Below are 56,090 nucleotides of genomic sequence, written 5' to 3' on the forward strand. Positions count from 1 at the left end.
TAACAATAAAGCCATCAATAATGGACTAACATTCCGTCCCCTATCAGAAACTCTCGAAGATATATGGAATTGGGAAAAGGGCCGTCCGGAATCTGCCGATAGAAAAGCAGGCATCCACAGACAGCATGAAAGTGATCTCCTCGAATTATGGAAACAGACAGTAGATTGAAACCTTTTTTTTATTATATTGAAATACTGAAGGCACATTAAGTGTGCTTGCTGAAAAGGATGATTTAAACGAACAACTTGAAGGAATTAAAAAAGCGATGTACTAAAAACCCCATCGCTTTTTTAGTCCGTGGATCTGCTTGCGTGGTTTGTAAGGATTTTAGGGTTTTCCATGGCGGCCGCCACTTTTTCCTTAATGAAAGGCCTGCTCCCAATAAAGGGGAAGCAGGCCTCGATTATTTGATCAATTCATCCAGTCTGGTTTTCCGAATCCGGCAAATTTGTCATCGATGACTTTTTCGAACTGGTCGGATTCCACTACTGATTTAATATCCTTGGCAAATTGGGAGTCTACATCTTTTGTATTCACTGCAACAACGTTTCGATACATATCCGGCATTTTTTCTAAAACAAGGGCATCCTGGAGGTCCATTTTCGCTGCAAGAGCGAAGTTGCCAGGGACCGCTGATAGGTCAACACTGTCTGTTGCCCGAGGCAATTGAGCGGATTCCAATGGTTTGAGTTGGATGTTTTTTGGATTTTTCGTTACATCCTTTTCAGATATTTTTAAAGGGTCGACATCTGGATCGACTTCAATCAACCCTTCATCCACCAGCACTTTAAGTGCACGTGCGAGGTTAACCGGATCATTGGGCACTGCAAGGGATGTACCGTCTTTAATTTCTTTCAATGATTTATACTTGTTCGAATATATGCCCATTGGTGCTGTTGGAACTATGATAAGGTCGGAAAGCTTTAAATCATTTTCTTTAGCGAAGTTATCCATGTATACTTTATGCTGGAAGAGGTTGGCGTCGATCGAATGGTTGCCAAGGGACTTATTCGGCTGGATATAGTCGGTGAATTCGACGATCTCTATTTTGTAACCGAGATCTTCCAGACCTGGTTTGATGGCCTCTTTAACCATATCGGCGTAGGGCCCGGTAGTCGCCCCGATCTTCAATTCTTTTTTGTCTTCAGTTTTTGGGGATGCATCATCGCTCCCGCATGCTGTCAAGCCAAGGGCAAGTGCACAGACTGATAATAACGAAGCTATTTTCTTCATTTGAAATTCCTCCTGAGTAATGAAATGTATTGAATCATTGAAAAATGACTGATCACTATCGTTTGTTAACTATATATGAGGCCTTGTCACCAACCATTTGAATGATTTGCACAAGGCAGATCAGCACGACGATCGTCGTGATCATGACTGTATTGTCATAACGGTAATAACCGTATCGGATGGCCAGGTCGCCAATTCCGCCTCCGCCGATTGTCCCTGCCATTGCTGAGTAACCGATAAGCGAAATGGTCGTTAATGTCAGTCCTTGAATGATACCCGGTTTTGCCTCTGGAAGAAGTACATCCTTAATGATCATCCATGGAGTGGCACCTACGGCAATTGCAGCTTCAATCACTCCTCTGTCTATTTCACGTAATGCCGTTTCAACGATTCTTGCAAAAAAAGGTATTGCGGACACCGACAGGGATACAGAAGCCGCTCTTGGCCCTATCGTCGATCCAGTTAGAAGATCCGTTAAAGGAAGGAGGGCGACCAAAAGAATGATGAACGGGATTGAACGTACAATATTGACTGCGAATCCTAGAGATCGATTCACGATGCTATTCTCAAAAAATAAATTCCTTGTTGTCGTAAACAGCAATACTCCAAGCGGTAAACCGATCAGCAGGGCTACTGCAAGGGAAACGCCGACCATATAAATCGTTTCAAGAAAGGCTTTATTAAGATCAGGTAAAATATTGACGATGGAATCAAGCAGTGACATGTTTTAACACCTCCACAGAACTGGAACGATTTTTTATATATTGCAATGCCGAATGAATTTGAGCGGCATCGCCTAATAACTCGATGATTAAAATGCCTAAAGGGACATCCTGGATATACTCAATTTTACCGTGTAAAATATTACCCTTTACTGAATGGGATTGGAGAGTATCCGAAAGGATCGACTCACCGGCGGTTTGCCCTTCGAATTGAATTTTAATGATCGTACCTCTACTTTCTTCAATCAAGTGCGGAGGGAGTTCGAAATCCAGAACACTGCTAATGAATTGCTTCGTTAACTCCTGCTTAGGCTGTGAAAATATTTCATAAACGGAACCTTCTTCAATTACACGGCCATCCTGCATGACGGCGACACGGTGGCATAGTTCTTTGACCACTTCCATTTCATGTGTAATCAACACGATGGTGATGCCAATCTTACTGCTTATCTTTTTCAATAATTGTAAAATCGCTTTTGTAGTTGTTGGATCAAGGGCTGAAGTCGCTTCATCACATAATAGTACAGTGGGGTTATTTGCTAAGGCACGGGCTATGCCTACCCGTTGCTTCTGTCCACCGCTAAGCTGCGCCGGATAGACATCTTTCTTATCGCTGAGCCCTACGATTTCCAACAATTCCAATACACGTAACCTGATGGCATCCTTCGATCGATGCGCGGCCTTTAAGGCGAAAGCGACATTTTCATAAACGGTTTTTGAACTGACCAGTGAAAAGTGTTGGAATATCATTCCGATTTTTTGACGTTGTTTACGTAGCTCTTTACTTGATAAAGAGGTTAAATCAATGCCGTCGATGATGATATTTCCACCTGTCGGACGTTCAAGCAAATTCAAGCAGCGGAGTAATGAGCTTTTTCCAGCTCCACTGTAGCCGACAATTCCATACACTTCTCCAGTTTGAATGGTTAAAGATACGTTATCCACTCCGATAACTCGGTTTTTCTTCGAGACGTATTCCTTTCGGACTGAACGGATTTCAATCATGAGCTTTCCCCCCTTAAACATTAAAAAACTGCCTCTATCATTCAGAAAGAGGCAGCGAAATTATATCTCGTCTTATCTTTCAGAATGCAATCATTCTGCAGGAAGTGGCACCATTCCCTAAGGGCGGTTGCCGGACATCGCAGGGCCTGATCCCTCCGTCACTCTTGATAAGTAAATTATTATTTTAGAATATTTCAAGTTTTTTAATATAATCTATATTATTTATAAAATTCGACAATGTCAATCGTTTCTGAAATTTTGGGATGATTTTTTGTTATTAAAATTTAGTAAGGTCCGTTAAAATGATTCGTGAAAAAAGGGCTATTATGCAATAATCCAGCATTTACGTCCAGGTTAATTATTCCAAAATTTCCTTGTCAAAAAGGTGAAGTGGTAATACATTTATTATAGTAAAGTTAAAAAAAGGAAGATGAAACTATTTTTGTGTAATGATGGGGAGGCAATTGAATGTTAGAGATTAACACGATAAATGATGTGGTTTGTGTGAACGGGACTCCTGGCGGGAACAAATCGGGGATGAGTGTTTATGTCTTTTTAACGGATGGTCTATTGATAGATACTGGCGCACAGATTTTATTGGAAGAGCTTATTCCATTCTATGAGACCGCAGACTTCGACTCAGTGGCCCTGACTCACTATCATGAAGACCATACCGGGGGCGCTGCATGGATACAGGAACATAAAAAGGTCCCGCTTTTCATTCACCCGATGTCGGTTGAGGTTTGTGCAAAGGATGCTGTATATCCTGAATATCGTAAAATTTTCTGGGGAAAGAGAGACGCCTTTAAAGCTGAGCCGGTAGGGAAGGCCATTCATTCCCGCACCCAAACGTGGGAGCCGATTTTTACCCCTGGTCATGCAAAGGACCATATGGTGTATTTGAATCACAATAGTGGCATGCTCTTTTCAGGAGACCTTTTCGTAACACCAAAAACAAAGCTTGTCTTACGGGAAGAGTCTGTCCCGGTCATCATCGATTCCATTAAAAGATTACTTCAATATGACTTTGGGGAAGTGTTTTGCTGCCATGCTGGGCATGTCCCTGATGGGAAGGACATGTTTCGGAAAAAGCTGGATTATTTGGAAAACCTCCAAGGTGAAATTTTACGCTTGCATTCTCAAGGGCTGACCGTTCATGAAATCCAGCAGGTCGTTTTACCGAATCGCTATCCCCTTATCGAGATATCTGGGCATGAATGGGATTCAGAGCATATCGTTACATCGATATTAAAAGAAAATATTTTGAGTGCCAGGGATAATGGAAATATTTGAATGTTATCCGTTTAACTGTCTGGGTTTTCTAATTGTCACTCAAACAACTTCCATCCAGGAAGTTGTTTTTCTTGATTACTTATAAAAGACGGACTTTTTATAGGGGGAATGCAGTGCAAGCGGGAGATGAACGGGATAAGTAATAAAGGAGAGCTCTCCATAAGAGAGCCCACATAATTTATTTATTTTCGTTGGGATCTGTTTCATCATAAAAATCATGTGCTTCTTCGATGTTCTGAAGGTTTGCGACTTCATACACATTTCCGCCCGCCATTCCTTCATTGATGATACGGTCGATATCCAGGTAAACGGAGTCCTTGCCATCATATTCGGTATCCTTCAAAAATGTCATTTTTTCTTTATCCAAAATTAATCCCTCCTAGCCTTTTCTTTAGTTTAGGCAAAGGAGTTTTTTTTATTCTGATTAGGTTCATTCATATACATGGAAGATCATTAAATCATGTATCATGCTTTTGAGTTTGGTTTCATCTGTTTCGGAAGGCGGGTTGGCTGTCCACTCGATGGATCCATCTTTATGATACAAGGCTTGGACTGCCTGCTTGTTGAAATAAAAGGAAATTCTCCATCCTGGCAGATTCTTATGCAATGGTGCCCATTGAAAATGAGTGATCATATGTATTACCTCCATATATACAGTTTCTCATTTAATTATAATGGAAAACGGCAGCTGGAGGTGTTATTTTATTGTCAGGTTGGGAAAAGTTAATTCAATAAAAAGATTTTTTAAATGCAAAAGCCTGTTTGTTTCAATTTCCACCTCATCGAATTGCATGGGCTTTGAGTTCACTTCATATATGAAGAGCGAGCCCGATTCGTCTTCCCCTATATCAATGGAAAACTCTCCGAGAAACCCGATTTTTTTCGATAGTATCTCTCCGCATTTTTGGGCGATATTCGCTAATTTTAGATTCAGGCTTCTTGATTGCAGGTCTTGATAAGGAAAAAGCTTACCACCTCGGGGAGTGTGGGTGGTGATTTCCTGAGTTTGTGACATCCTTACCGCTTTACCGGTCACTTTATAAAAACCTTTTTCATAATGGACGAGAATCCGGTAATCATAACGATGTCCAAAAAGTTTTTTTGGTCTGATCGCCTGTTGAGCAAGATAGCTCCTTATTAATAAATCCCTTTTTTTTGTTTCCCAGAATGATGCGAAATCCGGGAAGGACTCACTATGCTTTAAGCTATTGAACAATAGTGTATCATCATCATTTTTGATTATGGTATAAATGCCCTTCCCTTGGCTTCCTTTGCAGGGTTTAAGGTATATATGCCTGTAGGTCTCCAGGAAAGCATAAAGGCAATCGCTGTTCCGTAAGACCGTTGTGGGTGGAAGGTGATTTGTGAGGAATCCATCTTCATTTAATGCTTCGAACATCACATATTTATCTATAAAACAGGGGTTGAATAGATTCATTCGGTAATCTTTAAAGTGTGTGATAAGATGTTGGAATTCCTCTGACGCCTCATAGCTCCTCGAGGGGATACGGTTATAGACGATGTCAGGGAAGGGTACTTTACATTCGATCCACTTGTTTGAAATGGAGGAAAAAACATACCCCCTCAACGAATCGGGATGAAGGGCATTTCCTGTGAATACATACGCTAATATTCCATGTTTTAATAAATATAATGATAGGTCCCGAAAAAGGGTCAGGTTTCCTCCCAAACCTGATTCCTTTTTGGGATTGGAAACAGTTAAAATTCCGACGGCAAGCATCCGGTTACCCGGAAATATCGTGATTGGAATTAGGGGTTGATTCGAATGGTCCTTTTTATAGCTGATTTCCTCTTCGGCAGAGCCGGCGAAAAGTTCAGCATTCTCATGATTGTGGTACCAATTTTCAGTGGGGATATCGTAAAAAATGTTCATCGCGGCACACTGATTGATTTCGTAATCGTTTGTTCCGTAAGATAAATGGCATAATCAAGGCTTAGCTTTCTGGTCAGCAATTCGAAATCCTTGAGTTTTGGATGGGTGAATATGGAACGTCCAGGTTTGGAATTGGCTTCAAACATCCAAACCTGCCCTTTTTTATCCAATCCAAAATCAAATCCTATTTCTGCAATGATGCCGTCCAAGTTCTTTTCTATACTGTCACTTAAAATCAGCGCGGCTTCCGATAGCTTTCGTTCGACTTCTTTCGCCTCATCGTCATCTCCAAACAGTTCGGCAACCGTTTTGATGACACCCCCGCTTTTAATATGGGTCGTGACGCTGCCGGCGCCGGCGATTTTTGCGGCGATCGCGGTTACCTGCCATTTTCCATTACTGTCCTTGTTCGTATGGACCCGGAAATCCACTGGACGTTTTTCAAATCGAATTAATGGGATGCCCTGCTGCACGATAAGATTCTCAAGCGGTCGGTCGTGAAAAATATGTTTAACGATGGATTCCAATGTGGGGAATTTTTGCAGTTTATTTTCTTTTGCTTCATTTGTATAGCGACAATAGTAAACATCCTCATGCTTATCATAAAGAATTTGGTGAATCCCTAGACCGAGGCTGCCATGAATGGGCTTTATATAAACTTGCCGGTAATGGGAAAGAAGGGTTTCCACCACGGACATGGATTGAAATGGATACGTTTCCGGCAAATAAGGCAGTGCCCGCTCATCTGCGCATAGCCTTTCATTTACATCCCATTTATTGAAAAATCCAGGATTATACCATGGTATGGTATATTTTTTTTGGAATTTTTGCTTCACTTCTTTAGGTCCATCGCGGTTTTCCGTCAACCGATTTGGGAGACGGTCATAGATGACATTAGGAAAAGGAAATTCATCAATATGCCAGTAATCGTTATCAAACACATAGCCTTTGATTGTCTCCTCATCCCAATTGATTACATTCTCTCCAAAAACAAAGGGGATACAGCCTGTTGTCCTGCTAAGCGAAAGTAGCTTTGCGAAAAATTCCGATCTCTCCCCTAATGGTTTGTTTGAAAGGCCAGTGAAGCCTGAGGAAAATATTCCGACAAGCGGTCCGATATGGATGCTCTTGCCGTAAATGAATAAATGAAGGGGAATATCGGTATGATCGAATATTAGGGATTCCGCAAGACTTTCCGATAGGACGATTGACTGATTGACGGCTGGGTTTTGTTTGACGATGGCAGGACATGAATGCCGTCCGAAATAAATTAATTCAATCTCTGCCAAATCTCCAAGCTCTGAAGGGTAGTAGAGAACATTGCCAGGGATAGCGGCAATTTCGGCAGGATAAGTCTTTCTCACTTTCTATTCACCTGCTTTCTGAAGATGTTCGGATAAATACTGGCTATATTGAAATGGTGCGCGATGAATATCTTTCATGGTCTCCGGCTGTAGTGCCTGAATGATTTTCCTTCCAGGCTTCGAGTTAATGTCCATGATCCATAATTGGCCTTTTTTATCGATGCCTAGATCAATCCCCAATTCGAATAATCTTTCAAAGACAGCTTCGGTTTCTACGGGCAGGGTGCGAAGGATATGCTGAATCTTTTGTTCGACAGCAATCGAAATCGTTTCCGGGTTTCTTTTGTTGAAAGTCTCTAATGGAATGGCTTCCCCGCCTGTGGCAAGATTTGAAGTAATTCCGTCTTTTTGTCCTGTACGAATTCCGCGGCCCCGTTCCATCCATTGATTCTTCTCGTTTTTTTGAAGGAAAATCCGTAAATCGAATGGCTCGTTATTTTGGTTGCAAAGTTCCAAATATGGCTGGCAAAGGTAACGGTATCGATTTAATAAATGCTGCAGCCATTTGTTAAGCTGAGATTTGGAGGAGAATGGGCGGTCATATTTGGTGCCCTTTTTCGTCATGGATACCAAAGTGCCGTCTTCGGTTTTTGAAAGGAGATAGATTCCTGTACCGCCTGCACCGAATTCAGGTTTGATGATGATTTTATCCAGTCGTTCCAAATGACCGGTAATATCTTCAGGTGTCGTCACTTGTACGGTCTCTGGAAAAAATGCCTGCAGGTGTGGATGGTTTTTTAGGATTTGGTACACTTCCCACTTACCAGGAAGGCCCAGTCCTAAGAAATTCGAGTTATCCTTTAACCAATCGATTTTGTGTCGCGTTTCCGTTGATTCACGAACTAATCCGTGAAAACAGCGATCATATACAAAATCAGGTAAATCAAAAGATGTGGCAATCCAAGTTTCATTCTCGGCATCAAAGCGCTCGCCACGCACTTTTTTCAGATTCATATCAATATTTTCAGGTGAGAATTTACAAACTTTCATATTAAATGATTTCGCGGTTTTGGCTATTTCCGTGAAGTAGTTGTTTTCATGTGTATCCGACGCGGCCATTAATCCTATTAACACGAGCTAGCAACTCCTTTTTATGGATGGTTTTCGCGGTTAAGGGCAAGCATGAAATCTATGATGGATTTTACTGATGGACGAAAGGTTTCATAGTTGCCTTGAAATTTTTTCGAAGGTTTTGAATTCACTTCGATGATCCATGGATGTGTATCGGTATCCAGTGCTAAATCGATCCCTAGCTCACCGAATGAATCGTCATGGTTTTCAACCAAGGCCTGGGCAGTATTTTTAGACAGCCGTACGAGCTTTTGATATATGCGGCTGGCGCCCTGAAGGTCAAATGCCTCCTTTAGAAAATCCGGCCCATTTTTCATCAATCCGCCTTGTGCAAGATTGGAAACGATTGTACCAGGGTCCCCAATCCGGGCAACCATTGATGAAACTTTCCATTCAAGCTGATCGTTCCGGTGAAGAAGTATGCGGAAATCAACTTTTCTCTGATCGATTTCGAATAGGGAAATCCCTTTTTGAAGAATGAAGGATCGTTTTCTGGACAATCTTTTTAACGTTTCATACAACTTTTCATCCGTATCAGCAAAATGTACATTCTGGAGATGTCCAGATTGCTCGATTTTCCATTTTCCAGCTACTTGCGTTAATCTGCAAATATTCCTGCCTTGGCTGCCTGCTGAAGGTTTAAAGTAGATTACCGAATGCCTATCTATAAAAGTCAAGAAAGATTCCTTTTCGTTAAAAAGGATCGTCTCTGGCAAATTTGGCAACAGCTCATCTTCTAAGATTAGCAGCTCATGTACATGATGTTTGGAGAGGAACCTTCCATTGAACATCGGTATCGACCGTTCCCCCAGTTCAGTTTTAAACAGGTTGAAAGAATGCGATTCCTCAAGTTTGCGCGAATGTATCCGGTTATAAATTACATCAGGAATGGGGAGGGGAAAGGTTTGCCAGCCATTTTGTCCAGGCAGGTAGCCTTCCACAACCCCATCTTGAAGAGACTGCAGTTTTACTAAATAGAAGGGGATGCCCTGCTGATTACAATATGATTTCATTTCCTGATAAAATTTTTCCATCTCGCCGAATGTCCCGTCTTGCAACGGGGTCTGGTTCATGAGTGAAGCGAAGAATGGGCCTATTTTAATTGACCTTCCTTCCGCATGGTATGAGACGGAGATTGGATTGGAAAAAACGGGTAAGGATAAAATTTGGTTCATATCATATGAAAGTTTCAATGTAGGCTGGGATGACGGGAATGGCTGGACAAGTACCGGGACGGAACGGCATCCAGCAATGATCGTTAAGGGTTCTCCAAATTGAAGGCCCCATTCCTCAAATAGTTTTTCTTCGATAAACAGTAGCGCCTTCTTTCTAGTCTCTACGGAATTTACCGTAATGAAAACTTTCTGATGGTTAAGGTTCATAATAATTCCCCGTTTGCACTAAGTTTGATATCCTTTTATAAGTAAATGATGGGCAAATGTGGATAACACATTCTATGTTTTTTTTATTAGAAGGTGTCATCAAGCCTTTATTTCAAGCAATAAAAGGAGAAATTCAAGGGTGAGTTTTGGGTGAAGATACTGTTTATGGTCTTTGAGGTACTGTAATAAGTGCTTCACTAATTAATTAGCTATCAGAATGCTGTTCAGACCTTATAAACCAATCTATTCTTTCGGGCAACAGCTGCCGTTGACACCAGGGTTGATTCCGAAGCGGCTGGATGAGTTAGCCAAACAATTAGGCAAATTGCTAATGATGCCTCTATACAGAATATGAAAATTTTCGTGAAGGCAGAAGTAAAGAAAGCATTGTACATGGAAAAAAGTACTGCACAATTGCTTGATCAATTGGGAATGAAGAGAGCCGGTTCGAGAATTGATGCCAATTTCCCGGACACCATTGTCTAAAAGGGCGTCTCGTCCTTCGTGGAAAAAGGTGCCGAGTACTTAATTTTTCACACAAAACTGTATTTGGAGATATCGTGGAAGAACAGGTTTCGTCATTTACGGTGTCGATTGAGGAAAGGGGGTAGAATCATCGGTTTATTTCAAGGTTTCGTAACTGTTTTAATAGGGATGACGTGTAATTCTCAATCGGATTTGTTATAGTGGAAAAGGTGTATGAATACAATGATTACCGGGAGGGGAAATAAATGAGTAACGTATATGATGCAGCGTATGAAATGGAAAAGGCGATTAGGGCAAGTAATGAATATGCCGATTTGCAACGCTTATATGATCTTGTCAATTCTGATGAAGCAACAAAAGGAATGTTTGAAAACTTCCGTAATCTGCAAATGTCATTGCAGCAAAAGCAAATGATGGGACAGGAGATTTCACCGGAAGAAGTTGAGCAAGCACAAAAGACGGTACAGCTTGTCCAACAAAACCCAACCATTTCACAATTGATGGAAGCTGAACAACGGATGAGCATGGTCATTGCAGACCTCAATAAAATTATCATGAAGCCGCTTGAAGATTTATATGGCTTGCCTGAACAACAGCAATAAGCAGTTGGAGACTCCCTTCTATAATGGTTGGGGGTTTTTTTGTTCCCTGAATGCACCAGTGCAAGGGGTCGTGAACCACTATTTGTTCTATTCCCGAAATTTTAGTCATAAATTTGAAAGAGGATATTACAGATGGGGGAGATCAGCATGGTATATCGACTACTTGCGGTCAATATCGACGGGACATTGCTCCAGTCGAATGGCCGTTTAAATAAATCGACTAAAGAAGCAATAGATTATGTTCACCAAAAAGGTGTCCATGTTGCACTTGTGACGTCAAGAAACTATCACTCAGCAAAAAAAGTGGCCAAAGCCCTAAAAATAAATCCAATGATCGTTGCTCAGCAAGGAGCCTTTGTCGGAGCTTCAATAGAAAAGCCGATAATGGTAAAAAGAATATCGGAAGAACTGACTGTAGAGCTCGTGCAAATGCTTGAAAAGACCACGTGCCAAATATTGCTCATTCATGAAAAGTACTCGCTGGGCAATCGGGTGAACCTTCCGGAGAATTTGCTAGGTAAATCGGTTATGTATTTGAATGATCAAAATATTTATGCTCAAAATTATGTCGACGATATCAGTGAAGAGCTTATTGACCAGCCGATGGCCCCGACGAAGATGGATGTAATATTTTCAGAAAAAATTGATCGAAATGATATGTTGAAATTGATAAAGAAAATGTTCCCTGAAGTGGATGTAATATTACATCCGGGACATAAAATGACAATCGTTCCGAAGGGGGTTTCTAAATGGAGTGGTGTATTGTATTTAGCTGACCATTTAGAGGTGAGAAGAACGGAAATCGTCTCGATTGGTGATGGATTGGATGATATGGAGATGATTGCCGGTTCTGGTCTGGGAGTTGCCATGGGAAATGCGGATGAGGAAGTAAGGAAAGTGGCAAAATGGGTGACGCGCTCCAATGATCAAGATGGTGTTGCCTATATGCTGAGGGAATTTTTCCGGAAACAGCATCCAATCGAATTTTTACAAAAGATGAATATGCTTAAGTGAATGTCGGGGCTCCTTCATATAGAAGGGGCCCCATTCAGATAATGCTGCTTGCGAGGCCTGTTTTATTTCATAAATAATTATAAGCTTCTTTCCATAAACTAAAGGAAAATCAGTACTGGAAAGGAAGAATCCAATGGGTGTAATTAATGCAAAAGAAGTGCAAGTCGGTGATGAGGTGTTTGTGATTTATAATAATCCCCATGTTCCCACCGTTTCGAATATAAGGGCAGCGGAAATTGTTCCGCATCCCAAAGACCCCAATGCAGTTGCCTTGTTCCTGAACGATACATTTCATACGATTGAGGATGATGATGCTTTGTTCACTTCGGAAGCCGCAGCGGAAAAAGCATACAGTGATTATATGTATAACCAGGACCAGATGACATGAAGAGGCGTTTACTTCGCTTTTACGGAAAGAGAATGAACAGATGAAAGCCCTCGCTTAAAAAGCGGGGGCTCCTTTTGATTATATTTACGAGTAAAAGCGCGGAATTCACGAGTATTTGGTCGAAACTCACGAGTAAAAGCGCGGAATTCACGAGTATTTGGTCGAAACTCACGAGTAAAAGCTCGAAACTCACGTGTAAACGCGCCCATACTTACATATCAGAAGCCATTAGTGTTAAAACAGGATATTTGACTGGTAAATTAAAAAACTGCCACACATTTTTTCAAGAAAACAGAGTGACAGTTATGGCTTAATCAGTTATTGGATTGTATAAAGAGTTTCATTGCGTGAATTTGTCCAATATGATTGGTTTCGTGGAGCACTACAAAATTAATGAATTCCCCCACTGTTTCCATTCCGTTGAAAGGCTGTGCTGTCTTTTCTGTCAATCGTTCTTCCGGAATTTCAAGAAGTCGATCAAGTTGCTCATGCAGCTGTTGCTTTAATAATTCAACGGTAGGTACGTCCCCGTTCCAGTCCGCTGGTTTTGAACCATATCCGAATAGTTGGCTGTAATTCGCTGGCAATTCACTGTTGGATTTCAATAAAAAATTTTCGGCTGCAGTAAGGACATGTCCAAGGTGCCAATGGATTGTATTATTAAAACCTTCAGGCTGTACATCCATAAACTCTGGATTGATTCCCTCGATTTCTTTTAAAAGATTACTGCGCATGACCGTTAGCTGATTTTTTACATAATTCATTTTACATTCCCCTTTCAATCTTGTTTTTCTAAACGCTATCTCATGAAATTATAGCAAGGATAATTCAATATTATCAAATTTTAGGTAGGTCTTTTCACAAAGGAAAGGATTATCAATTATTAATTTCTTTTTAAGGGCTTTAATTGTCAGATGATAATCGGAATAAATGCAATTGAAGCGAGTAGCTCTGTTTGGTTTGGTTGAATGCCGGACATATGCCCAAGAGATACAGGGTTCATGAACTCTTAAGCTAAAAGCTTGAGGGGTTTTTTGCTGTTAATTAATTGACAAACATTCCTATTACTCTTTTGTGTGGACTAGTATAATGAAAATATATTGGATAATTAATCCATTAGGGTATGAGGAGATGACATATGATGAAAAGGAAACAGCTGCTAGTTGCACTTGGCCTATTATCAATAACGTTAGCTTCAGGTTGTACAACAAAGCAAGAACATATTTCCGTCCAAAAATATGAAGGTAAAAACTACAAATTCGAAGCATATAAAGAAAAGATAGAAATGGGGAAAACAGAAAAAACAAAAGAAATAGTAAAGAATGCTGATTGGGAACAATTCGCATTGGAGAAGGATCATCCTAAGGCGGACTTCATCTTTTATTTTAATGATGAAAAAAGCGAAGGTAAAATAGCTGTATATTATGTTTGGGTTAATACTGATGAAAATATTGTAGAATTGACGAAGGATGAACATAGCCAGTATGCACAGTTAAATAAAAAGGATTCTGAAACTATATTAAGACTTCTGCATTAATGAAAAGGAGGAGAAAGGCAAGACCTATACTTTCAAAAACCTCCAGAAAAGCATTTTTTTATTGCATTTAGAATTCACATGTGACCGAGTAGCCAGCTTTTTATGGGGTAATCTTTTGGAGGGGCTTATGAGGGAAATTACTTTATTTAATGGAAAAATGGTGGAAGTTGAATGTTTAAGCTGTGCTTTGACAAGTGGGGAAGTAGAAGCAGAGGGTGGTGTAATAGTCGAATCTGAATATTTTCATGCTCACCAAGACGTTGCATACCCCATTGAAGGTTTAGTGATATTAGCATCTAAACGCCATATTATGTGCTTTGATGAATTAAATGAACGAGAAAAGGTTGATTACATAAACTTATTAGCCAGGATTAGAAAAGCTCAAAGGGAAGTATTAGGGGTAAAACACGTTTATTATTTTTACAATGAGGATACTTCCCACCATTTTCATACTTGGATGGTTCCTCGATTTGGATGGATGTACGAGTTTGGACGTTCGGTGGAATCAGTTAGACCGGTTTTGCTGCATGCAAGAAACAGCTTGAATGATGTTGAAAATTTAAAAACTGTAATGGATGGAATCGAGGCATTAAAAAAAGAATTAAACCGATAATCCTTCCTGTTCAATGTTTAAAAAAGGAGAAAGAAACCGGACTTCCATACAAGTCCGGTTTCTTTCATCTGCTCAGGCTGAATCAGTCTTCTTACTCGTTGTCCTCAAAAGTGGCATGGTGCAACAGCGGAAAGAGCCACCGGACTTGATGATTTCGCTTATATCGACTTCAATGACTTCGTATCCACGTTCACGAAGCTGACGATTTACCTGTTTATTACATGGTAGACTGAATAATTTTTTATTCCCAATTGAAAGCACGTTGGTTCCTAATGTGAATTGTTCTTCTTTAGTCACTTCAATCATGTCATAACGTGAAGCTAATATATCCATCTCTTTTTTCGTAAAGGACTCCGGAAAAATAAGCGCCTCTGTCGGTGATATGATATTGAAAACACAATCTAAATGAAGGAATGTTTCAATGAAAGGAATCGCGATGACATCGTATTCCGGTAATAGGGTTTGAAGATGCTTGACGGATGTTTCATCCGTTCTTTCACTGATTCCAATATAGATGGTCTTTCCGTCAATAAGGACATCCCCGCCCTCAATATGATTTTTGAGGAGGTTGAAATATGAAATACCATTCGTTTCGAGCCAGGATTTCAATATTTGTTCTTCACCCTGCCTGATACCTGTTGCCAATTCAGCAACGTATACGGTATTGCCAAGAGTAAAACCGATATCCCTCGTGAAAACTTGTTCTGGATATGTAAATTGTGGCGGAAGTTTTATGACTTCAATCCCTTCATGTTCAAGAGCCTTTATAAATTGGGCATGCTGCTTAAAGGCAAGTGCCTGATCGATATTTTCTTCTTGAAACTCTTTTTGTGTTTCGTTAATGATCTCCCGGATTTCCATATAACGTGGTTCACAGACGATCACCCGTGATAGCTTTGAATATTCACTCGCGCAATAAGCTTCCAGTTCTTCGTTTATTTTGTTTACCATAAATGAGCTCCCTCTAAATATAATTGTATCTTTACTATTTCCTCTTTTTTCTAGAAAGAAACATAAAAAATATACCATCGAACTGCACCGCTAAATTTGAATGGTTTAAAAATAACTTCTCAGATTACGCTCCTAAGAAATGATTCCGTTATATACCGGTTTGATCTTTTCAAATCGAAGAAAGCGAGATTGCCTACAGTTTTTTATTTAAAAAACGTTCCAGTTGATTTCAGAAATCCGCTCCCTTTCCGCCGACTGCCTGCCAAGTCTCCTCGCCGTAAACGTCTCCGGGGTCTCGTCTAGCCAGTTTTTCGGCAGGAGTGTCGCAAATTTCTTCAATCCAATGAGGGTTTCATAAAACAATAAAAACCCATAAAGAGCGAGATTGCCTGCAGTTTTTTATTTAAAAAACGTTCCAGTCGTTTCAGAAATCCGCTCCCTTTCCGAATCCTCTCTTTGTCGTCAAACTGATTTAAAAATTTCATCTAGATAAAGCCTGATTCAAAATAATCGTAAATGGCATCTAGGGAAAAAGGATTATTTTTTTTCTGGTCGAATATATAATGAGGATGCTTTTAATATAAGGGGGAGATTGTAATGATGGATACTCCATTGATCATGACTCAAATCATTGAGAGAGCTGAAAAATATTTTCCGAAGAAAGAGGTAGTTTCGCGTACGGATGGTGGAATTCACACATTTACATATGCTGAGATTGCTGAGCGTACAAGAAGGCTGACCAGTAATCTTGAAAAATTCGGTATTCAAACAGGTGACCGTATTGGAACACTTGCCTGGAACCATCATCGGCATTTAGAAGCTTATTTTGCGATTCCTTGTCATGGTGCTGTCCTACATACAATCAATATGCGTCTGTCTCCTCAACATGTTTCTTATATCGTCAATAGTGCGGAGGATCGATTATTATTGATAGACCCGGATGTCATCCCCCTTTTGGAAGCAATTAAAGATGAGTTAACGACAGTGGAAGGTTATATCATAATGACGGATAAAGATGAGCTGCCTGAAACGACCCTTTCACCTATTTATCATTATGAAAAATTATTAGCCGAAGGGAATCCGAAACAGCCATTCATTCAAACCTTGGATGAAAATGCACCTGCCGGCATATGTTATACTTCGGCCACGACCGGGAATCCAAAAGGTGTGGTTTATTCACATCGCGGAATTTTGTTGCATGCGATTGCACTGGGGCTTGCCGATTCTACAGCATTAAGCGAACGTGATGTGGCACTTCCTGTCGTGCCCATGTTTCATGTGAATGCCTGGGGCATGCCTTTTGCCAGTGTTTGGTTTGGAACGAAGATGGTTTTGCCGGGACCTTATTTCACACCAAAGATTTTGGCTGAGCTTATAGAAACGGAGAAGGTTACAATCGCAGCAGGGGTTCCGACGATATGGCTGGGCTTATTGAAGGAGCTAGAAGAAGGCAGCCATGATACGAGCAGCATTCGTGCTGTTTTATGCGGAGGGTCGGCTGCTCCGAAAAGCATGATTAAAACCTTTGAACAAAAGTATGGGATACCGTTCCTGCATGCCTATGGAATGACTGAAACAAGCCCGCTCGTATTTGTATCCAAACCAAAAAGCTATCAGGAAGATCTCCCTGAAGAAGAACTTTATGAGTTGAAGGCCAAGCAGGGCCTTGTTTCACCAATGATAGAAATTAAAGTGATCGGTCAGGATGGCGAAGTGAAACCTGATGGAAAAGAAATGGGCGAATTGCTGATCAGGGGTCCTTGGATAGCGAATGAGTATTTTAAGGATGAGCGGTCAGAGGATACGTTTAAAGATGGCTGGCTGTATACGGGGGATGTTGTCACGATTGATGAAGAAGGATTCGTGAAAATCGTCGACCGGACCAAGGACTTGATAAAAAGCGGCGGTGAGTGGATTTCTTCCGTAGATATAGAGAATGCATTAATGGCCCATGAAGCAATCTTTGAGGCGGCGGTAATTGCAGTGCCTCACGAAAAATGGCAAGAACGGCCGATTACCTGTGTTGTTTTGAAGGACGCATACAAGGGTCAAGTGTCCCAGGAGGACATCATAGAATTTTTAAAGCCGCAGTTTGCAAAATGGTGGCTGCCCGATGAAGTGGTCTTTTTGGATGAAATCCCTAAAACGGGTGTTGGGAAGTTCTTGAAAAGGGCATTGCGTGATCAGCTTCAGGATAAATATATCAATAAATAATGCTATATTTGTTTAATTGTAACTTTTCTACCTATTCTGTTAATTGAAGAAAAATATATAATAGAGTAATAGAACGAAAGAGGAGGAAATAAATTGAGTATTGAATCGACATCACCTTCTGGCACTGTTTTAATCACATATTCGGACAGGACGGCTACTGTTGCAATGAACCGTCCAGAGGCCATGAATGCCTTAAATCCGAAAATGCTGCATGATTTCATTAATGCCCTTAAGGAAGTAAGTGAGAATGATGAAGTGGACGTCGTCATTATAAAAGGGAATGGGAAAGCATTTTCCGCAGGTGGTGACATTAAGATGATGCTCTCGCCTGGAAAAGAAAACGCTTTCGATGAACTGATGGATGGAATCAGTGAATTGGTGACCACTCTATACTTCATGCCTAAATTGACCATCAGTGCCATTCATGGTGCAGCTGCAGGGCTTGGGTTGAGTATAGCTCTTGCAACCGATCACCTTATTGCCGATTCGGAAAGTAAGGTTGCGATGAATTTTATCGGGATTGGATTAATCCCTGATGGCGGCGGACACTTTTTCCTTGAACGCCGTCTTGGTGAAGTGGGTGCGAAAGAATTGATCTGGGAGGGTAAAGTGCTTACAGCGCTTGAAGCAAAAGAAAAGGGCCTCATTCATGAAGTGGCAGAAGGAACGTTGGAACATGCGGTAGAGAAGAAAGTGCAATCATGGCTGCAAAGCCCGGTTCAGGCCATGATTAAAACGAAAAAGATCCTTAGTGAAAAAAATCGCCCACTATTAATTAAGATCCTTGAGATTGAAAAAGCTGCTCAGATGAAAATGCGCCAAACAGCGGACCACCAAGAGGGAATAAAAGCTTTCGTGGAAAAAAGAAAACCGAACTTCATCGGAAAATGAATGAAAACGGCCGTCATTTTTTAGTGACGGCCTTTGCTTTAGACAAAAGGGGCTCGAAGTCCGAAATAGTGAGGTGAAGGTCGTAAAAAATTCATGAACGGTCGAATTAAGTGCGGGGTAGGTCGAATAAAGTGCTCCGGTCTTTATGGTTTTTTTACTGTAATCCTCATTGGATTGAAGAAATTTGCGACACTCCTGCCGAATAACTGGCTAGACGAGACCCCGGAGACGTTTACGGCGAGGAGGCTTGGCAGACAGTCGGCGGAAAGGGAGCGGATTTCTGAAATCAACGTTTTTTAAATAAAAAAACTGCAGGAAAACTGAGTTTTCATCGAGTTTGTCTACACGAGGCCATCACGTTATTGTGACGGCCTTTCTATATAGAGTAAAAGGAAGATGCGGGAAACTTGATCATATTTTTAGTGATTGCGCTTCTACTTCCAATCAGCGATGAAAAAGCAATAAAGCGCCTGAAGGTGATGTACAGCGATGTGTTTGATCTTGATAGTTTTTTTCCTTTAATAGATTTTGTCCCAATTCTTTTGCTTTTTCATCATTCTCGGCTGTAAATGATTCATCCAATAGTTTTTCCCCTGACGGTTCAAAAACGGTTAATTTGTATATTTTGCTCATTTTCAAAAACTCCCTTGTCAATAATAATGCTGTCTTTTATCTAAAGATAGGTACTGTTATAAAAATTTTATCATTATCTGTCAATTTTGACTATTGTTATGTGGGGGAATGTATTAAGACAGGGAATATTGATAAGTAGCTGAATATCTTGAAAAATGATGGAAAATAACAAAATCGAACTAATTTCATGGTTTCTTCCTTTAAGTTTGGAAAGAATGAAAATAAAACCTATTTATACTAGAGGAATTCTCTCTTTAAAATGAAAAATCATAAATGATATAATAAACCTGAGTAAAAGGTAGGAAGTGTATGGATCGAAGGAGGATTTTTTGAATGACGGTAAAAATCGTTAATAATATCACTGAATTGATAGGAGATACACCTGTTGTAAGGATTAATCATTTAACAGCGGAGGATGACGCTGAAGTATTTGTGAAACTTGAATATTTCAATCCGAGCCGCAGCGTAAAAGACCGGGCTGCCTTCAACTTAATTAGGCAGGCTGAATTGGATGGTATCATTCAATCCGGGGCCACGATCATAGAGCCAACATCAGGGAATACAGGAATTGGGCTTGCTATGAATGCCGCGGCAAAGGGGTATCGTGCCATTATGGTCATGCCAGATAATATGTCGAAAGAAAGAATCAATATCTTAAAGGCATACGGAGCGGAAGTTGTCCTCACCCCTGCATCAGAGCGGATGCCTGGAGCCATTCGTAAAGCTGAGGAACTTGCTGCAGAGATTCCGAATAGTTTTATTCCGCAGCAATTTGAAAACCAAGCCAATCCTGATATTCACAGAGTGACGACAGCAGTCGAGATTCTGGATCAGATGGATGGAAACCTGGATGTGTTTGTCGCTACTGCTGGAACGGGAGGAACGATAACCGGTACAGGTGAAGCCTTAAAAGAACATCTGCCGGAGTTAAAGGTTGTTGTTGTCGAGCCTAAGGGTTCCCCAGTTCTTTCCGGCGGAAAGCCTGGTCCTCATAAGTTAGTGGGTACGAGCCCTGGTTTTATCCCCAACATTTTAAATACAGAGGTATTTGATGAAATCGTTCAAGCGGCAGATGAAGATGCGATTTCCACCATGAAGGATTTGGCTTCGAAGGAAGGTATATTGATTGGACCTTCAGGAGGTGCCTCTGTCTGGACTGCCCTGCAGGAAGCCCGTCGTCTTGGAAGTGGCAAACGAGTATTATGCATTGCACCGGATAATGGTGAACGATATTTAAGTATGGATATTTTTAAATGAAGAAATGACCGAATGCCGTGCATGAAACATTGTTCACGCCATTCGGTCTTTTTCCTATTGAATTTGCCCATACTGGAATAACTAGGTACCAAATGCCGGATTAAATAATAATGTATGGGAAAGTATGTTCTGTACGTGTTAAAATTAAATGTGAAATGTTGAAAGAAATCGAGGTGATAACTTTGAGCGGTGTGAAGTTCATTCATGCGGCGGATCTCCATTTGGATAGTCCCTTTTCAGGGTTGAAGGATATGCCGTCATCTATATTAAAGGAATTAAGGGACAGTCCGTTTAAAGCTTTTAAAACTATCATTAATGAAGCAATTTCCCATCAGGTTGACTTTATCGTGTTATCGGGGGATCTATTTGATGGGGAAAATCGGAGTCTCCGGACACAGGTCCGCTTTCGAGCTGAAATGGAAAAACTCCAGCAGCATCAGATTCCTGCTTATATCATTCATGGTAACCATGATCATCTCAGCGGCTCATGGATTACTGTGGAGCTGCCGAATAATGTCCACGTATTTTCAGGGAAAACCGAAGTGAAACGGTTTGAAAAAATCGATGGGACGACTGTCCACCTTTATGGATTCAGTTATCCACGCCGTCACGTAAGGGAGAGAATGATTGAAACCTACATAAAAGCTGAAGGGGCCGATTATCATATAGGTCTGCTTCATGGGAATTTGGAAGGCAATTCCGAACATAGCCCATACGCCCCTTTTTCATTGAAGGAACTAGCTGCTAAAGATTTCGATTACTGGGCATTAGGCCATATTCATAAACATCAGGTTGTATCAGAAGATCCGCTAGTGATATACCCAGGAAATATTCAAGGCAGGAACAGAAAGGAGTCCGGCATTAAAGGGTGCTTGCTTGTCGAATTCGACGGGGATGTGAAGCGTCATTCTTTTATTGAAACCTCTGAGGTGATATGGGAAAGCGAAACAATTGGAATATCCGCGGAAGGTGGTTTTGATGCCCTGTTCAAGCAATGCAAGGAAGTAATTGAACAGAAGGGTTTCGATGGGAGAAGCTTTCTTTTGGAATTGAAGCTGGATGCTGGTGACGCAGCAGGCCCTTCCGGGGATTATCTTGAAGAATTGACCCGGATCTTGCAGGAAGAGGACCAAGGGGAACCATTTATCTGGGTGTATAAAATCAAAGTCATCCAGTCCATGCCGATGATTAGGTCAAATGAAAGAATATCGCCCTTTATGGCTGAGGTATCGATGCTTGCATCTGAATTTGATGATACGGATGCTGCTCTGGCCCCGCTTTATATTCATCCGGGTGCAAGAAGGTTTCTTGATTCAATAGAGCCGGAAGAGCAGAGGGAACTTTTGGATGAAGCGGAAAGATGGCTTTTGCAAGTTTTTGAAGCGAATAAATGACTGTAGGGAGGAGGAACGGATTTGATTATTAAAGACCTCCATGTTTATGGATACGGCAAACTGGAAAATCAGCGTTTTCCTGAATTGGGACAGCTGCAGGTTTTCTTTGGGGAAAATGAATCGGGCAAGTCAACCATCATGTCCTTCATTCATAGTATGCTGTTTGGTTTTCCGACAAAGGTTCAAAACGAACCGCGTTATGAGCCCAAAATGCATGCCAAATATGGGGGAAGGCTCAGTATCATAACAAAAAATGATGGGGAAATCGTCATTGAGCGTGTGAAGGGAAAGGCTACTGGTGATGTAAAATTGACCTTCGAGGATGGAAGGGTCGGCGGCGAGGAAGAATTGAATGAGATTCTCCATGGCGTTGATAAAAACTATTACCAAGCCATTTTTTCTTTCGACCTTCAGGGCCTGCAGGGATTACATACACTAAGTGAAGGGACCATGAGTAAATATCTGCTTTCAGCTGGGCTGATTGGGAATGATAAACTTCTTGAAGCCGAAACGAAATTGCAAAAGGAGCTCGATTTAAGGTTCAAGCCATCTGGCCAAAAACCTTTACTGAATGTGAGATTGAAAGAACTTAAGGAATTGCAGAAAAAGGTGAAAGCATCGGAAGAAGAACAGCAGTCATATACGGCATTGCTTCAGGAAGAAGCAAAACTTAAGGAGGAGCTCTCTAAAGTCACGATAGATATTCAGGAGATTGAAGAAAACCTCGTTAACGTGAGCACTTTTTTGCGGATTAAACCCTTGGTTGAAGAACAGCGGGAACTTGAAACAGAAATAAGTGAAATTCCGGATGTAAGTTTTCCTGTTGATGGCTTAAAAAGACTTGAACAGCTTCAGGCAGTTGGAATGCCCATGAAAGCCCAACTTGCGGCATTGACTGAGAAAATGGACAAACTTGAGGTAAAACTCACGGAAATCGAAATCAATCCGTTCATCAAGGAGCATAAAGAGCAGATTGAACATGCAATCGATCAAGGAACATTGCTGGAGAAGCTCGAGCTGGATATAAGAAAAGCGGAACACGAAAGGCTGTTGGAAGAAAAGAATATTGAAAAGGTGAAGCAGGAATTATTCTTGGATGTATCTGATGATGAAATAAGAAAACTGGATATCAGTACATTCATGAAGGAAAAGGTGAAAAGGGCCGAGAGGGAAAAGCATCAACTCCAAAATGATAAAAAACAGCTTGATGAGAAATATGGACTGCAAAAGGATAGTCTGGAAACTACAGAATCCCGATTGAAGGAGATAAAGACCCAGTTACTGCCAGATGAAAAAAGAATCGAGCTGGAGACCTTATACAACAAGCAGAATAACATCGAATTTGAAGCGGCACAATCCCTTATTCTTGATGAACAAATACTTGAGCTTGAAAAGCAATTGGCTTTACAGAGGAAGAAGGAAGCGCATAATCGTAAACGTTCACTTATCATGAATGGCAGTTTAATAGTACTTCTTTGTTTAGGTGCGATTGGAAGTTATTTCAGTGAACAGATTTTGTTGGGGATTATACTTCTATCCATGGCTGTTCTGTTTGTGGTTTCCAGGCATCTCTTTAAAGGTGATGATATATTGTCCGGATATATTAGGCAATTGGATGAGATGAAAAGGAAAAGGGCTGCAATTGGCAGTGAAACCAATCGAGTGAGTGAAAGAGAGTCGATGGGTCGGTTGCTTGAAATGGACCAACGACTTCAAAGGCGGTTTGAAAGTGAAATGTTTAAATATGAAGAAAGGGAGGAAGCGTTTGAATCGACCATTCAGGAATATGCTACTTGGGAAGCTAGCAGGGACCGATTGGATAAAGAAGTGAGGAGCATCTTAAGCGGTTGGGGTCTGTCTTATCCCGGAATGGAAATCAATCTTGAATCTGTATTTGAACTTCTTGAGAAATGGAAGGAAGCCGTAGATAGGAAATATGAAGCAATCAAGATGCACAATTTTCTGCATGCAGAATTTGAGGGTAAATCGAAGGCTTTATTTCATTTTGCACACAGCCTTGATTTTGAACCATCCACATGGCGGGAAGCGATTGGCCTATTGAAACGGGAAATGAATAAAGCGGTTGAATACTCCGTTCAACTAATACAATGGATGCAGGAACGGAGTCATTTGACGAACGAAATCGAGCAGTTGACGATGGAAAAAGGCTATCTTGATGCAGAAATGGAAATGCTTTTTAAGTTAGCGAAGGTCAAGGACGAGGAAGAGTTCAGGCAAGACGCTGCATTGTCCGAAAAGAAAATTGCTTTACAAAAACAGCTTGATTTGATCACCATTCAAATTGGGCAATCCAGAATGCTGCCTGAACAAATCCAAACTTACCTAAAACAGGGGATCAACACGTATACATTTGAAAATTTAGAACGGAAACGTAAGGATTCTGTAAAGGTGAAATCACTTTTATTAGAGAAACAGGCGGATACGAAGCATAAGATAAAACAGCTTGAAGTGTCAGGGATTTATGATGACTTACTTCATCGTTTTTATGAAGAAAAAGCTGCTTTTAACGAAGAGGCGAAGGAATGGGCGAAATTGGCAATAGCCAAAAGCTTATTGAATAAAACCTTGGATCGATATAAAAGGGAACGCCTACCGAAGGTCATCGCTGATGCAGAGCGGCATTTTTCCTTTTTAACGAATGGAAGCTATAATAAAATCATCCTTGATCAGTCGGGAGAAGGCATTTGGGTACAGCGCAGTGATGGTTTGAGTTTCAGGGTTGAAGAGGTCAGCCGCGGGACAGCAGAGCAAATTTATGTTTCCCTAAGGCTCGCACTTGCTGATCATACTTTTGAAAATGATTCATTCCCTCTCATCATTGATGATAGTTTCGTCAATTTTGATGCGGAAAGGACAAAACGGATGCTCAAGTTATTGGAAATGGTTTCGGAAAAACGGCAAATTTTATTTTTTACTTGTCACCGATATATAATGGAGTACTTTAGCGAAAACCAAGTGATTCGTCTATCCAGCCCCGTATTGCGCCAGGATATGAATGGTTTGATCATCCCGAAATATAATGGGTTATAAACTATAAATAAAGTGAGGGAAGTCATTGAAAATGAATGAGTTTGTAAGCCACCATGATTCTTCTTTGGAGCTAATAATCGAAAAGGAGTTTCCTGGTGAACGATGTGTTGGGGGAAAATATTCTGCCAAAGGACATAGCATCACTTTATATGAGAGAGATATCGAAATTCAGTGTGAACGCTCCCTAGGATCGCTTGCAAGGCTTGAGGAATATTCATGGGTGATCCTCACACATGAATTGGGCCACGCATTGGATCCCGACCTTGCTGTGCTTAGTGAGGAGCTATACAATACAGGAAAATCAGAAATCCTTTATCAAATAGAGGTCAATGCATGGAATATTGCAGAAGGATTAATTCCTTTCATCTTTCAGGATTTATTTACCTTCATTAGGGATGAATCCCTGGAACATTGTACAAATCGCCTGATGGTCGGTTAAAAGGCTCTCCATATGGAGGGCTTTTTTATTTTCCGCTAAATGGAAATTCTGATAGGGTTTGCGCCGAGGGGGAGATTGGATTTTTGAATCGTTCTGAAGCTACAGGAAGTGGTAAATGATATGGCAAGTTAATATAATGTGCTAATTTTTTTACATTAATGTTTCCAATGGAAGCTTCATATCTTTAAAGGAGTATTTACTGTAATGAATCGTTTAAAGGAATGGGACACGGATTTTTTGGTTTATATTTTTTAAAGGATTGACAGTGAGAATCATTTTCATTAAACTAGTATTATTAGACTAAAAGGGGAGTATTTTTATGCGACCAGCTATTAACACACAGTCTTTATCGCTCGGTTATGGTGATAAATTAATTATAAATGATATGAATATAGAAATACCCAAAGGGGAGATCACCGTATTCATCGGTGCTAATGGATGTGGAAAATCAACACTGCTAAGGTCGGTTGCACGATTGTTAAAACCTCAATCCGGCTCAGTTTTGCTCGAAGGCAAAGCGATTTCGACCATGTCATCGAAGGATGTAGCAAGAAAGATGGCGATTCTCCCACAATCCCCGGTTGCTCCTGAAGGACTTACAGTCTATCAACTTGTTAAACAAGGAAGATATCCTTATCAAAGTTGGTTGAAACAGTGGAGTTCCGTGGACGAAGAAAAAGTTCAAAAGGCAATTGAAGCGACGAACCTGACCGATTTAAAGGATCAGGCAGTCGATGAATTATCGGGAGGCCAGAAGCAAAGGGCATGGATAGCAATGACGCTGGCTCAGGATACGGACGTCATTTTATTGGATGAACCGACTACATATCTTGATATGACCCATCAAATCGAGATTTTGGACTTATTGTTCGACTTGAATGAGTTTGAGAACCGAACGATCGTGATGGTGCTTCATGATTTGAATTTAGCTTGCCGTTATGCGGATAATCTGGTGGCACTTAAAGATGGGGCGATACATGCTCAAGGCCGGCCAGAGGATATCATCACGCCTGAATTGGTACAGCATGTATTCAGCATGGAATGTCAAATTTCTTTTGATCCAATTTTCGGCAGTCCCATGTGTGTCCCGTTTGGTAAAGGCCGCTACGCCCAAAGTCAGGTAAAAGCGCTGGCCAATGCATAACCTAACACCAGCTATTGAAAAAGAGCTGCAGGGATATCGCATTTCCTTTCGAGATGAAGCCAAAGTTTCCAAGACCTTCAATCATGCTGATGAGCTTATTCAGTATGCACAAGCCCGGACTGGAGCTGAAACGTCAAGGATAGCAATTTCAATGTGGTTCAGACGCTATGCTTTTTTTGTCACGGCACAATTTTACATGTTCAGCAAACATCGGCTTATTTGGGAAGGCACACTTCAGGAAATTGGCGTTTTGGATGATCCAGAAGATAAACATTGGCTCCCGAATTTTTTACTAAAAACTAACAGGTGGAGCAATGTCACGGAAAAGGAAAGCGCATCTGCCCTACATTCCATATTAAGCAGTTTTGGTTCTGATGCCATGAGCTTCTTTTCCGGAACTGCTAAAATATCTAAACTAGTGCTCTGGGAAAATATTTGGAGTTATACGGTATGGATGTATAGTGAGTTATTGAAGCAGGCAGATATAAAGACGCGAGTTGAAAAGGACATTGAAATGCTGCTTGAAGATGAAGTATGGCTGAATATTGAAACGCGTTCGCCTTTTAAACGATTCATTGGGGAAAAAAGTGTTCCGGCGTCCATGAATCCTTATAAACGGGTGACATGCTGTTTATATTACCGAATTGAGGGTCAGGAAAAATGCGCGTATTGTCCGAACAATAACTGTTGAAATAGATTTGATTGAAGAGCCAGGCTTGGGGTCAAGCCTGGTTTTCTTGTGGAGTGATAACAGACGGTCAGCTTAGGCTTTTTCTTGTCCATTGTCTATCACTTATTAACGAAAACTAAACGCACTAACGAGATTGGTATGTTATAATGTTGATATTTAATTGAACGGAGGCAGTCGCATGGGAAATGGGATCATACACTACGGAATTGGTGAAGTAGTAGATATATATATGTACATTAAAACGAGTACAAAAGCGGTGGCAAGTAATGGAAAGCCGTTTTTAACATTGATTTTGTGCGATAAAACCGGGGAGATCGAGGCAAAGCTATGGGATGTTTCCGAGGCTGATGAGAAAACATACAGTGCGGAAGCTACGGTGAAAGTTCAAGGGGAAGTCCAGAATTATCGAGGACGCAGCCAATTGAAAATCCGTAATATCAGAATTACTTCAGATATTGATGGGGTAACGAAAGCCGATTTAATTCAAACGGCCCCTATAAGTCAGGAAGAAATGATGGAAACCATCACTCAATTCATTTTTGAAATGAGGAATCCGAATATCCAAAGGGTGACTAGGCATCTCATAAAAAAATATCAGAATGAATTCCTGACGTTTCCTGCTGCAACCAAGAACCATCATGAGTATATGTCGGGTCTGGCCTATCACGTTGTATCGATGCTAGGGCTGGCTAAGGCCATTTCAACACTATATCCTTCCCTCAATAAGGATCTATTGTATGCAGGAGTCATTCTCCATGACCTTGGAAAGGTACATGAGCTATCTGGACCTGTTTCGACTGTTTATACAGTGGAAGGGAACTTGTTGGGGCATATCACCATCATGGTAAATGAAGTCGGCAAAGCTGCAGAGGAATTGGGCATTGAAGCGGAAGAAGTCATGATTCTCAAGCACTTGATATTAAGCCACCATGGTAAAGCTGAGTGGGGCAGTCCAAAACCGCCAATGGTTAGGGAAGCGGAAGTGCTGCATTATATTGATAATATGGATGCCAAGATAAATATGATGGACCGGGCATTAGAAAAAGTGAAACCGGGTGAATTTACGGAAAGAGTCTTCGCACTCGATAATCGTTCATTCTATAAACCAACATTTTAATGAAATATGTTTCTTTCTCGATGGAGAAAGAAGCATATTTTTTTTGTTCGCGCATATTTTCTAGTAAATGAATAGTAGATTTTTTGGGAGGGAATGGACATGCCAATTTGGATATGGTTCGTGTTTATTGGGATAATTGTCAGTGCAGTCATGTCAATTTGGACAGCTAGGCAGGAACGCCTCATAGATGATGCTTGGATTGAGAAGGAAGGTCAAAAGTACATTGAACGCATGGAAGAAGAGCGCGAGAGGCGTAAAAAGGATATAAATCAGGGGGCATAGCTGAATGATGATAAAAAGCGACAGGACAAAGTCCTGTCGCTTTTTACTATCGAATTATTTTTCTGCTTTAGTTGCATCACCAGAAGTAATGGCATCTTTTAGATCTTTATCTTTAATCTTCACGTCCGCTTTTTTAACTTCTGCATTCAAAATATCTTGAACTTTAGTTTGGTCAATTTGAGCGACTTTCAAATCATATTCAAGATCTTTTTTCATATCTTTGTATGATTTCTTTTCTTTTATATCTTCAAGTTGGATGATGTGGTAGCCATAATCGGATTTAACCGGTTTGCTGATTTCATCTTTCTTCATTTTGTAAGCTTGTTCTTCAAATGCAGGAACCATTTCACCTTGTCCGAACCAGCCTAGCTCGCCGCCTTTTTCAGCTGTGCCTGTGTCTGTTGAATATTCTTTTGCAAGTTTAGCGAAATCTTCGCCTTTGTCCAATTTAGCTTTAACTTCGTTGGCTGTTTTTTGGTCTTTCACTAGAATATGTCTCGCTTTGATTTGTGGTTTATAGTCTTCATAAGCTTTTTTCACATCAGCTTCTTTAACTTTTATATCGGCAACGGCTGCTTTTTCTTGAAGCATGCCGATTTTAAGTGCACGTTTAAGATCATCTTCGCTCTTATATCCGGAAGAGGCCAGGGCCGTTTCGAAATTTTCACCCATTTGCTCTTTAAGTTCGTCCGTTTTAGCTTTAACTTCTTTATCAGTTACTGTATATTTTTCAGAAAGAACTTTTTCATAAACAAGTTCCTGAAGAACGGTTTCACCATAACGGTCTTTCATTACATTGTAAAATTCCTCTTTAGTTATATCCCCCGCTTTAGTTTCCACGACTGCTTCCTTGTCGCTGTTGCATGCTGTAAGTCCAATCAGCCCTGCAGTAACAGCAATCGATAATGCCCACTTCTTCATAAAAACAACTCCTAGTTTTAAGTTTCTGGTTTGCTATTTTTCGTATTTCCACAAAATTAACTATAACATATTCTGGTTGCTTTACAAAAAATAATATATTGGCGTATGACTAAGATTTTTTTGAAAAATGGGTGTACGCCTACCCAGATAATAAACCATTACATATGATAAATCGAGGACAACAAAAGGGGGGAGTAAAATGAGTAATGGATTTAACGGAGGTTTCGCTTTGTTAGTGGTGTTATTCATATTATTAATAATTATAGGATCAGCCTGTTTCTAATCGGCTGCAAAATTAATAATGGAAAGAGCCCATTCCTTTTGTGATGGAGTTGAATAGGATAGGGTAGCCGCTCAACAAAAAGACGAAGTGAATATCAAGCTTAGAAAGGAATGGATTCCTTTTGGCGGATTTAAGGGTGTGCATGAAATTACAATTACTTAAGAATGGAAAGGAGGAAGATCAATGTCTGGAGGAATAGGTGGAGGCTTTGCTCTAATTGTCGTTCTTTTCATCCTGTTAATCATCATTGGAGCTTCTTGGTTATAAACTCATAAATAAAAGGCGAAGCTGTTGCTTCGCCCTTTTTCTTTATGTGGATAATGCCCCGGGTATCACCAATGTATGTAACAAATGATGGCCATCATTTGTTGCTCATCTCTACGTATACAAAATTTCAATATAGGAGGATAATAACATAATTGTAATTAATACATTAATGGTCCTGAATACTTTAGGCTGCCGGTCTTCAGCAATTTCCTTTTGAATGCATAAAGAGTTTGTCATTCTATTAATATTATAAAGGATCAAAATAGCAAAAATAATAAACCAGAACGAGATCAAAACCTAAAATCCCTCCTTGCAAAACATCATGTATAAATACGATACCAAATTATAATGAAAAAAGATACTTAAAAATCTTATTGGACATCTTTATGAATGAATAAGAAATCACTTTTGAATAAGTATATCGTATCCTTCGAGATGTTCCTCGATAAAAGAATGCCTTGGGGAACCAATCAGGTTTTTTATATAAATAAAATCCGATACGCATAATCCGGTGTGCATGGATAATAAAATAGTGAAATAATGAATGTAATGTGGAAAACTAAGGGCACAACCAATCAATATGATAGACATAATGACGAAAGGCAGCACAAGGGTCAAAAGATAAAGATGCTTTCGAATCGGAACATGTACATTGACTTTGCATGTAAGCACAAGGTTCCACTTCAAGGACCAAGAAGTTTTTACTTTTTTACATAATAATCGTAAAGGTAAATAGTGTAATAGTTTGTGAACAGGATATAATAAGAGCAATAGGCTAAAAAATACCATTGTTTGATCGCCATACAAAATAACATGAGTTAAAAAGACACTTAATAATGTATAGATCAGAACAAAAGACAACAATATAGTAAAAACTGCAAAAAAGATCAGACGGCAACTGCCATATTGTTTTGCCACGTCAATTGTTTTCCACGAATTCATTTCGAAATCAGCCCTCCAAAGCTGTTTTAATATACTTACATACATTACGATGAATGGGTGGAAAAAGCAATGAAATTCTTGGATTAACTTTAAGATAAAATCAATATAGTGTGTAGGCAAGCTAAGGGCGTTTAAGGCCAGGTTTTGAACCAGGGATCTGACAGATTACTGAGCGTGAAAAATCAAAAAATGGTTATATGCCTTTTATGATAAATTGAATGATCGATTGGGGATAAGTGATGTATGAAAAATATAAATGAAGAAATAGAAATACTCCGTTTTCATCAAGGGCTTTTATTAAACCTGATACGCAATCCGGAGGCCAAGTTGGATTATCTATTTGTGGAAAAAAATTTCACGAAGAAGGAAGCGAAAGAATTATTGGAAACATGTGATATCTTGAGCAAACGCTATGAAATAGAAAAAGCGGAAGGGTATATGAACTTTCGACCGCTTTTTAATCAATTTGAAAGAAATGTTAATCCAAAAATAACCATAAAGGAATGCATTGATGCATGCCTCTCACAAGGTTTATATGTATCATTCATGAAGGAAATGGATAGAGTATGAGATTAAACTGGCTCAGTTTCTTTCTCTATCTTTTTTTTTGTGATTTTACCCTCCACGTCAGTAAACTCCTGATCAATGTTATCAAAGGATCGTTCAAAGATTTGCATGAAATCCTCACCGTAGATATTACGGATGATGGCCATCATTTCAATCATATCCGGAAACTTGCCATAAAGCTCACGCAGTGGAAGTGCACCTGAGAAAGCAGAGTTCTTGCTTGGGTCGTATGTCTCCATTAAATCAAGAAGAATTTTTTCACCTTCCGCTGTGATCTCTATATACGTATTCCTTTTGTCATTTTCTTTTTTGGAAAATGTTAAGTATCCGCGTTCCTCTAATTTTTTTGAAAAGTTAAATGCCGTAGAAACATGCATGACCCCAAATTTTGCAACATCAGAAATGGAAGAGCCATTAAGATGATAGGCAATCCAAAGAATATGATGCTCATTGATATTTAAATCATAGGGCTTGATCCATTGCTGCCAATCTTTTTCAATCGATTTCCATAATGCTTTGCTTAATTGTGCAATTCGTTGACTAAAAATCATTGCTTCTTTCATAGAATAATTTTTATTCTGCATATTATGGGCTCACCTACTTATAAGATTCTATATATTTATTATGACAATAAAATAAAAATTAATAAAGAAAAATATTTGCAAAATTTTTAGAAAATTTTAGTTTTTTAATGAATTCTCCATTCTTCTCCAATAAACCATGTAATTTATTGGGAAAAATGGAGAATCAAGTTTGTGTGACGATGTCAGCTATTAATCTTTTTAGAAGAAGGGGAGGCCGCTTCCAATTCTTTCAATGAATTTTCAATTTCTTGAACGTTCTTCAATAATTCATTTTTATTGGGTTCGATTTCCCGCTTCCAGTTCTCGATGACGACCTGAACATCCGAAATGAACGTTTTTACCGTTTCTTTGCTGATTTGTGAAGCCTCCATCGTGTCATCTTTAATATTTAGCATTTTTACCTTTAACTCATCAATTGTATTCTTAATTTCTTCGGTATTCGTTTTGATGCGGGTCCGTAGGTCTTTACCTGAACTTGGTGTTGAAAGTAAGGTTGCCGCACCAGCTACTACTGTTCCAGTCAAAAAGCCAATTAGTAATGATTTTGCTTTCATTAGGATCACCTCATTTTATATTATGTTTTCGCTTTCCATGGTCTGAATCCCTGCTGAAAAAAGCATCAATTGGAAATTATGATAAATAGGGAGAGAAATACTATTGATATCAAAATACCATAATTTTCATCCTTATGGAAGAGTATCGACCATTTTATCTTTATATCACAAAAATATTTTTTTAAACTTAGAGAGTAAATATATAATATTTAAAAATAACTTGAAGCTTTATTAATAATGCTTCATATAAAAGGAAGATTAGCATATAGATAATAAAAACAAGCTGTCGGAACATGGATGGCACTGGTGGGTAAAGAATGAAAATCATTTTTTTAATAGGTCTGGTATGCGTGTGCGGAATGGGGTATTTTCTAAGGCGAGCTAAAACTCCTGGCATCTATCCGCCTAAGAGGGTACTCCAGGCTAGAGCCTTCGCTATGGGCCTCCCCGGGGTTTTACTGCTTTTCATTTGGTTTATGTGGATATTGATTCAATGATGAAGGATGATTCTGACTAGAATTCCAGATTCATAAGATTGGAAAAAAAGCACCGGATATTCCGGTGCTTTTTTAGGTATGATGATCCTGCTGCTTAAGCATTAATGGGTATATTTGATTTTCTTACGATGCCGTTCACAATTGGATAAATGATGACCATCGCAACTGTATTTAACAGTACGGCAGGAAGTACAACAGCGCCGAAAAGTGCAACGAAAGGCCCTGGAAGGGAAACGATATAATAAGCCGAACCAAGGAAGACAGCGCCGGAAATCATTGTTCCTACGGCAGTCAAGATACTAACGGTGACAACGGATGTTGAAAACTTCTTAAGACTGATGAATAAAAGGTAAAACAGAAAGGCTGTTGCCAATTTGTCTATGATATTTGGAATCTGTCCACCAGGAAATGTAGTTGTCATGGCAGAGATGGCTCCAGCAGCCAGGGCGACAATGAAAACATTCTTCTTCGCGGGAAACAGGGTAATCGCCAAAAACATCATCAACAGCATCATATCCGGTTTCATTCCAAGGAAGAATCCAGGTACGATAAAATGCAGGGCAGCCCCAATCCCGATTAATAGGGACAGTGACACAAGGGTTTTCGTTTTCATTTACTCATCTCTCCTATTCTCATCTCAACTAACATCTTTTCTTCAACAATGCACTATTGCCTGTCGCAAGAAGTTTAAAATAGTATATCATAAGACCTATTTTTTTAGAAGTTATATTTGTTTGAATTAAAGGATTTGAGCTTCCTTCGCTTTATACGATTCCTGGAATTTCTTCATGAAATCCGCAAGGTCCTGGCAATGGGATATAGGGACAGCATTATAGATGGATGCTCTGCAGCCACCAATGGAACGGTGACCGTTCAGTCCTACGAATCCGGCTTGCTTTGCCTCTTTAAGGAATTGTACTTCAGCTTCTTCTGACGGAAGCGTGAACGTCACATTCATTAATGAACGGCTGTCCGGTAGGGCATGGCCTTTATAAAAACCATCGCTGCCGTCGATGGCATCATAAATGACTTTTGCTTTTTCTTCATTGACTTCAGCAATCTTTTCAACGCCGCCCTGTTCTTTTGCCCAATCCAACACAAGGGACAATAAGTAAATGGCCAATGTCGGGGGAGTGTTGTATAAAGAATTATTTTTCGAATAGATAGAATAGTTCATCATGGATGGAATTTTGTCATTATCTGTAATTAAATCTTTACGGATGATAACGACCGTGATTCCCGATGGACCCAGATTCTTTTGTGCACCTGCATAGATGATGCCGAATTTACTAACATCAATTTTTTTGCTGAGAATATCACTTGACATATCAGCTACTAAAGGAATGCCCCCTGTTTCCGGGAAGTCCTTCCATTGCGTACCGTAAATCGTATTATTGCTTGTGATATGAAGATATGCAGCATCATCATTCAATTGGATGTCTTCGACTTTAGGGATGAACGTATATTTTTCATCTTTTGATGAAGCGACAACAGCCGTTTCACCAACCTTTTTGGCCTCTTTTAATGCCTTTTCCGACCAAGAACCAGTTAGGACATAATCTGCCCTTTTCCCATCATTCAAAATGTTCATGGGAATCATGGAAAATTGTAGGCTTGCTCCTCCTTGAAGCAGGAGAACTTCATAATTTTCAGGAATTTCCATGAGGTCTTTTAATGATTGAATGGCATGGTTATGAATTTTTTCGAATTCCGAACTTCTATGGCTTAATTCCATGACCGACATACCGGAATCCTCAATATTCAACCATTCGTTTTGGGCTCTTTGTAAAACTTCTAAGGGAAGGGCGGCTGGCCCAGCGTTAAAATTACGTGCACGTTTCAATTTTTTTCCTCCTATGCGACTATGTGATAAAGTATTTGAGACTATTCATATATCCTACCAGAAAACTAAATTCAATAGGAGGAAAATTTAGAATTTTAGGTGACATTTTGTTTTAATGATGGGCCAATGCAAAAAGGTCCTCCACTTTGAGTGAGGACCAAATCGGGATCATTGTTTTTTCATGCAACCAGTGTTAGCTAACGTTCAATTAAAAAGGTATAACGAAAGGAAAAAGAAATTTGCACACGCCATCACGGTCTCATTTTAAATGCTGTGCAATGGAGTCAGCGATTTGTTTCAGGTCATCTGGTGTATAGTCGCTGGTATTCGTTTTCCAAACAGCCCCAAAGCCGTCTCCTTCACCATGCCGAGGAATTAAATGCATATGAAAATGGAAAACGGACTGTCCAGCGGCTTCACCGTTATTATTTAAAAGGTTCAGGCCTACAGGTTGGAATTCCTGCTTCATGGCGCGGGCAATTTCCGGCACCACTTCAAAAAGGTTCTTGGCAATCTCGGGTGTCAACTCATAAAGATTTTCCTTATGTACTTTAGGTATTACCAGCGTATGGCCTTTAGTTACTTGACTGATATCGAGAAAGGCCAATACATGTTCATTTTCGAAAACTTTGGAACTTGGGATTTCCCCATTGATTATTTTGCAAAAAATGCAATCACTCATTAAAAACGCCCCTTTAGAAGTTAATGTATTTGGTTAATCGTACCATAGCTTGAATCCCTGAGAAAAGGAAAAATCATAAAAACAGGATGCAACATAAGTTGCACCCTGCCTGTTGAAAAAGGGGGTTTTGCTTCAAAATTCGCATTAGCATAAATTCTCTGCGACAAACACCTCATCTACATTTTAGTAAAATATGGTTATTATCTGATTAGAGATTTTCCATTCAAAGCAACCATCTCCTATATCTTTAAAGTTTCATCAACTTTCAAAGCATAATTGATAATTATTGAATGATTTTTCTGCTTTTACGTGCAAGAGAACCATCTCCTTGCTCGAAACGATTTTTTTAAATGAAGCTTCTGGTTTAATTCAGTTATACGTCTTTAACTGACACCTCATTTACAATATGATGTGAATCATTTGTAATAAAACATTTGGGTATTTCAGTGTAATACGTCTTTAACTGACACCTCATTTACAATATGATGTGAATCACACGTAATGACTAACCCCTTCTTCCTTATTTATGATGACCATCAAGCAGGAAAAATATAATTAGTTATTTATGGAAATTTAGTTCCGGGGACACTCGACTATATAAAAGCAGGAGAATTTGATAAAATGGAAATAAGAACCTCTATATAGAAAGGATCGTTTATATGTCCTTATTGGAAATAAAGCAATTAGTGGGCGGATATACAAAAACGCCCGTTTTAAAGGGAATAAGTTTTGACATTCAACCAAATGAGCTAGTGGGGTTAATTGGGCTAAATGGGGCTGGGAAAAGTACGACGATTAAACATATCATCGGACTCATGGAGCCGAAAGGCGGAAGTGTCTCGATTCATGGTAAAACTCTTGCCCAGGACCCGGATACATATCGGAAACAATTCACTTATGTTCCAGAAACGCCAATCTTGTATGATGAGCTTACACTTGAGGAGCATTTAAAGCTTACGGCCATGGCACATGGTTTGGCGGAAGCCACATATAAAGAAAGGATGGACGTTCTATTAAAGGAATTCCATATGGAAAAAAGGCTTAAATGGTTTCCGGCCCATTTCTCAAAAGGAATGAAGCAAAAGGTCATGATAATGTGCGCCTTTTTAGTACAGCCGTCTTTATATATCGTCGACGAACCCTTCGTAGGTCTCGATCCATTAGGCATTCAATCCCTGCTCGATTTGATGAGGAAAATGAAAGAGAGCGGAGCGGGAATTTTAATGTCTACACACATACTGGCAACAGCCGAGAGGTATTGTGATTCTTTCATTATACTGCATAATGGAGAGATCCGGGCAAAAGGCGATCTTGAGCAGCTTCGTGAACAATTTTCCATGCCGGGGGCAACTCTTGACGATTTATATATTCAATTGACGAAAGAAGAAATCGGTCATGAATAGTCAAAATCTCTGGAAGGAAAGATATTTAGGCTATATAAATGAAACGCAAAAATATCTGCGCTATATTTTTAATGGCCATCTTGTTTTTGTCATGGTATTGGTTCTTGGTGGTTTGGCCTATTATTACAGTGATTGGGTGAAGACGTTGGACAGTGATTTCCCTGCTGAATTGATCATGGCCTTTGTTTTATCGATCATTGTGACCAGAAGCCCGATTAATACTTTTTTGAAAGAACCTGATACGGTATTCCTGCTTCCGCTTGAAACGAAGTTGAGAAGCTATTTCAAGAATTCACTGATATTAAGTTGGGTCATGCAGGGGTTTATTCTTCTGGTTGTCCTCATCGCATCTATACCGATGTATTCGAAGGTTACGGGTGCAGGAGGCACGGACCTTGGGATCATCCTGGTCGTTTTGCTTATTTTGAAGTTCTTGAATTTAACCATGCGCTGGCAGGTGTTGAAATATCAGGATACATCAGTGAGCCATTGGGACTCTCTCATCCGCTTTTTACTTAATGGAGTGATTCTTTATTTCATCTGTTCAAGGGCAAATATACTGTTTGCACTTATAACATTTTTATTATTGTTAGGACTTTACATGTATTACCGAAGCGCAACTAAAGGGTTTGTGCTTAAGTGGGAACGGCTGGTGGAATTGGAAAACAAGAGGATGAATTCTTTTTATCGAATAGCGAACATGTTTACTGATGTTCCTCATTTGAAAGGAAAGGTAGCAAGAAGGAAATGGATGGACTGGCTATTATCATTCATTCCGTATGGTGAAAAATCAACGTATACCTACCTTTACGCCCGTACTCTGTTGCGATCGAATGATTATGTGGGACTTTGTTTTCGCTTGACTATCATTGGGTCAGTGATTTTAAGTGTATTCACTAACATATGGGCACATTTGATTGTAACCTTCATGTTCCTATTCATGACAGCCCTGCAACTGCTGCCGGTTTGGAAGGCTCATGAATGGAAGGTATGGGTCTCCTTGTATCCATTGCCAGCAAAAATGAGAGAATCTGCAGTGATAAAGCTTATTTCCTATTTCTTATTATTTGAGGACCTTGTCTTCGGTTTGGTCCTGCTAGTGAAAGGGGAATGGATGTCCGCTTTAGCCGCCTTGGCAATGGGGCTTGTTTTCTTGCTCGGTTTTAAAATTTATGCAGCAAAGAAAATTAAAAACTTTTAATCAGAAGCTGATTTTTCATAAAATCAGCTTTTTCTTTTAAGAAATGAAAATTGAAACTAAAAGCCTCATAGGTGGTATATACATATTTAACGGAGGTGTTAAATGATGGATGAATATGGACAAAAGGCATTATCGGAACTAATATCATGGAAAAAGAAAGTAGCCAAGAAATCCGGCAAGCTTGAGCGGATATCCAAAAAGGCACAAATCAAAATGAATAGTTATATTCCAGACCGAGTGCACAAAATGATTACTGATAGTATTAAAGGGATGATAGAGGCCGTATTATCAGGTTCGAAATATATGTCTAAAGAAAAAAATGCAGTGCTTCTATCCTTGCAGCAAAAAGAAGAATGGGTTGCGGAAACTGTAACGGCCTATCGGAAAACGGCCGTTATAGAAGGTGTTGGAACCGGAGCTGCAGGACTTTTAATTGGATTGGCTGATTTCCCATTACTGCTTAGCATCAAGATGAAGTTATTATTCGAAATATCCCGTATATATGGTTTTGATCCAAATAAATATGAGGAACGCCTATTCATACTCCATATCTTTCAGATGGCATTTTCGAGCGAGGAAAAAAAACTGGAAACATTACGGGTAATAGAAGAATGGGATTCAGGGAAATGGCCGGAAATAGACTGGCAAGAATTTCAGCAGGAATATCGCGATCACATCGATGTCATCAAAATGTTCCAGCTAGTCCCAGGGTTTGGGGCAGCTGTCGGTGCATATGCCAACCATCATTTGTTGGAACAACTTGGGGAGACGGCAGTCAATTGTTACAGAATCAGACTTCTAAAAGAGTAAGGGACGGGGAGAACCCGTCCCTTTATCATTACCGTAATAAAGATTCATTCACCTTTTGCGATGATTGTTTCTTATTGTGATAGGTTACAGCTGCAGTGCCTAATATTTTGGCTGCAATGAGCATCGCTTTTTCATCGATGTCAAACAAAGGATGATGGTGCGGATATGTATGTTCATTTTTTGGCTTGGCCCCCGTAAAGAAGAATGTACCTTTCACATTTTGTAAATAATAAGAAAAATCTTCACCTGTCATATCCGGGTCAATTTCCTCTGTAATCAAAACTTCCTTGACGGATTCAGTGCTTTCGATGAGGAATTTAGTTTCCTCAACATGTGGAATAACAGCTGGATAACCCTGAAAGTATTGATATTCATAAGTGCAGTCGGCAGCTAGGCAGGTTCCTTTAACAACCCGCTCCATTTCTTCGCTTATGAATGAACGGACATCTTCCTTGAAAGTGCGGACGGTCCCGATTATTCTAGCCTTATCTGCAATGACGTTAAAGGCATTATCCGCTACAAAGGAACCGACGGTAATGACTGCAGAATCTATTGGGTTAAGGCGGCGGCTTACGATTTGCTGTAGGGCCATGACTAGCTGGGAGCCGACTACGATTGCATCACGGGTTTTATGCGGCTGGGCTCCATGTCCGCCCTGCCCTTGAATGGTGATTTCAAAACGGTCAGCAGCGGCCATAATGGGTCCATAAGCGTATTGGACTGTTCCGGTAGGGACCGTAGCCCATAAATGGGTGCCGAAAATTACATCCACCCCATCAAGGCAGCCAGCCTCAATCATCGGTTTGGCACCTCCTGGAGCATATTCTTCAGCATGCTGATGGATAAATATATATTCACCTTCGAGCTCATCCTTCAGATCATTCAGATTTTTTGCAAGGACAAGGAGTGTCGCTGTATGGCCATCGTGTCCACACGCATGCATTACCCCGGGTACGGAAGATTTATAGGGAACTTCTTTTTCATCCTGAATGGGTAAGGCGTCGAAATCAGCGCGCAAAGCTACGGTTTTACCAGGCTTATTGCCTGTGATTTTGGCAATAACACCATTACCGCCTACATTCGTCCGGTGTTCGATTCCAAGTTTTTCATAATATCCAGCGATGAAGGCAGCCGTTTGGGTTTCTTGAAAGGAAAGCTCGGGATGTTGATGAAGATAACGTCTGATGGAAACCATTTCTTCATATGAACCATCTAGAAGATCGTGTAATCGCTGTATCATTTTGCGCCTCCTAATGATTGGATTAATTGTAAATAGTATATCATATTCTGAATGATCCAAAGTGAATTAAATACCTTGAGGAGATATATATCATGATTAAATATTCCTGGTTTGCTATGGTTTTGATTTGCTTGCTGCTATTCTTTTTTTTGATGCAAGAAGTCGAGAGTGGAAAGCCTTTAGCGTTCGATACATATTTTACGAAACTTATTTCCGTAGGTGAGAATACTTTTTCGTTCACTTTCTTCAAGTCCATTACCTATCTTGGGAAATCCAAGTTCATTGGTTTTGGAAGCTTATTATGTGTTCTATATTTGTGGATAATAAAGAAGGATTATTGGACCATGGCCATCTTCTCTATCGGTATGGCCGGGGGTGATGTATTAAATGGGTGGATAAAAAATCATATTAAAAGAGTGCGCCCTGAAAATCATTTGATGGAGATCGCTGGCTTCAGTTTTCCCAGTGGACACGCAATGGTGGGCCTTATTTTCTTCAGTATGGTTGCTTATTTAATCATGAAAGAAATTAAAGGAAACTCTTTGAAATGGGCAGTGGGAATCGGTTTCGTTTGTCTGGTTCTGCTAATCGGGGTCAGTAGGATCGCTATGAAAGTTCATTTTCCAACTGATATCTTGGCAGGTTTTGCATTAGGAGCGGCATATATTTTAACCTTGTTTAAATTGTATGAATTCCTCGGGCCTAAAGTACTTTGAAAAAAGGGTTCAGATAAAATAATTGTAAATACCCGTTGCATTTCCCCGGAAATAAAGAAGGAATTTGTCGGATTGTTATAGGTTCATATGATTTTTGGGCAGTCCCAAATAACGCTCTGTATTACTATATATTCAAAGAGGCCCATCCTTGAGGGATGGGCCTCTTATTGAGCAAGATTGGATTATTCTTCTGAATCCTTCACCAAAGTATACTGCGTTACATAGGCTTCACCTGAAAACATCTTCTGGCTGGAATTCGTAACGGGAGCTTTGGAGTCGCTGTTATGCGCCTTCTGAAAGGAACTGGATTTCTTCCAGTTCAAGAAATCGGTTTGTTTCTCCCAAATCGTTAAGATTACATAAGTTTCAGAGTTGATTGGCCGCAGTACACGAAGTGCGACGAAACCTGGTTCATTTTCAATGAATCCTGCCCTGTTTTTAAAACGATGTTCGAATACCGGCCTTCCTTCTTCACTGACAGGTATATTGTTCATGACTACATACCCATGATCCTGAAGGTTTCCTTTCCCATCAACTACTTCATACTTACGTGGAGAGCTGAAGAGCGTTTTACCTTCTGTTTCATGTAAAAGTACTGTAGTGTCAGGGTTTTGCATAAGTAATATATTTTCATTCGGATGCTTATCTTTTTTGCTTTTCAAAAAATTGAAACTGCCTGATGTGATGAATACATTCATAAATTCCCCTCCAATATCTATATAGTACCTGTATACCCATTTTACCCAATGAATAGTGCTTTTACCATTTTCAATCTAACCAATAGTCTTTGATACCGGTAAGATACTTATAAAAAAGTCGATTTTCTGACAAATAAATAGGTTGGCTATACTTCTATTATAGAAAAAGCTATAGTTTAAGGAGATTCGATTTCAAATTCAACATCCTTCTGATATTCTATGTAGGTAATGAATAAAAATAGAAACGTGATTGCTTGAAAGGTGGATATTAATGTCTAAGGAAATTACGAATGATACATTTTTAAAAGCTGCAAGAGGAGAGAAAACGGATCATGTGCCTGTTTGGTATATGCGTCAGGCTGGCCGTTCACAACCGGAATACCGTAAGTTGAAAGAGAAGTACTCCCTTTTTGAGATTACTCATCAGCCGGAATTATGCGCTTATGTGACTAGATTGCCAGTTGAGCAATATGACGTAGACGCTGCGATTTTATATAAAGATATAATGACACCGCTACCAGCCATTGGTGTGGATGTTGAGATTAAGTCCGGAATCGGTCCAGTCATAGCCAACCCGATCCAATCGGTGACAGATGTTGAAAAATTAGGTGAATTGAACCCAGAGAAAGATATCCCATATGTGTTGGACACGATTAAATTATTGACCACGGAGCAATTGTCCGTTCCTTTGATCGGTTTCTCCGGGGCACCTTTCACCATTGCTTCATACATGATTGAAGGCGGCCCATCCAAAAACTACAATAAAACGAAAGCTTTCATGTATTCCGAGCCCAAGGCCTGGTTTGCATTAATGGATAAGCTAGCGGATATGATCATCGTATATGTCAAGTCACAAATTAAAGCCGGCGTTAGTGCCATCCAAATCTTTGATTCATGGGTAGGTGCTTTGAACGTTGAAGATTACCGCGTGTTCATCAAGCCGATCATGACACGTATCTTTACTTCATTGCGTGAAGAAAATGTACCGCTAATCATGTTCGGGGTCGGCGCAAGTCACTTGGCACTTGAGTGGAATGATCTTCCGATTGATGTAGTCGGGCTCGATTGGAGACTGCCAATTACAGAAGCAAGACAAATGGGAATACAGAAAACGGTACAAGGTAATCTTGATCCTGCCCTTCTTTTATCATCATGGGATGTTATAGAAGAACGGACGAAAAGGATCCTGGATCAGGGCATGGAACAGGACGGCTACATCTTTAATCTGGGACATGGGGTTTTCCCTTCCGTAAATCCGGAAACACTGAAGAGGCTGACCGCTTTCATTCATGAATATTCATCAAAAATGAAGTAAGGTGAGCGAACCATTTGCTAAAAATCCTTAATTGGATGCACAATAAAAGAACGAAATCTTTAAATGAGGTGTAATTTCATGTCAAGAAAAAAAATGGGCCTTTTAGTCATGGCTTATGGTACTCCATACACTGAAGAGGATATTGAAAGATATTATACACATATTCGTCATGGGAGACGGCCAAGCGATGAATTGATTGCCGACCTAAAAGGCAGATATGAAGCGATTGGTGGATTATCCCCGCTTGCAAAAATAACGGAAGGACAAGCTGAAGCCCTTGAAAAGAAATTGAATTCCGTTCAGGAAGAAGTTGAATTCAAGGCATATCTTGGACTGAAACATATTGAACCTTTTGTTGAAGACGCAGTGAAACAAATGCATGAAGATGGAATCAAAGAAGCGGTCAGTATAGTATTGGCACCGCATTTTTCAACATTCAGCGTGAAGTCTTATAATGGACGTGCCCAGGACGAAGCCGCTAAATGGGGGGACCTGACCATAACTTCCGTTGAAAGCTGGTATGATGAGCCGAAATTCATTCAATATTGGGTAGACCAAGTAAAAGAAGTAATCGGGAAAATGTCCTCGGAAGAACGCGATAACTTCGCTTTGATTGTGTCGGCACATAGCCTTCCTGAAAAAATCCTGCAATCAGGAGATCCGTATCCAAATCAACTGAAAGAAACGGCAGACATGATTGCTGAAGGCGCAGGGGTTACCAATTATGCAGTAGGCTGGCAAAGCGCTGGACAAACACCTGAACCATGGTTGGGACCTGATGTACAGGATTTAACCAGAGATCTTCATCGAACAAAAGGTTATAAAGCTTTCATTTATATTCCTGTTGGCTTTGTTGCCGAGCACCTTGAAGTCCTTTATGATAATGATTATGAATGTAAGGTTGTGACAGAAGAGATTGGTGCAGGTTACTATAGGCCGGATATGCCCAATGTTAAACCTGAATTCATCGATGCTTTGGCTACAATCATTTTAAACAAATTACAGGAAAAGTGATCAATCAATAGAGGAAACCAGTTTAACCATGCTTACAATTCGCTCTACATATTTTCATATGAAGTTGATAGATGTCATGCACCTGGAAAAGCGACGCTTTTTTTACTTTACCTGAGTGATTTAAATAAATACCCCTTTTGAAAAAGTGGCTGTCCATTAATGAGGATGGCCATTGTTTCTCTAAAAAATCGAAAATTTAATTGAAAAGACTGAATATTTTTGGTATGATATCGTTGAACATAATGACTATTTTGTCCGTTTGGTCAGGATCGAGGTGGGAAATGTCTGTTGATCGTAAAAAATTAATTTTAGAAGCCGCGACCAAGTCGTTTTCACTTTTTGGATATAAGGCAACGACGATGGATCAAGTCGCTAAAATTGCCAATGTGGGAAAAGGGACCATTTATACCTTTTATAAAAATAAAGAGGAGCTGTTTAAAGAAATCGTTCAGCGGATGATAGAGGAAATGAAATATGAAGCTGAACAATCTTTGGATGATCAATTCTCCTTTTTTGAAAATCTGCATCGGGCCGTTTATCGAATTCTGGAGTTCAGGCAGGAACATCAATTATCTTTAAAACTTCTTCAGGAAGAGCGGGAAATTGGTACGCCGGCCGTTCAGGAAATGGTTAATGAAATGGAAGAAGCCATTGTATCCTACATTAAGGAAAAACTAAAAATAGCGATTGATAAGGGCTATATACAGCCTTGCGATCCAGAGATAACAGCTTTCCTGATGCTAAAGATGTACCTTGCCCTGATTTTTGATTGGGAAAGGAACCATGCCCCATTAGAGAAAGAGGAAATTGCTGAACTATTTAAAATATATTTGTTCAAAGGATTATCCGTAAAGTGATAATTCTATTTTTTTGCTGAAAGTCAATGAATCCCAATAAAAAGAAGAGATGCCGATGAGCGGTATCTCTTCTTTTTATTGGGGATGTTTTTCAGCTGCGAAACTGAACCTTATATGAATTCATCCTGCTATTTGGGAAGCGGATGGTGGAACACAAGAATACTACTCTCCAGAAAGGCAATGATCACAGTGGTTTCCATAACATTCGTGCTGTTCTTCGATTTTTTTTCCGCATTCCGTGCATTGTTTCGGAGGCAGGTTTTTAAAGAACTCAACGCTACTTTGAATCATGAACATCATCTCCTGAATTATTTTATTATTCGCTTTTCTATAGTTTTATTGTATTATAACAGATTCGCAATGTCAATGAATGTTTTATAACATAAGTAAAAAAGGTGAAATAAGGGCAAGAATAGTTTATATTAATGGGGAAGTCATTGAGAGAAAAAAGGAGTGCCTAAGCATGAAAATCACCGTAATTGGCTGCTGGGGCGGTTATCCAGCTAAAAATGAGGCAAGTTCCGGCTATTTGCTTGAATATGAAGATTTTCGCATTCTGCTTGATTGTGGCAGCGGTGTTCTATCACAGCTGCAAAACCATATGAAGCCGGAGGATCTTGGTGCAGTTGTATTATCCCACTATCATCCGGATCATGTAGCGGATATTGGTGTCCTGCAGCACGCTGCGTTCATACAGCAGATATTGGGCAGCGAAAAAAGGACGATTCCTATTTATGGTCATGATTTGGACGAAGTCGAGTTTGGTAAGTTAACTTATAAAGACGTGACAAAGGGGATAGCCTACACTGCTGATCAACCCTTAACCATTGGACCGTGTAAATTTACGTTCATGAAAACAAATCATCCAGTCCCTTGTTTTGCAATGAGGATTGAAGCTGAAAATCATTCGATAGTTTACACAGGGGATAGTTCATATATGGATGAGCTTGCAGATTTCGCTAAAGACGCAAATGTTTTACTATGTGAAAGTAACTTTTACAGTGATATGGATGGTTCAAAGGCGGGGCATATGACGGCAAGAGAAGCGGGCATGCTAGCGGAAAAGGCTGACGTCCAGCTTTTGCTGTTAACTCATCTCCCTCATTATGGGAATCTTGATCAACTGAAAAAAGAAGCATCCGAGGTATTCAAAAGGGAAATAGCTGTAGCTAAAACCAATCTCGAATTCCAACTATAAATGAAACATCAGTGATATGAAGTCTACAAGGAGGAACAACTGTGCTTTTTATTGATAATAAGGGAATTACAGATCCAAGAATTAACCTTGCCATTGAAGAATATGCGCTTAAACATTTAAATATAGATGAAACCTATCTTCTATTTTACATTAATCGTCCTTCAATCATCATAGGAAGAAATCAAAATACGATTGAAGAAATCAATGCCGATTATGTAGATGGAAATGGCATTACAGTTGTTCGCCGCCTTTCCGGGGGGGGAGCGGTTTATCATGACCTAGGGAATCTCAATTTCAGTTTCATTACGAGGGACGATGGGGATAGTTTCCATAATTTCAAGAAATTCACCCAGCCTGTCGTGGAAACGCTTGAGAAACTTGGAATACATGCTGAATTGAGCGGTCGTAACGATATTCTGGCTGAAGGAAAGAAAATTTCGGGAAACGCGATGTTTTCAACGAAGGGCAGAATGTTCAGTCATGGGACATTGCTGTTTCAATCAGAAATGGATCACATTGTATCCGCTTTAAAAGTGAAAAAAGATAAAATAGAGTCAAAAGGGATAAAATCAATAAGAAGCCGTGTCGGTAATATTGCTGATTTCTTAAAAGAACCGATGTCTGTTGAAGAGTTCCGTTCGTTCCTTCTGCAAAATATTTTCAAAGATAGCGGTAAGGTTACAGAGTATATTTTAACGGAGACGGATTGGGAGAAAATTCACATAATCTCTGAAGAAAGGTATCAAAACTGGGAATGGAATTACGGAAAATCGCCTAAATTCAACTTGCAAAACTCACATAGATTCCCTGTGGGGTCTGTTGACATCCGCCTTGAAGTGAACAGGGGAATTATTGAAAATTGTAAAATCTACGGCGATTTCTTCGGGGTCGGAGAGGTTGCGGATATTGAACAAAAGCTTACTGGAACACGTTATGAAAAGGAAGCAATCAGCAGGGTACTAGATGAGATCGATGTTCGTCATTATTTTGGCAATGTAACGAAAGAAGAAATATTGGCACTAATATATTAAGCCACAAAAGCCGTCCCGACTTAATAGGACGGCTTTTGTGCCTAATAATGACAGTAATTGCTTGAATATGGATAAAATTGTTGCTGTAATAGCTTTCTTTTAATATAATAAAAATGTATTTAGTTCACCATAAAAATGAATGACTATTCATTCATGATATTTGCAAGGGAGGGAGAAAGATGAATTTATCTGAACAGCTTCATCAAATGGCTTTAAAAAAGGCGGATAAGCCAGCATATTACTTTATGGATCAATCCACTTCATATGGGGAATTGGATAAAGCCGTTACGAAGTTCGCAGACGAATTACATAGGCTGGGTGTTTCCAAAGGTGATAACATTGCGCTGTTATTAGGCAACTCTCCACATTTCATCATTTCGTTGTATGGGGCTATGCGAGCAGGGGCGACCGTAATTCCCGTCAATCCAATTTACACACCTGACGAGATTGGTTATATCCTTAATAATGGCGATGTAAAGGTTGTTGTGGCATTAGATAAGCTTTTACCCTTACTAGAGAAAATGAACCCGATCCTCTCAAGCGTAGAACAATATGTTATTTGCGAAACGCAGCAGGATAATGGGGATATTAGCGAATTTAACATCTACCCAAAAATGAAATCGTTTACAAAAATGATCGAAACGGGGGATGACGGTTTTAAAGGGCCAGAACTGGATCCTGAAGATACGGCAATCATACTCTATACTTCCGGAACAACGGGGAAACCAAAGGGGGCCATGCTCACACATACCAATATATTTTCCAATGCACATGATATTGGTGAATATTTAAAAATCTCGGAAAGTGACCGTGTCATTACGACATTGCCAATGTTCCATGTTTTCAGTTTAACGGTAGTTGTGAATGCCCCATTGATAAGCGGAGGTACGCTTTTAATTGTCCCGCAATTCAGTCCAAAGGAAATATTCAGGCAAATCAAAAAATATGATGCAACCGTTTTTGCTGGAGTGCCTACGATGTATAACTTTCTTTTCCAATACCCAGATGCGAAAGAAGATGCTTTGAAGTCGTTACGAATATGCATATCGGGAGGATCCGCAATGCCTGTGTCCCTTCTTGCATCATTCGAGCGAAAATTTAATGTCAGGGTTTCAGAAGGATATGGCTTATCCGAAGCTTCCCCAGTTACCTGCTTCAATCCTTTGGATCGTCCAAGGAAGTCGGGATCCATCGGAACCTCCATCCTTAGGGTGGAAAACAAAGTGGTCAATGAGCTTGGAGAAGAAGTGCAAATCAATGAGGTAGGAGAATTGGTTGTCAGAGGTCCGAATGTAATGAAGGGCTATTATAAAATGCCTGAAGAATCAGCCGCTGTCTTGAAAAATGGTTGGTTATATACAGGCGATTTAGCCAGGATGGATGATGAAGGCTATTTTTTCATTGTAGATCGTAAAAAGGAGCTTATCATCGTCGGTGGTTATAATGTCTATCCACGTGAAGTGGAGGAGGTTCTGTATGCCCATCCTGAAGTAGTTGAGGCAGCAGCCATAGGCGTTCCCGATCCCAATCAAGGGGAAGTGGTTAAGTGCTATGTGGTAAAGAAAAACAATGCATTGACAGAGGAAGAACTGCTTGCCTATTGCATGGAACATTTGGCCAAATATAAGGTACCGGCAAAAATTGAGTTTTTGGCTGAACTTCCAAAAAACGCGACTGGTAAAATTTTACGACGCTCTTTGAAAAACCATGTACTGCAAAACTGAATTTCATTGATCATAAGGAGATCATTGCCTATATCCGGCAATGGTCCTTTTTTTGTACAACCAAAGTGTATCATGCTGCATAAAATATATTGGAGAATCTTAAAACCTTGATTCTTGTTTCGAAAAGAGTTATGATTGTCATTAAAAATTTCCACATAATTGTAAGGAGGGGTTAGATGAGAGATGTAAAGCTTTTGGATATTTTTACACATCCCATTGCTCAAAAATACTTGAACCGTTCAGGTCTGGCACATGCGATTGCGGTAGCATACCATGCGTTTCACTTAGCAAACGAGTATAATGTCGACCCTGATATTGCTGCTAAAGCTGGACTTTTGCATGATATGGGTCATTTCACCTGGTATCGCAATGGTAAATGGGATTATGATCTGTATAAACAAAATGATATTCACCCCATCAAAGGTGCAGAACGAGCACATAAACTTTTAATCCGCTTGGGGGAAAACCCGATAAAGGCAAAGACCATTTCCCTCGCCATTTTATTTCACACCGATTCGTTCTTACCTTCAAATGATATTATTCGTACACCGCTTCAGCAAGTCGTCAAATGGGCCGACGAAAAAGATGAAGAAGAAGGTGGAAAACACCATTATCGCAAAATTGATTTTCCCCGGGCACAGGAGAGCATCATGAAACTTGATACGCTCATAGATGAGGAACAAAGAAGAAGGCTATCATCCTGAAGACAAACGGGTGATAGCCTTTTTACTGTCAGGAGGTACACTTTTTAAGCATTTTACAGTTTAAATTTGTTATCAGGTGAATTAATGATGTAAAGTATAGACCAATAGAACTATTAGCGCGGGCAATTATAAAAAATTATCGGATTAATAACAATAATGAAAGTAACAGGTGATGTTATGAAGTCGATTAAGCTATTGATATATGGTGGTCAGGGAAGATTTGAGGAATTCATCGAAAAAGAAGAAGACATTAAGGCCATAGGGGTGACTGGAAGTGAAATGGACCTTCTTGATTTTAATCACACATCATCAGTCATGCCGATCCTAAAGGTAAAACATCCATCCACTCCTTTCCTCATTTTTACTGCCTATTCAGAAGATCATTATCTTATCGAAGCGATATGCCATGGTGCAGCAGGTTATGTGTTACAGGATGGCGGAATGAAACAAGTGCTGTCGGCAATCCGTCAATGTGCCAACGGTCAGATAGTTTATCCCGCCTCATTTAAATCAACTTTAATGAAGAAGCTGCAGCAGGATGTTGAAAGATCACCAGTAACTTTGGATAAGGCAATCGAAAAATTGGGGGCCTTTTCTAAACGCGAGTATGAACTGCTTATCCTGCTGACCCAAGGTGAAACAAATCAGCAAATCTCAAAAAAACTTTTTCTATCCATCGGCACGGTAAAAAACTATATAAGCCGTATTTACAAAAAACTGAATGTTAATAATCGACCGGAGCTTATGGCACTTTTGTATAGTTTTCAAAAAAGCGGGATGAAGGGATGACTACTCATGCCCGCTGTTCCGTTAGTCGGCTTCATTATCGATTTCGCATTCCAAAAAAATTTGATGAAACGATTTACATCAAGGTAATTAGGTGCCGGCAAAGGGATAAATTCGTCGTTACCTTAAACCTCCAAAGCCCTCCGTTTTTTTAAAAATATCTCTGCATATTCATCATTTCATCTCCTCGATGTCAATATTATCCCGAAAGTACATTTTTGACTGAAGGTGTATTCTGTGAAATCTTAAGGTTGATAATAAAGAATAAAAAATAAAAAAATGATGGAGATTGAAAGGAATAAATAATATAGAAGGGAAATGCGGTTCTAACCTGTCCATTTTGGATTAAACTATTAAGAGGAGATTCGTTTAAGGAGGGGCATCATGGTTAGAAAATGGGCTGGAAGAGCGATTCTGTTATATATCCTTTATGCAGCGGCGATGTATTGGTATATTTTTTATGGAGCTGATACCTCGATTCCCGAAGCTTTGCGTGGAACTGCAGCAGATCCTGCAACATTTCTGAATGCAAGGGAACTAAAGCTTAGTGAAGAGTATTCAGGACTGCGGAATTTTATTTTTTTCGTATCCAGGCCATATGAATGGCTGCTGTATTTCTTCATTTTATTATTTGGTTTTTCAAAAGCATTTGAAAAGTCGTCAATGGCAGTCTCGAAATGGAAAGCGGTCAGAACGGGCATCTACTTATTCTGGCTTTCCGTTATTTCTTACCTGGCACTGTTTCCAATCAGTTTCATCGGATATCGGATGAGTAGGAGTTACCATATAAGTACACAAAGTTTCACCTCGTGGATGAAGGATGGAGTCATCGAATTCTGGGTGAATTTCGGGATGATGTTCATCATCGTGTCCGTTTTGTATTGGTTAATGAAGAAAAGTGTGAAGAAGTGGTGGCTCTATGCTTGGATGTTGTCCATTCCATTTACCTTGTTTCTGATGTTTGTACAGCCTGTATTGATTGATCCGCTATATAATGAATTCTATCCGCTCAAAAATAAAGAGCTGGAAACGGAAATATTGGCACTTGCCTCACAGGCTGAAATTCCTGCTGAACACGTGTATGAAGTAAATATGGCGGAAAAGACAAATGCCTTGAATGCATACGTGACCGGCATAGGTTCCAACTCAAGAATAGTCCTTTGGGATACGACCCTGCACAAACTGAAGGAAGATGAAATCCTTTTTATCATGGCACATGAAATGGCTCATTATGTGGAAAAGCATATTTATATAGGGATTGCAGGTTATTTAGGACTGACTTTAATCGGTTTGTGGCTGACATCGAAAATCATGAATTTTATCATTAAACGCTGGGGCCATCTGTTAAAGGTTCGTTCTATTGACAGCATTTCTTCTCTTCCTTTATTTCTCTTAATAACGTCTGTGCTGCTCTTTGCTTCGAGTCCGCTGTCCAATTATGTTTCCAGATATCAAGAAACAAGGGCTGACCGTTATGCCATTGAAATGACCGGGGATAAAGAATCAGCAATCACGACGTTCCAGGAACTCACGAGGTCGGGTTTGAGTCAAGTCAACCCACCATTCCTGGTTAAATGGCTGCGGTATTCCCATCCAACCATGCTCGAGCGGATTTCAACGGTTGAAAATACAGATACAAAGGGTGATTGAAAGCCAGCTGAAAACCAGCTGGCTTTTTTCTTCTATATCGGAAAAATGTAAGTTTGTAAGTTGTTTTCAGAAAAAACTATTATTTTTAAAAACCTAAGGTTCTCTACTATAATAAATTAAATTCCCAGTTCGTTTTAAGGAGATCGGATATGTATAATGTACTTTTGATCACTATGGGCTCAGTGCTTGTTGCAGTAGCCTATAACTTATTTTTGATACCTCATTTAATTTTAAGCAGCGGACTTAGTGGACTTGCGATTATGTTCGGAATCATCACTCCGGTCAACACAGGGATATTGAATTTTCTGTTGAACCTGCCATTGCTGATTCTTGGATACTTGAAATTAGGGAGACGCTTTATCACCTATACGATATTATCAGTTGTCGTGATATCCGTCAGTTTATACCTCATTCCAGTTCACGGAATATCCACTGATCCGATTTTGTCTTCTTTATTTGGCGGAATCATATCGGGATTCGGTATAGGCATCATCTTTCGTGCTTCAGGTTCTTCAGGCGGTTTTGATATCATTGCCATGCTTTTGGCTAAGAAGAGCGACTTTCCACTTGGTACATTGCTTTCGGTGATGAATGCAGTTGTGGTGGTTATCTCAGGCTTCATCTTTGGTTGGGATGCCGCATTATATACGCTGATTTCCATTTATGCAGCAGGAAAGGTGATCGATACGATCCATTCCAATCACATTAAATTAACATTGATGATCGTTACCAAAAAGAGTGACGAAATGAAAACCAAGCTCTTGACCAACCTTTATCGTGGAATTACAGTCATGGATGGTGAAGGTGCATATTCAGGAGAAAAGAGTAAAGTAATGATGACAGTCATTACACGTTATCAGTTAACCGATGTAAAAACGATGATAAAAGAAGTGGATCCGAATGCTTTTGTCAATATAACCGAAACAGCCGAGGTCATGGGGATGTTTCATAAAGAGTGATGATAATTAGAAAAGCCTCCCAATATTATGGGAGGCTTTTCTGATCATTAGGCTTTTTTTATTCATGCATTTTAATTGCCGAACTGTTTTAGTAAAACGTTCATTTCAGAACTTAGTTTTAAGAATAAAGGTTTGTTTTTCATATCCAAGGCTTCATCGATCTGTTTTGCAAGGATATTCTTTTTGGTAGTAAGGACGGCTTCCTGAATAATCATATCAATTAACATTTCCTGAACCACGGCATCGTTTTTCATTTCGCTCATTGATAAGGACTTCACTGACTCTGAATAAGATTTTTCATTTTTCAAAGTTACCACCCCTGACCCTTTTTATTATTATATGGATTTGAGCGGATAAAATCAACTGAAAATTTAAAAAATTTAAACATTAATAGAGAATGTGTCATTTAGATGACGAAAAAGCCACTAAATAAAAGAATTCTTAATTTTTCGTGAACTCCCTTTTTATGTTTTAGGGTTGTGCTATTATAGTGAGTAATTTAACATACATTTACTATTCCCCTTCACTCTTCTTGGACAATGGGGAATGGAGGGGTACAAGCAATCAAGAGTATAAGCTTCGGTAAAGTAAAAGCGGTGTTTAGTAATGAGGAAGAGGTGGATTAAAAATGAAGGAAAACAATCAGGGAATCATCGAGGAATATGAAATCACGCCACATACACTAATGGTTTCGCCAATCAATTATGGCAGTAAAATATATTCCCGTATCGTTGAAATGGAGGACGAGTTCATCTCCCCGTTTAAACCCATGGAAATAATAAAGAAAAGCTGTGAGTTCTTCGGATCAAGTTATGAAGGACGCAAGCAAGGCACGAAACAGCTCATAAACATCACACATAAAGCACCGATCGCGATTGATCCGACCAGTTCGATTTTCTTCTTTCCGACTACATCTCCGTTGCGTCCTCAATGCATCTGGCTATCACATGAGCATGTGGCATCCTATGATCGCCTGGATTCCAAACATACAACCATCACATTCAGGAATAGACAAATTATCGATATAGCAGTATCATGCAGTTCTTTCGAAAACCAGCTGCACCGGACATCTTTTTTAAAAACGAAATTGATCCAGAGAATTGAGGAGACAAAGAGGAAATCCTTCTATCTGTTTTCCGATGCAAATGGGGCAAAGGCTTCAGAGGTAATGTCAAAGTATATACCGCGTTAGTGGGGTTTCAGGGATAATCATAAAAGAATGCAAACGGGATTCATTCAAAATTAAAGCAAGCCCTTCTTATTAAAGAAGGGCCCCGGAATTAATCCTCAAATAATTCATCCATTAAATCGTCAATCTCTTTTCTTAACTGCTTAGTGCCTTCTTTGGAAATGGTGATCGTATTACCAATAATCAGCATATCTCCTACTTTTGCTCCCTTGGGAAGAGCGCTTTTAGGAAAATCCTTCATGTCGCCACCTTCGATTTCAACGACAGCGATCTTTCCCTCGAAGCGATCGATAATTCCTTGTACCATTTATTTCACCGTCTTTACAGTAATTTTCTGACCTGTAGAAGTAAAAATAATGTTACCTGATTTATCTGTGCGATAAGTTTTGGCTTTCACTGAATTCAACCGTTTTACAACAGTAGAAGTAGGGTGCCCATATCCATTTTTCCCTACACTGATTACAGCGTATTTCGGTTTTGCTTTGTTAATGAAAGCTGAACTTGTTGATGTTTTTGCACCATGATGGCCGACTTTAAGTACATCCACACTTGGTACCAGTTTTTTAGCCAGCATATCTGACTCTGCTTTTACTTCAGCATCACCTGTAAACAAGAATGTTTTTTTGCCGTGTTTAAGTAAAAGGACTGCACTCCAATTATTTAAGTCAGACTTAGCATATTCTTTAACAGGTGCAATGAATTTAAGGGAATTATCCTTAGCTTTAGTGTTGATTTCCACGCCAGTCTGCGCCTTTTTTATTGTAAGCTTCTTCTGCTTAACAGCCGTTAAAAAGTCTTTGTATGCTTGGGTAGTATGAGAAATTTTAGGGGCATACACAGATTTCACATTAAGCGATTTAATCACATAAGCCAGACCGCCCACATGATCCGCATCTGGGTGAGTGGATACTAATGCATTAAGTGTTTTTACCTTTTGTTTTTTTAGGTAGGCTACAACTTCGTCGCCCTTTCCTTTACCGCCGCCATCGATTAAAACGTTTTCGTTACCTGTTTGAATAAGGATTGAATCTCCTTGTCCTACGTTGATGAAATGTACCTTCACATTTGAGGCTGCCTCGGTTGTTTTAAGTCCTGTGAATAAAGACAAAACAAGAACAGCGACCAGTAGAATATTTATTTTCTTCATTTTTTTTCCTCCAATAATAATTTACCATGTGTAACAGGGAAAATGGGGATTTGGACATAATTTGCCTTGTGATAAAAAAAGGAAGATGGGCGTCTGAATCGTGGTTAGGTAAAATAGACCTAGGTATTTATATTTAATTAACAAAGCTATTAATTTACAGGTGAAAAGACAATAGAAAATCTATTTCTCTCAGAATTTTATTAGAAGAATGTTATAAGTATGGAGTTGACATGCTTGGTATTGAAGGAGCAGGCTACGTATTTGAAGTTGAAAGTACAGAGCGTTATAGAGAATGTTGATGAGTTTGTTTACTGCTTAAGAATAATAGATGAATATTATGGAGTTCGACCGGATGATATAAGCAGAATTGAATAGATATAAAACTTGTAATGAATATATACAAGATAGCTTTCAAGAGGCAATTGAGAACTGGGATTGATACCATATCGGAAATGTCTTGCACTTTCGAATTAATTATTTCTTATAAAAACCATGCAAATAAAACATTGCATGGTTTTTATAAGAAACAAGGGATTGAGGAAATTTTTTACAATCAAGCAATGGGGTATGAATTTGTTAATGGTTCACTTCATAATGCATAATATAATAGACACCCCATGATGTATCAATAATTTTGTT

63 protein-coding genes, 1 pseudogene and 1 riboswitch (1 of these 65 only partly in view) are annotated in these 56,090 nt (G+C 39.7%); of the genes and pseudogenes, 38 read left to right on the top strand and 26 right to left on the bottom strand.

What is annotated here, in order from left to right; translation table 11 throughout:
• A protein-coding gene (locus FNK51_RS08905; protein ID WP_141993092.1) for an NAD-dependent epimerase/dehydratase family protein crosses the window boundary here: on the top strand, positions 1-169 show its final stretch. It extends 869 nt beyond the left edge of the window; the window shows 169 of its 1,038 coding nt (coding positions 870-1,038); the start codon falls outside the window, past its left edge; it ends in the stop codon at positions 167-169.
• A gap of 243 nt (positions 170-412) precedes the next feature.
• On the opposite strand, the gene FNK51_RS08910 is transcribed toward FNK51_RS08905, so the two are convergent.
• Genes FNK51_RS08910 through FNK51_RS08920 form a run of 3 tightly spaced genes read right to left on the bottom strand, consistent with a single transcriptional unit; the run spans position 413 to position 2,961 of the window.
• A complete protein-coding gene (locus FNK51_RS08910; RefSeq protein WP_141993093.1) occupies positions 413-1,234 on the bottom strand; it encodes a MetQ/NlpA family ABC transporter substrate-binding protein in 822 nt (273 codons plus the stop codon).
• Positions 1,235-1,289: 55 nt separating this feature from the next.
• Positions 1,290-1,958 carry a methionine ABC transporter permease gene (locus FNK51_RS08915; RefSeq protein ID WP_098372520.1) on the bottom strand — a complete coding sequence of 223 codons (669 nt, stop codon included), beginning with the start codon at positions 1,956-1,958 and terminating at the stop codon, positions 1,290-1,292.
• Entirely contained in the window at positions 1,945-2,961 is a 1,017-nt protein-coding gene (locus tag FNK51_RS08920; RefSeq protein WP_141993094.1) for a methionine ABC transporter ATP-binding protein, read from the bottom strand. The genes FNK51_RS08915 and FNK51_RS08920 overlap by 14 nt, the downstream gene beginning before the upstream one ends.
• A gap of 69 nt (positions 2,962-3,030) precedes the next feature.
• Positions 3,031-3,135: riboswitch (SAM riboswitch) on the bottom strand.
• Between the two features lie 294 nt (positions 3,136-3,429).
• On the opposite strand from FNK51_RS08920, the gene FNK51_RS08925 reads away from it, so the two are divergent.
• Positions 3,430-4,254 (top strand): MBL fold metallo-hydrolase, encoded by an 825-nt coding sequence (locus FNK51_RS08925; protein WP_141993095.1) that lies wholly within the window; start codon positions 3,430-3,432, stop codon positions 4,252-4,254.
• A 178-nt stretch (positions 4,255-4,432) separates the two neighbouring features.
• Here the strand turns inward: FNK51_RS08925 and FNK51_RS08930 are convergent, their stop codons facing one another.
• From FNK51_RS08930 to FNK51_RS08955, 6 genes are all read right to left on the bottom strand, one after another.
• Positions 4,433-4,621, bottom strand: a complete 189-nt coding sequence (locus tag FNK51_RS08930; protein ID WP_076367325.1) for a hypothetical protein — start codon at positions 4,619-4,621, stop codon at positions 4,433-4,435.
• Positions 4,622-4,684: 63 nt separating this feature from the next.
• On the bottom strand, positions 4,685-4,888 hold the full coding sequence (locus FNK51_RS08935) for a YheE family protein (RefSeq protein ID WP_076367323.1): 204 nt from the start codon (positions 4,886-4,888) through the stop codon (positions 4,685-4,687).
• Positions 4,889-4,951: 63 nt separating this feature from the next.
• On the bottom strand, positions 4,952-6,148 hold the full coding sequence (locus tag FNK51_RS08940) for a YheC/YheD family endospore coat-associated protein (protein ID WP_141993096.1): 1,197 nt from the start codon (positions 6,146-6,148) through the stop codon (positions 4,952-4,954).
• Positions 6,145-7,512 carry a YheC/YheD family endospore coat-associated protein gene (locus tag FNK51_RS08945; protein WP_141993097.1) on the bottom strand — a complete coding sequence of 456 codons (1,368 nt, stop codon included), beginning with the start codon at positions 7,510-7,512 and terminating at the stop codon, positions 6,145-6,147. Before FNK51_RS08945 ends, FNK51_RS08940 begins: the two co-directional genes overlap by 4 nt.
• A gap of 3 nt (positions 7,513-7,515) precedes the next feature.
• A complete protein-coding gene (locus FNK51_RS08950; RefSeq protein ID WP_098372514.1) occupies positions 7,516-8,586 on the bottom strand; it encodes a YheC/YheD family endospore coat-associated protein in 1,071 nt (356 codons plus the stop codon).
• A 17-nt stretch (positions 8,587-8,603) separates the two neighbouring features.
• A complete protein-coding gene (locus FNK51_RS08955; protein ID WP_141993098.1) occupies positions 8,604-9,965 on the bottom strand; it encodes a YheC/YheD family endospore coat-associated protein in 1,362 nt (453 codons plus the stop codon).
• Between the two features lie 205 nt (positions 9,966-10,170).
• Between FNK51_RS08955 and FNK51_RS08960 the strand changes: the two are divergent.
• The 4 genes and pseudogenes from FNK51_RS08960 to FNK51_RS08975 form a co-directional block, all read left to right on the top strand.
• A pseudogene (locus FNK51_RS08960) lies at positions 10,171-10,296 on the top strand (DUF445 family protein); the annotation flags it as partial.
• A gap of 400 nt (positions 10,297-10,696) precedes the next feature.
• Complete coding sequence (locus FNK51_RS08965; RefSeq protein ID WP_098372510.1) at positions 10,697-11,053, top strand: YlbF/YmcA family competence regulator; 357 nt, start codon at positions 10,697-10,699, stop codon at positions 11,051-11,053.
• 147 nt (positions 11,054-11,200) lie between these two features.
• Positions 11,201-12,067 carry a Cof-type HAD-IIB family hydrolase gene (locus tag FNK51_RS08970; RefSeq protein ID WP_098372632.1) on the top strand — a complete coding sequence of 289 codons (867 nt, stop codon included), beginning with the start codon at positions 11,201-11,203 and terminating at the stop codon, positions 12,065-12,067.
• A 133-nt stretch (positions 12,068-12,200) separates the two neighbouring features.
• Positions 12,201-12,455: a transcriptional regulator SplA domain-containing protein gene (locus FNK51_RS08975; protein WP_098372631.1), complete on the top strand. Its 255-nt coding sequence runs from the start codon at positions 12,201-12,203 to the stop codon at positions 12,453-12,455.
• A gap of 314 nt (positions 12,456-12,769) precedes the next feature.
• Here FNK51_RS08975 and FNK51_RS08980 read toward each other — a convergent pair whose 3' ends face one another.
• Positions 12,770-13,219 (bottom strand): DinB family protein, encoded by a 450-nt coding sequence (locus FNK51_RS08980; RefSeq protein WP_098372509.1) that lies wholly within the window; start codon positions 13,217-13,219, stop codon positions 12,770-12,772.
• A gap of 374 nt (positions 13,220-13,593) precedes the next feature.
• Between FNK51_RS08980 and FNK51_RS08985 the strand changes: the two genes are divergently transcribed.
• A complete protein-coding gene (locus FNK51_RS08985; RefSeq protein WP_098372508.1) occupies positions 13,594-13,992 on the top strand; it encodes a hypothetical protein in 399 nt (132 codons plus the stop codon).
• Positions 13,993-14,119: 127 nt separating this feature from the next.
• On the top strand, positions 14,120-14,605 hold the full coding sequence (locus FNK51_RS08990) for an HIT family protein (protein WP_141993100.1): 486 nt from the start codon (positions 14,120-14,122) through the stop codon (positions 14,603-14,605).
• Positions 14,606-14,677: 72 nt separating this feature from the next.
• Here the strand turns inward: FNK51_RS08990 and FNK51_RS08995 are convergent, their stop codons facing one another.
• The gene (locus FNK51_RS08995) at positions 14,678-15,556 is read right to left on the bottom strand and encodes a dimethylarginine dimethylaminohydrolase family protein (RefSeq protein WP_181762228.1); all 879 of its coding nucleotides are present in this window, start codon (positions 15,554-15,556) and stop codon (positions 14,678-14,680) included.
• A gap of 597 nt (positions 15,557-16,153) precedes the next feature.
• Between FNK51_RS08995 and FNK51_RS09000 the strand changes: the two genes are divergently transcribed.
• The 3 genes from FNK51_RS09000 to FNK51_RS09010 all read left to right on the top strand — a co-directional run bounded on the left by FNK51_RS09000 (position 16,154) and on the right by FNK51_RS09010 (position 18,961).
• Entirely contained in the window at positions 16,154-17,770 is a 1,617-nt protein-coding gene (locus FNK51_RS09000; RefSeq protein WP_141993101.1) for a long-chain fatty acid--CoA ligase, read from the top strand.
• A 93-nt stretch (positions 17,771-17,863) separates the two neighbouring features.
• Positions 17,864-18,661, top strand: coding sequence for an enoyl-CoA hydratase (locus FNK51_RS09005; protein ID WP_141993102.1), 798 nt, complete (start codon positions 17,864-17,866; stop codon positions 18,659-18,661).
• Between the two features lie 93 nt (positions 18,662-18,754).
• Positions 18,755-18,961: a hypothetical protein gene (locus FNK51_RS09010; RefSeq protein WP_141993103.1), complete on the top strand. Its 207-nt coding sequence runs from the start codon at positions 18,755-18,757 to the stop codon at positions 18,959-18,961.
• A gap of 144 nt (positions 18,962-19,105) precedes the next feature.
• On the opposite strand, the gene FNK51_RS09015 is transcribed toward FNK51_RS09010, so the two are convergent.
• Entirely contained in the window at positions 19,106-19,294 is a 189-nt protein-coding gene (locus FNK51_RS09015) for a YhzD family protein (protein WP_098371372.1), read from the bottom strand.
• A 333-nt stretch (positions 19,295-19,627) separates the two neighbouring features.
• Here FNK51_RS09015 and cysK point away from each other — a divergent pair, with 333 nt between their 5' ends.
• From cysK to FNK51_RS09055, 8 genes are all read left to right on the top strand, one after another.
• Positions 19,628-20,551 carry a cysteine synthase A gene (gene cysK / locus FNK51_RS09020; protein WP_141993104.1) on the top strand — a complete coding sequence of 308 codons (924 nt, stop codon included), beginning with the start codon at positions 19,628-19,630 and terminating at the stop codon, positions 20,549-20,551.
• Between the two features lie 110 nt (positions 20,552-20,661).
• Complete coding sequence (locus FNK51_RS09025; RefSeq protein ID WP_141993105.1) at positions 20,662-21,945, top strand: metallophosphoesterase family protein; 1,284 nt, start codon at positions 20,662-20,664, stop codon at positions 21,943-21,945.
• Between the two features lie 21 nt (positions 21,946-21,966).
• The gene (locus FNK51_RS09030) at positions 21,967-24,996 is read left to right on the top strand and encodes an ATP-binding protein (protein ID WP_141993106.1); all 3,030 of its coding nucleotides are present in this window, start codon (positions 21,967-21,969) and stop codon (positions 24,994-24,996) included.
• A 31-nt stretch (positions 24,997-25,027) separates the two neighbouring features.
• Complete coding sequence (locus FNK51_RS09035; protein WP_286178616.1) at positions 25,028-25,435, top strand: hypothetical protein; 408 nt, start codon at positions 25,028-25,030, stop codon at positions 25,433-25,435.
• Between the two features lie 319 nt (positions 25,436-25,754).
• A complete protein-coding gene (locus FNK51_RS09040; RefSeq protein WP_098371369.1) occupies positions 25,755-26,579 on the top strand; it encodes an ABC transporter ATP-binding protein in 825 nt (274 codons plus the stop codon).
• Positions 26,572-27,270: a (2Fe-2S)-binding protein gene (locus FNK51_RS09045; RefSeq protein ID WP_098371368.1), complete on the top strand. Its 699-nt coding sequence runs from the start codon at positions 26,572-26,574 to the stop codon at positions 27,268-27,270. Before FNK51_RS09040 ends, FNK51_RS09045 begins: the two co-directional genes overlap by 8 nt.
• A gap of 178 nt (positions 27,271-27,448) precedes the next feature.
• The gene (gene yhaM, locus FNK51_RS09050; RefSeq protein WP_098371367.1) at positions 27,449-28,387 is read left to right on the top strand and encodes a 3'-5' exoribonuclease YhaM; all 939 of its coding nucleotides are present in this window, start codon (positions 27,449-27,451) and stop codon (positions 28,385-28,387) included.
• Between the two features lie 99 nt (positions 28,388-28,486).
• Entirely contained in the window at positions 28,487-28,669 is a 183-nt protein-coding gene (locus FNK51_RS09055; RefSeq protein WP_053344914.1) for a sporulation YhaL family protein, read from the top strand.
• A gap of 54 nt (positions 28,670-28,723) precedes the next feature.
• On the opposite strand, the gene FNK51_RS09060 is transcribed toward FNK51_RS09055, so the two are convergent.
• Positions 28,724-29,590 carry a peptidylprolyl isomerase gene (locus tag FNK51_RS09060; RefSeq protein ID WP_098371366.1) on the bottom strand — a complete coding sequence of 289 codons (867 nt, stop codon included), beginning with the start codon at positions 29,588-29,590 and terminating at the stop codon, positions 28,724-28,726.
• 199 nt (positions 29,591-29,789) lie between these two features.
• Between FNK51_RS09060 and FNK51_RS09065 the strand changes: the two genes are divergently transcribed.
• Both FNK51_RS09065 and FNK51_RS09070 read left to right on the top strand, forming a co-directional pair.
• The gene (locus FNK51_RS09065) at positions 29,790-29,873 is read left to right on the top strand and encodes a YjcZ family sporulation protein (RefSeq protein WP_098371365.1); all 84 of its coding nucleotides are present in this window, start codon (positions 29,790-29,792) and stop codon (positions 29,871-29,873) included.
• Positions 29,874-30,056: 183 nt separating this feature from the next.
• Positions 30,057-30,140, top strand: coding sequence for a YjcZ family sporulation protein (locus FNK51_RS09070; protein ID WP_061462016.1), 84 nt, complete (start codon positions 30,057-30,059; stop codon positions 30,138-30,140).
• Positions 30,141-30,251: 111 nt separating this feature from the next.
• Here FNK51_RS09070 and FNK51_RS27155 read toward each other — a convergent pair whose 3' ends face one another.
• Complete coding sequence (locus FNK51_RS27155) at positions 30,252-30,434, bottom strand: hypothetical protein (protein WP_034314696.1); 183 nt, start codon at positions 30,432-30,434, stop codon at positions 30,252-30,254.
• Between the two features lie 108 nt (positions 30,435-30,542).
• A complete protein-coding gene (locus FNK51_RS27520; RefSeq protein WP_098371364.1) occupies positions 30,543-31,127 on the bottom strand; it encodes a DUF3267 domain-containing protein in 585 nt (194 codons plus the stop codon).
• Positions 31,128-31,325: 198 nt separating this feature from the next.
• Between FNK51_RS27520 and FNK51_RS09085 the strand changes: the two genes are divergently transcribed.
• Positions 31,326-31,652, top strand: coding sequence for a DUF1878 family protein (locus FNK51_RS09085; protein WP_141993108.1), 327 nt, complete (start codon positions 31,326-31,328; stop codon positions 31,650-31,652).
• A gap of 2 nt (positions 31,653-31,654) precedes the next feature.
• Here FNK51_RS09085 and FNK51_RS09090 read toward each other — a convergent pair whose 3' ends face one another.
• Together FNK51_RS09090 and FNK51_RS09095 are read right to left on the bottom strand one after the other, a co-directional pair.
• On the bottom strand, positions 31,655-32,233 hold the full coding sequence (locus tag FNK51_RS09090; protein ID WP_034314691.1) for an HTH-type transcriptional regulator Hpr: 579 nt from the start codon (positions 32,231-32,233) through the stop codon (positions 31,655-31,657).
• Between the two features lie 182 nt (positions 32,234-32,415).
• A complete protein-coding gene (locus tag FNK51_RS09095) occupies positions 32,416-32,787 on the bottom strand; it encodes a YtxH domain-containing protein (protein ID WP_141993109.1) in 372 nt (123 codons plus the stop codon).
• A gap of 317 nt (positions 32,788-33,104) precedes the next feature.
• Between FNK51_RS09095 and yhzF the strand changes: the two genes are divergently transcribed.
• The gene (gene yhzF / locus FNK51_RS27760) at positions 33,105-33,284 is read left to right on the top strand and encodes a membrane protein YhzF (RefSeq protein ID WP_098371361.1); all 180 of its coding nucleotides are present in this window, start codon (positions 33,105-33,107) and stop codon (positions 33,282-33,284) included.
• 94 nt (positions 33,285-33,378) lie between these two features.
• On the opposite strand, the gene FNK51_RS09100 is transcribed toward yhzF, so the two are convergent.
• The 3 genes from FNK51_RS09100 to FNK51_RS09110 all read right to left on the bottom strand — a co-directional run bounded on the left by FNK51_RS09100 (position 33,379) and on the right by FNK51_RS09110 (position 35,809).
• Positions 33,379-33,897: a tryptophan transporter gene (locus FNK51_RS09100; protein WP_076367276.1), complete on the bottom strand. Its 519-nt coding sequence runs from the start codon at positions 33,895-33,897 to the stop codon at positions 33,379-33,381.
• Positions 33,898-34,023: 126 nt separating this feature from the next.
• Positions 34,024-35,127: a 3-phosphoserine/phosphohydroxythreonine transaminase gene (gene serC, locus FNK51_RS09105; protein ID WP_141993110.1), complete on the bottom strand. Its 1,104-nt coding sequence runs from the start codon at positions 35,125-35,127 to the stop codon at positions 34,024-34,026.
• 259 nt (positions 35,128-35,386) lie between these two features.
• Positions 35,387-35,809 carry an HIT family protein gene (locus FNK51_RS09110; protein ID WP_076367272.1) on the bottom strand — a complete coding sequence of 141 codons (423 nt, stop codon included), beginning with the start codon at positions 35,807-35,809 and terminating at the stop codon, positions 35,387-35,389.
• Positions 35,810-36,468: 659 nt separating this feature from the next.
• On the opposite strand from FNK51_RS09110, the gene FNK51_RS09115 reads away from it, so the two are divergent.
• The 3 genes from FNK51_RS09115 (at position 36,469) to FNK51_RS09125 (ending at position 39,223) form a co-directional block, all read left to right on the top strand.
• Entirely contained in the window at positions 36,469-37,212 is a 744-nt protein-coding gene (locus FNK51_RS09115) for an ABC transporter ATP-binding protein (protein ID WP_076367270.1), read from the top strand.
• Entirely contained in the window at positions 37,205-38,413 is a 1,209-nt protein-coding gene (locus FNK51_RS09120; RefSeq protein WP_098371359.1) for an ABC transporter permease, read from the top strand. Before FNK51_RS09115 ends, FNK51_RS09120 begins: the two co-directional genes overlap by 8 nt.
• A 102-nt stretch (positions 38,414-38,515) precedes the next feature.
• Positions 38,516-39,223 (top strand): EcsC family protein, encoded by a 708-nt coding sequence (locus tag FNK51_RS09125; protein ID WP_353617859.1) that lies wholly within the window; start codon positions 38,516-38,518, stop codon positions 39,221-39,223.
• A 28-nt stretch (positions 39,224-39,251) separates the two neighbouring features.
• Here FNK51_RS09125 and FNK51_RS09130 read toward each other — a convergent pair whose 3' ends face one another.
• Entirely contained in the window at positions 39,252-40,463 is a 1,212-nt protein-coding gene (locus FNK51_RS09130; protein ID WP_141993111.1) for a M20 family metallopeptidase, read from the bottom strand.
• 92 nt (positions 40,464-40,555) lie between these two features.
• On the opposite strand from FNK51_RS09130, the gene FNK51_RS09135 reads away from it, so the two are divergent.
• On the top strand, positions 40,556-41,179 hold the full coding sequence (locus tag FNK51_RS09135) for a phosphatase PAP2 family protein (RefSeq protein WP_098371357.1): 624 nt from the start codon (positions 40,556-40,558) through the stop codon (positions 41,177-41,179).
• 182 nt (positions 41,180-41,361) lie between these two features.
• Here FNK51_RS09135 and FNK51_RS09140 read toward each other — a convergent pair whose 3' ends face one another.
• Positions 41,362-41,877, bottom strand: coding sequence for an antibiotic biosynthesis monooxygenase family protein (locus tag FNK51_RS09140; RefSeq protein WP_098371356.1), 516 nt, complete (start codon positions 41,875-41,877; stop codon positions 41,362-41,364).
• Between the two features lie 271 nt (positions 41,878-42,148).
• Here FNK51_RS09140 and hemE point away from each other — a divergent pair, with 271 nt between their 5' ends.
• The 3 genes from hemE (at position 42,149) to FNK51_RS09155 (ending at position 45,063) form a co-directional block, all read left to right on the top strand.
• Positions 42,149-43,192: a uroporphyrinogen decarboxylase gene (gene hemE / locus FNK51_RS09145; RefSeq protein WP_098371355.1), complete on the top strand. Its 1,044-nt coding sequence runs from the start codon at positions 42,149-42,151 to the stop codon at positions 43,190-43,192.
• A gap of 78 nt (positions 43,193-43,270) precedes the next feature.
• Complete coding sequence (gene hemH / locus FNK51_RS09150; protein WP_141993112.1) at positions 43,271-44,206, top strand: ferrochelatase; 936 nt, start codon at positions 43,271-43,273, stop codon at positions 44,204-44,206.
• Between the two features lie 281 nt (positions 44,207-44,487).
• Entirely contained in the window at positions 44,488-45,063 is a 576-nt protein-coding gene (locus FNK51_RS09155; protein ID WP_098371353.1) for a TetR/AcrR family transcriptional regulator, read from the top strand.
• Positions 45,064-45,225: 162 nt separating this feature from the next.
• Here FNK51_RS09155 and yhfH read toward each other — a convergent pair whose 3' ends face one another.
• Complete coding sequence (yhfH, locus tag FNK51_RS09160; protein WP_065310849.1) at positions 45,226-45,354, bottom strand: protein YhfH; 129 nt, start codon at positions 45,352-45,354, stop codon at positions 45,226-45,228.
• Between the two features lie 172 nt (positions 45,355-45,526).
• Here yhfH and FNK51_RS09165 point away from each other — a divergent pair, with 172 nt between their 5' ends.
• The 7 genes from FNK51_RS09165 (at position 45,527) to FNK51_RS09195 (ending at position 53,115) form a co-directional block, all read left to right on the top strand.
• On the top strand, positions 45,527-46,261 hold the full coding sequence (locus FNK51_RS09165) for an MBL fold metallo-hydrolase (protein WP_098371352.1): 735 nt from the start codon (positions 45,527-45,529) through the stop codon (positions 46,259-46,261).
• Between the two features lie 41 nt (positions 46,262-46,302).
• Positions 46,303-47,292 (top strand): lipoate--protein ligase, encoded by a 990-nt coding sequence (gene lplA / locus FNK51_RS09170; RefSeq protein WP_141993113.1) that lies wholly within the window; start codon positions 46,303-46,305, stop codon positions 47,290-47,292.
• A gap of 179 nt (positions 47,293-47,471) precedes the next feature.
• Complete coding sequence (locus FNK51_RS09175; RefSeq protein ID WP_141993114.1) at positions 47,472-49,016, top strand: fatty acid--CoA ligase family protein; 1,545 nt, start codon at positions 47,472-47,474, stop codon at positions 49,014-49,016.
• A 176-nt stretch (positions 49,017-49,192) separates the two neighbouring features.
• Complete coding sequence (locus tag FNK51_RS09180; RefSeq protein ID WP_098371349.1) at positions 49,193-49,720, top strand: HD domain-containing protein; 528 nt, start codon at positions 49,193-49,195, stop codon at positions 49,718-49,720.
• A gap of 177 nt (positions 49,721-49,897) precedes the next feature.
• On the top strand, positions 49,898-50,509 hold the full coding sequence (locus tag FNK51_RS09185) for a response regulator transcription factor (RefSeq protein WP_181762229.1): 612 nt from the start codon (positions 49,898-49,900) through the stop codon (positions 50,507-50,509).
• A gap of 381 nt (positions 50,510-50,890) precedes the next feature.
• A complete protein-coding gene (locus FNK51_RS09190; protein ID WP_141993116.1) occupies positions 50,891-52,156 on the top strand; it encodes a M48 family metallopeptidase in 1,266 nt (421 codons plus the stop codon).
• A gap of 149 nt (positions 52,157-52,305) precedes the next feature.
• Positions 52,306-53,115: a YitT family protein gene (locus FNK51_RS09195; RefSeq protein WP_098371346.1), complete on the top strand. Its 810-nt coding sequence runs from the start codon at positions 52,306-52,308 to the stop codon at positions 53,113-53,115.
• Between the two features lie 71 nt (positions 53,116-53,186).
• Here the strand turns inward: FNK51_RS09195 and FNK51_RS09200 are convergent, their stop codons facing one another.
• The gene (locus tag FNK51_RS09200; RefSeq protein ID WP_034314641.1) at positions 53,187-53,423 is read right to left on the bottom strand and encodes an IDEAL domain-containing protein; all 237 of its coding nucleotides are present in this window, start codon (positions 53,421-53,423) and stop codon (positions 53,187-53,189) included.
• A gap of 320 nt (positions 53,424-53,743) precedes the next feature.
• Here FNK51_RS09200 and FNK51_RS09205 point away from each other — a divergent pair, with 320 nt between their 5' ends.
• A complete protein-coding gene (locus tag FNK51_RS09205) occupies positions 53,744-54,307 on the top strand; it encodes a competence protein ComK (RefSeq protein WP_141993117.1) in 564 nt (187 codons plus the stop codon).
• A gap of 88 nt (positions 54,308-54,395) precedes the next feature.
• On the opposite strand, the gene FNK51_RS09210 is transcribed toward FNK51_RS09205, so the two are convergent.
• Together FNK51_RS09210 and FNK51_RS09215 are read right to left on the bottom strand one after the other, a co-directional pair.
• Positions 54,396-54,611, bottom strand: coding sequence for a DUF3006 domain-containing protein (locus tag FNK51_RS09210; protein WP_141993118.1), 216 nt, complete (start codon positions 54,609-54,611; stop codon positions 54,396-54,398).
• The gene (locus tag FNK51_RS09215; protein ID WP_098371343.1) at positions 54,612-55,451 is read right to left on the bottom strand and encodes a ComEC/Rec2 family competence protein; all 840 of its coding nucleotides are present in this window, start codon (positions 55,449-55,451) and stop codon (positions 54,612-54,614) included.
• Between the last annotated feature and the right edge of the window lie 639 nt (positions 55,452-56,090).

It is taken from the genome of Bacillus sp. B4EP4a, from assembly GCF_006680105.1.
GTDB classification, from domain to species: domain Bacteria; phylum Bacillota; class Bacilli; order Bacillales; family DSM-1321; genus Peribacillus; species Peribacillus simplex_E.

What these genes read in the sequence shown, in the direction of transcription:
- FNK51_RS09060 (WP_098371366.1), bottom strand. Translation starts at nt 29,590, where the DNA reads ATGAAGAAGTGGGCATTATCGATTGCTGTTACTGCAGGGCTGATTGGA.
- FNK51_RS08970 (WP_098372632.1), top strand. Translation starts at nt 11,201, where the DNA reads ATGGTATATCGACTACTTGCGGTCAATATCGACGGGACATTGCTCCAG.
- FNK51_RS09125 (WP_353617859.1), top strand. Translation starts at nt 38,516, where the DNA reads ATGATGGATGAATATGGACAAAAGGCATTATCGGAACTAATATCATGG.
- FNK51_RS08910 (WP_141993093.1), bottom strand. Translation starts at nt 1,234, where the DNA reads ATGAAGAAAATAGCTTCGTTATTATCAGTCTGTGCACTTGCCCTTGGC.
- FNK51_RS09175 (WP_141993114.1), top strand. Translation starts at nt 47,472, where the DNA reads ATGAATTTATCTGAACAGCTTCATCAAATGGCTTTAAAAAAGGCGGAT.
- FNK51_RS09165 (WP_098371352.1), top strand. Translation starts at nt 45,527, where the DNA reads ATGAAAATCACCGTAATTGGCTGCTGGGGCGGTTATCCAGCTAAAAAT.
- FNK51_RS09090 (WP_034314691.1), bottom strand. Translation starts at nt 32,233, where the DNA reads ATGCAGAATAAAAATTATTCTATGAAAGAAGCAATGATTTTTAGTCAA.
- FNK51_RS08925 (WP_141993095.1), top strand. Translation starts at nt 3,430, where the DNA reads ATGTTAGAGATTAACACGATAAATGATGTGGTTTGTGTGAACGGGACT.
- FNK51_RS08985 (WP_098372508.1), top strand. Translation starts at nt 13,594, where the DNA reads ATGATGAAAAGGAAACAGCTGCTAGTTGCACTTGGCCTATTATCAATA.
- FNK51_RS09120 (WP_098371359.1), top strand. Translation starts at nt 37,205, where the DNA reads ATGAATAGTCAAAATCTCTGGAAGGAAAGATATTTAGGCTATATAAAT.
- FNK51_RS08955 (WP_141993098.1), bottom strand. Translation starts at nt 9,965, where the DNA reads ATGAACCTTAACCATCAGAAAGTTTTCATTACGGTAAATTCCGTAGAG.
- FNK51_RS08975 (WP_098372631.1), top strand. Translation starts at nt 12,201, where the DNA reads ATGGGTGTAATTAATGCAAAAGAAGTGCAAGTCGGTGATGAGGTGTTT.
- FNK51_RS08920 (WP_141993094.1), bottom strand. Translation starts at nt 2,961, where the DNA reads ATGATTGAAATCCGTTCAGTCCGAAAGGAATACGTCTCGAAGAAAAAC.
- FNK51_RS09205 (WP_141993117.1), top strand. Translation starts at nt 53,744, where the DNA reads ATGAAGGAAAACAATCAGGGAATCATCGAGGAATATGAAATCACGCCA.
- yhfH (WP_065310849.1), bottom strand. Translation starts at nt 45,354, where the DNA reads ATGATTCAAAGTAGCGTTGAGTTCTTTAAAAACCTGCCTCCGAAACAA.
- FNK51_RS09065 (WP_098371365.1), top strand. Translation starts at nt 29,790, where the DNA reads ATGAGTAATGGATTTAACGGAGGTTTCGCTTTGTTAGTGGTGTTATTC.
- FNK51_RS09210 (WP_141993118.1), bottom strand. Translation starts at nt 54,611, where the DNA reads ATGGTACAAGGAATTATCGATCGCTTCGAGGGAAAGATCGCTGTCGTT.
- FNK51_RS09040 (WP_098371369.1), top strand. Translation starts at nt 25,755, where the DNA reads ATGCGACCAGCTATTAACACACAGTCTTTATCGCTCGGTTATGGTGAT.
- FNK51_RS08915 (WP_098372520.1), bottom strand. Translation starts at nt 1,958, where the DNA reads ATGTCACTGCTTGATTCCATCGTCAATATTTTACCTGATCTTAATAAA.
- FNK51_RS09015 (WP_098371372.1), bottom strand. Translation starts at nt 19,294, where the DNA reads ATGAGCAAAATATACAAATTAACCGTTTTTGAACCGTCAGGGGAAAAA.
- cysK (WP_141993104.1), top strand. Translation starts at nt 19,628, where the DNA reads ATGACGGTAAAAATCGTTAATAATATCACTGAATTGATAGGAGATACA.
- FNK51_RS09140 (WP_098371356.1), bottom strand. Translation starts at nt 41,877, where the DNA reads ATGAATGTATTCATCACATCAGGCAGTTTCAATTTTTTGAAAAGCAAA.
- FNK51_RS09135 (WP_098371357.1), top strand. Translation starts at nt 40,556, where the DNA reads ATGATTAAATATTCCTGGTTTGCTATGGTTTTGATTTGCTTGCTGCTA.
- FNK51_RS09010 (WP_141993103.1), top strand. Translation starts at nt 18,755, where the DNA reads ATGAACGGTCGAATTAAGTGCGGGGTAGGTCGAATAAAGTGCTCCGGT.
- FNK51_RS08965 (WP_098372510.1), top strand. Translation starts at nt 10,697, where the DNA reads ATGAGTAACGTATATGATGCAGCGTATGAAATGGAAAAGGCGATTAGG.
- FNK51_RS08935 (WP_076367323.1), bottom strand. Translation starts at nt 4,888, where the DNA reads ATGATCACTCATTTTCAATGGGCACCATTGCATAAGAATCTGCCAGGA.
- FNK51_RS09025 (WP_141993105.1), top strand. Translation starts at nt 20,662, where the DNA reads ATGTATGGGAAAGTATGTTCTGTACGTGTTAAAATTAAATGTGAAATG.
- hemE (WP_098371355.1), top strand. Translation starts at nt 42,149, where the DNA reads ATGTCTAAGGAAATTACGAATGATACATTTTTAAAAGCTGCAAGAGGA.
- FNK51_RS09055 (WP_053344914.1), top strand. Translation starts at nt 28,487, where the DNA reads ATGCCAATTTGGATATGGTTCGTGTTTATTGGGATAATTGTCAGTGCA.
- FNK51_RS09100 (WP_076367276.1), bottom strand. Translation starts at nt 33,897, where the DNA reads ATGAAAACGAAAACCCTTGTGTCACTGTCCCTATTAATCGGGATTGGG.
- FNK51_RS09035 (WP_286178616.1), top strand. Translation starts at nt 25,028, where the DNA reads ATGAATGAGTTTGTAAGCCACCATGATTCTTCTTTGGAGCTAATAATC.
- FNK51_RS27520 (WP_098371364.1), bottom strand. Translation starts at nt 31,127, where the DNA reads ATGTATGTAAGTATATTAAAACAGCTTTGGAGGGCTGATTTCGAAATG.
- FNK51_RS09180 (WP_098371349.1), top strand. Translation starts at nt 49,193, where the DNA reads ATGAGAGATGTAAAGCTTTTGGATATTTTTACACATCCCATTGCTCAA.
- FNK51_RS09215 (WP_098371343.1), bottom strand. Translation starts at nt 55,451, where the DNA reads ATGAAGAAAATAAATATTCTACTGGTCGCTGTTCTTGTTTTGTCTTTA.
- FNK51_RS09130 (WP_141993111.1), bottom strand. Translation starts at nt 40,463, where the DNA reads ATGATACAGCGATTACACGATCTTCTAGATGGTTCATATGAAGAAATG.
- FNK51_RS09045 (WP_098371368.1), top strand. Translation starts at nt 26,572, where the DNA reads ATGCATAACCTAACACCAGCTATTGAAAAAGAGCTGCAGGGATATCGC.
- FNK51_RS08995 (WP_181762228.1), bottom strand. Translation starts at nt 15,556, where the DNA reads ATGGTAAACAAAATAAACGAAGAACTGGAAGCTTATTGCGCGAGTGAA.
- FNK51_RS09095 (WP_141993109.1), bottom strand. Translation starts at nt 32,787, where the DNA reads ATGAAAGCAAAATCATTACTAATTGGCTTTTTGACTGGAACAGTAGTA.
- FNK51_RS09000 (WP_141993101.1), top strand. Translation starts at nt 16,154, where the DNA reads ATGATGGATACTCCATTGATCATGACTCAAATCATTGAGAGAGCTGAA.
- FNK51_RS09190 (WP_141993116.1), top strand. Translation starts at nt 50,891, where the DNA reads ATGGTTAGAAAATGGGCTGGAAGAGCGATTCTGTTATATATCCTTTAT.
- FNK51_RS09085 (WP_141993108.1), top strand. Translation starts at nt 31,326, where the DNA reads ATGAAAAATATAAATGAAGAAATAGAAATACTCCGTTTTCATCAAGGG.
- FNK51_RS08980 (WP_098372509.1), bottom strand. Translation starts at nt 13,219, where the DNA reads ATGAATTATGTAAAAAATCAGCTAACGGTCATGCGCAGTAATCTTTTA.
- FNK51_RS09155 (WP_098371353.1), top strand. Translation starts at nt 44,488, where the DNA reads ATGTCTGTTGATCGTAAAAAATTAATTTTAGAAGCCGCGACCAAGTCG.
- FNK51_RS09195 (WP_098371346.1), top strand. Translation starts at nt 52,306, where the DNA reads ATGTATAATGTACTTTTGATCACTATGGGCTCAGTGCTTGTTGCAGTA.
- hemH (WP_141993112.1), top strand. Translation starts at nt 43,271, where the DNA reads ATGTCAAGAAAAAAAATGGGCCTTTTAGTCATGGCTTATGGTACTCCA.
- FNK51_RS08990 (WP_141993100.1), top strand. Translation starts at nt 14,120, where the DNA reads ATGAGGGAAATTACTTTATTTAATGGAAAAATGGTGGAAGTTGAATGT.
- FNK51_RS09115 (WP_076367270.1), top strand. Translation starts at nt 36,469, where the DNA reads ATGTCCTTATTGGAAATAAAGCAATTAGTGGGCGGATATACAAAAACG.
- FNK51_RS09185 (WP_181762229.1), top strand. Translation starts at nt 49,898, where the DNA reads ATGAAGTCGATTAAGCTATTGATATATGGTGGTCAGGGAAGATTTGAG.
- FNK51_RS08940 (WP_141993096.1), bottom strand. Translation starts at nt 6,148, where the DNA reads ATGAACATTTTTTACGATATCCCCACTGAAAATTGGTACCACAATCAT.
- FNK51_RS09110 (WP_076367272.1), bottom strand. Translation starts at nt 35,809, where the DNA reads ATGAGTGATTGCATTTTTTGCAAAATAATCAATGGGGAAATCCCAAGT.
- yhzF (WP_098371361.1), top strand. Translation starts at nt 33,105, where the DNA reads ATGAAAATCATTTTTTTAATAGGTCTGGTATGCGTGTGCGGAATGGGG.
- yhaM (WP_098371367.1), top strand. Translation starts at nt 27,449, where the DNA reads ATGGGAAATGGGATCATACACTACGGAATTGGTGAAGTAGTAGATATA.
- FNK51_RS09070 (WP_061462016.1), top strand. Translation starts at nt 30,057, where the DNA reads ATGTCTGGAGGAATAGGTGGAGGCTTTGCTCTAATTGTCGTTCTTTTC.